This is a genomic window from Nocardioides sediminis (assembly GCF_003047295.1).
In the GTDB taxonomy this organism is placed as follows: domain Bacteria; phylum Actinomycetota; class Actinomycetes; order Propionibacteriales; family Nocardioidaceae; genus Nocardioides; species Nocardioides sediminis.
Genome location: NZ_PZYZ01000011.1, coordinates 1 through 54,784, shown reverse-complemented (window position 1 = coordinate 54,784; position 54,784 = coordinate 1). Strand labels below are relative to the sequence as shown.

Sequence of the window (54,784 nt, the reverse complement as noted above, 5' to 3'; positions counted from 1 at the left end):
GCGAAGGTGTCGGCGACGAGCTGGTCGAGGTCGCTGGCACGACCCGCGTCGCCGACGACGCCGGCCAGGCCGCGGATCACGTCCTGCTTGTCCTCGCCCCACGCGGTGTCGAGGCGCACCAGGTCCCTGGTGATCAGATCGGTCATGAGGTGCCTCCCAAGGCGGTGACGGTGACGAGCTCGGTGCGGAGGTGCGACGGCTCGGGGATCGTGGTGCCGGGCAGCGCGGCGGCCGCGCTGCCGTAGGCGACGGCGAGGGCGAGCCGCTGGGGGGCGGAGTACCCCTTGACGTCGCCCAGGACGTAGCCGAACAGGCTGGAGTCGCCGGCGCCGACCGTGCTGACGACGGTGGTCGGCGGTGGAGCGGCGTGCCAGGCGCCCTCGGCGGTGACGAGCACGGCGCCGTTGCCGCCGAGCGTCGCCAGCACCGCCTGCACGCCTCGGTCGACCAGCGTGCGCGCGGCGGCGGCCGCCTTCTCCGGGTCGGCCTCGAGCGCGTCGGCGTCCCCGCCGGTGAAGGACGCCAGCTCCTCGCCGTTCGGCTTCATCAGGTGGGGCGCCGACCCGGGAAGGGCGTCGACGAGGGCCTGCAGCGGCGCCTCGCTGGTGTCGACGGCGACCTTCGCGACGGTGCCGCGCAGGCGGCGTACGACGTCGGCGTAGAACTCCGGGGGAGCGCCGGGCGGCAGCGAGCCGGCGAGCACGGCCCAGTCGGCCGCGCCGGCGCGCGCCAGCACGGCGTCCGACATCGCGTCGAGGTGGACCTGCTCGACGGTGGCGCCGGGGGAGTTGAGCTTGGTCGTGGTGCCGTCCGGCTCGGTGATCGCGATGTTGACGCGGATGTCGCCGGCGGGCCGGACGGGACGGCAGTCGATGCCGGAGGCCAGCAGCTCGATGACGAACGGGTCGTCCTTGGCGGCGGGGAGCACGGCGATCGTCGGCTGGCCGGCGCTGACGGAGGCCCGGGAGATGTTGACGCCCTTGCCGCCGCCCTGCGACGTGACCGACTCGACCCGCTGCACCTGCCCGCGCAGGAGCTCGCCGGCCAGGGTGACCGTGCGGTCGATGCTCGGGTTGGGGGTGAGGGTCAGGATCATGCGATCACCACTTCCACGCCGGCCGCGTCGAGGGCCTTCTGGTCGTCGGGCTTGATGGCGGAGTCGGTGACCAGGACGTCGACGTCGCTGACCGAGGCGAAGCGCAGCGACGACTCGACGCCGATCTTGCTGGAGTCGCAGAGCACGACGGTACGCCGTCCGGCGGCCACGATGGCACGCTTGGTGGCGGCCTCCTCGCGGTCGGGGGTGGTCAGGCCGTGGCTGGTGCTCAGCCCGTTGGTCGCCACGAAGGAGACGTCGGCACGCAGGTCCGCCAGGGCCGCGACGGTGTCGGCGCCGACGGCCGCCTGCGTCGTCGGCCGCACCTTGCCCGGCAGGAGGAACAGGTCGATCTGCGGCAGTCCGGCGAGACGGGCGGCGACCGGCACGGCGTGGGTGACGACGGTCAGGCGGTGGTCGCGGGGGAGCAGGGCGGCCAGGCGGGCGGTCGTGGAGCCCGCGTCGATGATGACCATGGAGCCCGGAGGGGGCAGCAGGGAGACCGCCGCGGCGGCGATGAGGTCCTTGGCGGCGGTGTTGGCCAGGTCGCGCTCGGTGAGCCCGGACTCGATGACCGCCAGCGTGCTGGCCGGGACGGCGCCGCCGTGGACGCGCCGGATGAGGCCGATGCGCTCCAGCGCGGACAGGTCGCGGCGTACGGTCTCGGTGGTCACCGAGAACTCATCGGCGAGGTCGGCGACGGAGACGCGTCCGTGCTGCGTGATGGCCTGGGCCATGGCCTGCTGGCGTTCCTCGGCGTACACCGGGCTCCTTCGGTCAGGGTGGGCCTGCAGTGGCAGGTCGGACGCGGGGCGAGGGGTGGGGCGGCCGGTCGGACCGGCAATCTGTGTCTGTGTTGTTTTATCCCCGTATCTGTTGATTGTCAAGGACTGTCTGAACTACGGTGTGTCCATGACCACAGCTGCCTCCTCCGTCCTCCGCGGTACGCCGGTCGTCCCCGGAGTCGCCGCCGGCCCTGCCCTGCTCGTGCGCGGCGAGGTCTCGCCCGACGCGATCGCCCGCTTCGGTGACGGCGACTTCCCCGACGCCGACGCTGCGATGGCGGCGTACGACAAAGCGGTCACCGCGGTGGCCGAGGGGTTCAGCCGCAAGGCGGCCCAGGCCACGGGCCCGGCGGCGGAGGTGCTGACCGCGAGCGCCGGCCTGGCCCGGGACAAGGGTCTTCGCGGCGCGGTGGCCAAGAACGTGGCCGCGGGGCAGGGGATCGTGACCGCGGTCGACGGGGCCGTCGAGCAGTTCGTCACCATCTTCACGAGCATGGGTGGCCTGATGGCCGAGCGGGTCACCGACCTGGAGGACATCGAGCGCCGCCTCGTCGCCCACCTCGTGGGCGAGCCCGAGCCGGGCGTCCCGACGCCGGCCGAGCCCTCCATCCTCGTGGCCGAGGACCTGGCCCCCAGTGACACCTCCGGGCTCGACCCCGAGCTCGTCACCGCGCTGGTCACCGAGCGCGGCGGCGCGACCAGCCACACCGCGATCATCGCCCGGCAGCTGGGCATCCCGTGCGTGGTCGGCGCCGGCGGCGTCACCGAGATCAGGTCGGGCACCTTCCTGGTCGTCGACGGCGAGTCAGGTGAGGTGGAGGTCGGCGGCGACCCCGAGGAGGCGCGCCAGCGGGTCGCGGCCAGCCGCGAGGCGCGCGAGGCGCTGGCCCGGTGGTCGGGGCCGGCGTCGACCTCCGACGGCATCCCGGTCAAGCTCCTCGCCAACGTCGCCGACGGCCCCAGCGCCGTCCAGGCCAGCGCCGAGCCCGTCCAGGGCGTCGGCCTGTTCCGCACCGAGCTCTGCTTCCTCAACGCGACCGAGGAGCCCTCGGCCGAGGAGCAGGCCGACATCTACGCCTCCGTGCTCGGCGCCTTCGGGGACGGCCAGCACGTCGTCATCCGCACCCTGGACGCCGGGTCGGACAAGCCGATCGCGTTCGCGACCCTCCCGGGCGAGGAGAACCCGGCCCTCGGCGTGCGCGGGCTGCGGCTCTCGTTCGGCAACCCGGGCCTGATGGACCGCCAGCTCGACGGGATCCGGCTGGCCGCCGAGCGCACCGGGACCGAGACCTGGGTGATGGCCCCGATGGTGGCGACCGTCGCCGAGGCGGCCGAGTTCGCCGACAAGGTACGTGCGCGTGGCCTCAAGCCCGGCGTGATGGTGGAGATCCCCAGCGCCGCCCTGCTGGCGCACCGGATGCTCGAGGTCGTCGACTTCCTCTCGATCGGCACCAACGACCTGACGCAGTACGCGATGGCCGCGGACCGGATGGCCACCGATCTGGCCCACCTCACCGACCCCTGGCAGCCGGCGGTCCTCCAGCTCATCGCGATCACCGCCGAGGCCGGCAAGCAGGCGGGCAAGTCCGTGGGCGTCTGCGGCGAGGCGGCCGCCGACCCGCTGCTGGCCTGCGCGCTGGTCGGCATGGGCATCACCTCGCTGTCGATGGCCGCCCGCGCGGTGCGACCGGTGGGCGCCCAGCTGTCCCAGGTGTCGATGGACACCTGCGAGGCGGCGGCCGAGGCCGCGCTGGGCGCGAGCGACCCGATGGCCGGTCGCGACGCCGTACGCGCCCTGGTGCACTAGGCCGGGAAGAAGCTCGACGGCCGTCCTGCCCGGCTCACGCGCGACGCCCGGCCAGCGGTGAGCAGGCCACCTTCCCGAGCCCCGGGAAGGTGGCCCGGTCACCTGTTGGAGGCGTGTCTCCGGGGACACACCGGGGTGGAGGTGGCTGAGCCACGGTCCGGGTGGTGGGGACGGTGGCTGGCTCACCGCTCGCCGGAAGCGCCGTACGACGAACGACCCGCCCCTCGCGTGGAGGGACGGGTCGTGATCGGTCGACGCGTGGGACTAGGGCTCGACGGTGACCTTGATGGCCTCACCCTTGGCGACGATGTCGAAGACGCTCATCACGTCGTCGAGGGCGACGTGCCGGGTGATCAGGTCCTTGACCGGGACCTGGCCGGTGGAGATGTACTCCAGCGCGCGCTTGTTGTGGTCGGGGGAGGAGCCGTTGGCGCCGTGGACGTGAAGCTGGCGGTAGTGGATGAGGTTGGAGTCGGCCTTGATGAACGGGTCGGTCTTGGGCAACCCGCCGAAGAAGGAGATCCGGCCCTGGCGGGCGGCCATCGAGATGGCCTGCTCCTGGGTGATGTTGGCGGGGGTGGCGGTGATGATGACGTCGGCGCCCCGGCCGCCGGTCAGCTCCATGACCTTCTCCACCACGTCGACCTCGGCGGCGTTGATGACGTGGTCGGGCTGGACGGCGTCGGCCGACATCTTCAGGCGCTCGTCGTTGATGTCGACGAGGACGACCGTGCCGACCTTGTGGACGCCGCGGGCGATGCGGATGTGCATGCAGCCGATCGGGCCGGCGCCGAAGACGACGGTGAAGTCGCCCTCCTCGATGCCGAGCTGCTCCTGGGCGTTGATGGCGCAGGCGAAGGGCTCCGCGGCCGACGCCTCGTCGTACCCCACGTTGTCCGGGATGCGGTTGAGACCGTCGACCTTGAGGACCTGGGCCGGGACGATCATGTACTCCGCGAACCCGCCGTCGTACTGGTAGCCGACCGAGGTCTGGTTCTGGCAGACCTCCATCCAGCCCTTCGAGCACTCGTGGCAGTCACCGCACGGGACCGCGGCGATGCACTGCACGCGGTCGCCGACCACGAAGCCGCCGAGCGCGTCGGCCCCGACCTCGACGACCTCGCCGGCCACCTCGTGGCCCAGGGTCGTCTCGCGGGTGATGTTGACGTGCCCGTTCTTCTTGATCTTGACGTCGGTGCCGCAGGTCGAGCAGTTCTTGACCTTGATCTTCACCTCGTCGGGCCCGCACTCGGGCTCGGGCACGTCCTCGAGCCGGACGTCCTCGGGGGCGTAGAAGCGCAGTGCCTTCATGGTCGGGTCCTCCAAGTGCGGTGACGGGGTGGTTGCCGGTTCACCGTAGCGTCGAGAACGGGGGTAAATCCACATCAATGAGCACCCATTTTTGCCCGAATGCTTGGCAACGTGCCCGATTATGGGTTTACTGGTGGCCTGCCTGTGACCGGGGTCACCCCCGGGCGGCACCCGTCATCACCTCCGGAGGAAGCAATGGCCACACAGACGACACCGCGCCCCGGCGCGCGGGTCCACGTGCAGAAGTTCGGAACGTTCCTGTCCAACATGATCATGCCCAACATCCCGGCACTGATCGCCTGGGGCTTGCTCACGGCCCTGTTCATCGACGTGGGCTGGTGGCCCAACGCCGACCTGGCCACCATGGTCGGGCCGTCCATCCACTACCTCCTGCCAATCCTGATCGCCGCCACCGGCGGCCGGATGGTGTACGGCGACCGCGGCGCCGTCGTGGGTGCCTTCGCCGTCATGGGCGCGATCGCGGGATCGGACTTCCTGGTCGCCGAGTTCAACGCGGCCGAGCTCGCCGACTGGGTCGCCGCCGGCAACCCCGAGGGCGAGTTCTCGCCGCTCGGCGAGGTGCACATGTTCATCGGCGCCATGATCCTCGGCCCGCTGGCGGCCTGGGTGATGAAGCGGCTCGACGCGATCTGGGACGGCAAGGTGCGGGCGGGCTTCGAGATGCTCGTCAACATGTTCTCGGCGGGCTTCGTGGCCTTCCTGATGGCGCTCGTGGGCTTCTGGGTGGTCGCGCCGATCGTCAACGAGATCATGGAGGTCCTAGGCAACGGCGTGGAGGCGCTGGTCGACAACAACCTGCTGCCGCTCACCTCGCTGGTGATCGAGCCGGCCAAGGTCGTCTTCCTCAACAACGCCATCAACCACGGCGTGCTCACGCCGCTGGGCCTGACCGAGGCGGCGGAGACCGGCAAGTCGGTCCTCTTCCTGCTCGAGGCCAACCCCGGCCCCGGCCTCGGCCTGCTGCTGGCCTACTCGGTCTTCGGCAAGGGCGTGGCCAAGGCCACGGCCCCGGGCGCCGCGATCATCCAGTTCTTCGGCGGCATCCACGAGATCTACTTCCCCTACGTGCTGATGAAGCCCAAGCTGATCGTGGCGATGATCGCCGGCGGCATGACCGGTGTGGCCATCAACGTCGCCTTCGACGTGGGCCTGCGGGCCCCCGCGGCGCCCGGCTCGATCTTCGCGGTCTACGCGCAGACCGCCTCGGGCTCGTTCGTGGGCGTGACCCTCGGGGTGTTCGGTGCGGCGGCGGTGTCGTTCACGGTGGCGTCGCTGCTGCTGAAGATGGATCGTGCCGACGACGAGGGCGACCTCGCGGCCGCGACCGCGCAGATGGAGGCCAACAAGGGCAAGAAGTCCTCGGTCAGCGGCATGCTGACGGCCCCCGGGGCTGCCGCCAACGGCTCGATCCACTCCATCGTCTTCGCCTGCGACGCGGGCATGGGCTCCTCCGCGATGGGTGCCTCGGTGCTGCGCAAGAAGATCCAGGCCGCCGGCCACGCCGACGTCACGGTCGTCAACAAGGCGATCTCCAACCTCGAGGACGACTTCGACCTGGTGGTCAGCCACCAGGACCTCACCGACCGAGCTCGCCAGAAAACGCCGTCGGCCATGCACGTGGCGGTCGACAACTTCATGGGCTCGCCGCGCTACGACGAGATCGTCGAGCTGCTCGACCGCACCAACCGGGGCGGCGGCGCGCCGGTGGCGGAGGACGTGTCGGAGGGCCCGGCCGGGGTCCTCGAGGACGGCTCGATCGTGCTCCGGGGCAGCGCCACGACGCGGGACGAGGCGATCACGGAGGCGGGCCGGCTGCTCGTCGCGAGCGGCGCCGTCGAGCCGTCGTACGTCGACTCGATGCACGAGCGGGAGACCTCGGTCTCGACCCACATGGGCAACGGGCTGGCGATCCCGCACGGCACCAACGAGGCGAAGTCGGCGATCAACCGCTCGGCGATCACCTTCGTCCGCTACCCCGACGGCATCGACTGGAACGGCAAGCCGGCCGAGTTCGTGATCGGCATCGCCGGTGCGGGTGACGACCACCTGGCGCTGCTGCAGAAGATCGCCGGGGTGTTCACCGACGAGGCCCAGGTGGAGCGGCTGCGGTCGGCCGGATCGGCCGCGGAGGTGCGGCAGGTGCTGGAGGGCATCAAGGTCTGAGGCGGCGCCCGGTGCGTACGACGCCCGGCCGGGTGGTCCACCCGGCCGGGCGTCGTCGTGCGTGCTAGTGCGAGGTGGCGGTGAGGGCGGCCACGAGCTCGGTGCGGCTGTGCACGCCGAGCTTGGCGAAGATCGACTTGAGGTGGTCCTGCAGCGTGTAGCGCGAGATGTGCAGGCGGCGGGTGACGTCCTCGGTGCCGAGGCCCGCCAGCAGCAGCGCCGCCACCTCGCGCTCCCTGCGCGTCAGCCCTCGCGCCCGGCACACCAGGTCGGAGGTCTCGCCGGGTGAGCCCGCCCGCACGGTGACGGCCACCTGGGACGCGCCGTCGCCCTCGAGGGGGGCCGCCTCGATCCTGATCCAGGTCCCGTCGCCGGCCGGCAGCATCGCGTGCGCCCGGTCGACGTCCCCGCCCCGCGCGAGGGTCGCGACGGGATAGACGACGGCGTGCAGCATCCCCCAGTGGGCGAACATCGCGGCACCGGGCATGGCCGCCGTCCAAGCGCGCGCCGCGGCGGTCTGGCTGACGAGGCCCAGGTCCGCGTCGAGCACCAGCACCCCCGGCGGCGGCACCGTCGCGGAGCCCTCCGCCGCAGGTCGGACGGTCACCCGCCGCCGCAGGGCCGTGCCCAGCGCCGGCCCCAGCAGTCCGAGCAGCTCGACGTCGACGTCGGCGAACGCGTGGTCCGAGCGGTCGCGGTAGAGCTCGACCCACCCCCAGCACCCGAAGGAGTCGCGGCAGGCGACCGCGGCGACGTCGCCGATGCCCACCGGGCCGAGCACCTCCTCCCAGCGTGGCGACCGCGCCAGGTCGCCCCCCGTGTCGGTCCTGAGGGAGCCCGACGAGGTGCGGCGTCGGGCGATCGCGGCCTTGGTCCCCACGTCGTGGCCGGAGTACTCGAGCTCGAGCGCACGGGGGAGGCTCGGGCCGTAGTCGTGGTCCGCCATGCCGTTGCCGGGCACCAGGGTGTCGGGGTCGGCGAGCGACCAGCACCACCGGTCGAAGCCGATGGCCCGTCGGAGCTCGACGACGGCCTCGCGCTGGAGCGACTCGTCGTCCGCGGCCGAGCCGGCGAGCGCGTGGATCCGCTCGCGGCAGCGCTCCCGACCACGGTAGGTCGCCATCACCTGATGGTAGGTCAATCCCAGCCGGTTGGGATGGCCGCTCGGTGGCGACGCCCGCACGCTTGACGAGGGGGCCGGCGACCGCGTCGGGCCGGCCCGGACGGCTGGACGGCGCGAGGAGGACGCCATGGCGGGGACGCACGGGGGACGTGGGGTGACCGGCCGTGCCGACGGCGTCGGTCACCCCACGCAGCGGCGCCGTCTCCTGGTCGGGGCGGGCGTCGCGGTCGTGCTCGCCGTGGGCCTGGCGACGTACTGGCAGGGGACCGGGGTCGGCACCACCGACCCCTCGCGAGCCGCGCAGCAGGTCGAGCACCTCGAGCGGCAGCGGCTCGTCGCGCTGGTCGACGCGGACATGGACGTCGTCGAGCGGTTGCACGCGGACGACTTCGAGCTCGTGCCGCCCCCGGGGGTCCCGCTGGAGCGCGACGAGCTGATCGCCATGGTTGCCTCGGGCGAGCTGGACTTCCACGAGCTCGAACCACGCTCGGACATCGAGGTCCGGGTCGCCGGCTCCTCGGCGGTCGTGTGGTACCGGTCCGTCATCGAGGTCGACGTCGTGAACCACGGCCGGCTCGCCCACGACGCCTGGCACCTGTTCCTGTACGAGAAGCGGCACGGACGGTGGCAGGTCGTCCGCGAGCAGACCACGGCCGTCGGCGGTTTTCCGCCGACGCCGGCCGCCGGCACCGGGTGAGGAAGAACCGATGAGTGGCGGGTCCGACCTGCTCGGGTCCGACCGGCTGTTCGAGATCGGCGGCGCCGCGACGGGCGTCGTCCTGGGTCCGCTCGTCGTCGTGCTCGTGGGCCGGCACCTGGGGCGGGCGGCCCGTGCAGGCGCTAGCGGGGGAGCGCCTCGACGGTGACCGGTACGCCGCTCAGTGCTGCGTTGCCCGAGACGTCGAGGCGCTCGGGGTCGGTCAGGTCGTTGATCGACACGCCGGGCACGCGGGCGGCGCCCAGCATCCCCGGGTTGCGCGCGTGGCCGTAGCCGTGCGGGAGGCTGACCACCCCGCGCATCACGTCCTCGGTCGCCGCCACCTCGACCTCGACGCTGCCGACGCGCGACGTCACCCGCACGGTCGCGCCGTCGTCGATCGACCGGGCGGCCAGGTCGGCGGGGTGCATGAGCAGGTGGTGGCGCGGTCGGCCGCGGGTGAGCCGCGGCACGTTGTGCAGCCACGCGTTGCAGTCCTGCTGGTGCCGGCGGCCGATCAGCAGCAGCTCGCCCTCGGTCGGCGGGACGGCCTCCGCGAGCCGGGCCAGGTCGTCGATGACCAGCTGCGGCGCGAGGTCGATGCGCCGGTCCCGCGTCCGGAGGCGCTCGGGGAGCAAGCCGGGCCGCAGCGGCCCGAGGTCGATCCCGGCGGGGTTGGCCCGGAGCCGGCGCAGCGTGACGCCGGTGCGCCCCGTGGCCAGCAGCCCCTGGACGAGCCGTGTCGGGCTGGTGCGCATCCGGGCCTGCAGCGTGAGACGTCGCCAGCGTGACGGCTTGCGGTCGAGCCGCGAGACCGTGCGGAGGGCGATCTCGCGGTAGATCTGCCAGTCGTGCCTCGTCCCCGGGCCGGCCGGCAGGACCGCGGGCGTGAACCGGGCGGTGTTGCGGACCGCCAGCGCGTGGAAGACCAGGTCGTAGTGGTCGCGCTCGAGCGCGGTCGTCGGCGGCAGCACCACGTCGGCGTGCCGCGTCGTCTCGTTGAGGTAGATGTCGACCGAGGCCATGAAGTCGAGACCGGACAGCGCCTCGTCGAGGCGGGCCCCGTCGGGGGTCGAGAGGACCGGGTTGCCCGACAGGGTGAGCATCGTCCTGACCTGCCCCTGCCCCGGCGTCTCGATCTCCTCGCGCAGCGCCGAGACCGGCAGCTCGCCGGCGGTCTCCGGGAGGCCCCGCACCCGCGAGCGCCAGGCCCCGTGGTGGCCGCGGCCGATGATGCCGCGCCCCACCACGTCGATCGCCGGGCTGGTGAACATGGCGCCGCCCTCGCGGTCGAGGTTGCCGGTGAGGACGTTGAGCAGGGTGACCGCCCACTGGCACACGGTGCCGAACTCGTGGGTGGACACGCCGACGCGGCCGTAGGCCACGCCGCTCTCCGCGGCGGCGAGCTCGCGCGCGAGGCGTCGTACCTCCTCGGCCGGCAGGCCGCTCATGGCCTCCGCACGCTCCGGGGTGAACGGACCGACCGCCGCCGCCACGGCGTCCAGCCCGTCGGCGTACGACGGCGCGCTGGCGACGCCGTCGTCGAGGAGCACGTGCACCATCGCGAGCAGCACCCAGGCGTCGCTCCCGGGGCGTACGAAGTGGTGCTCGGTCGCGATCCGCGCGGTCTCGGTCCGCCGCGGGTCGAGGACGACGACCCGACCGCCCCGGCGCTTGAGCTCGCGGACCCGGCGGGGGAAGTCGGGCACGGTCATCAGCGAGCCGTTGGACGCCATCGGGTTGGCCCCGACGACGAGGAAGTGGTCGGTGCGGTCGATGTCGGGGACCGGCAGCAGCAGCTGGTGGCCGAACACCAGGTGGGCGAGCAGCTGGTGGGGGAGCTGGTCCACGGACGTGGCGCTGTAGGTGTTGCGGCTGCGGAGCGCCTTGACCAGCGCGGTCCCGTGGGTCATCGACCCCAGGCTGTGCACGTTGGGGTTGCCCAGGTAGATCCCGACCGCGTCGCGCCCGTGCTCGTTGATGGTCGCGGCGAGCTCGTCGGCCACGAGGTCGAAGGCCTCGTCCCACCCGATCTCGGTCCAGGTGCCGGTGGCGCGGTCGCGCCGGACGGGCCGGCGGAGCCGGTCCGGGTCGGCGTGCACGTCGGCGATCGCCACCCCCTTGGGGCAGATGTGACCGCGGGAGAGCGGGTCGTCCGGGTTGCCGCGCACCGCCGTGACGGCCCCGCGCTCGAGGGTGATCTCGAGGCCGCAGATCGCTTCGCACAGGTTGCAGACGCCGAGCTTGGTGGTCCGGTCGGTCGGAGTGGGCACCGACGGATCCTTGCACGGCGAATCGCCGACGGACCGGCGGTTGCTGCGGTAGTGCGCATTCCGCACTAGTGTGCGTCGCATGGACAGCACACAGCTCCTCAAGGGGGTGCTCGACCTCGCGGTGCTCGCGGTGGTCGACGACGAGGACGGCTACGGGTACGACGTCGTCCGGCGGCTGCGCGCCGCGGGGCTTGACGAGGTGGGGGACGCCTCGGTCTACGGCACGCTGCGCCGGCTCTACGCCGCGGGGGCGCTGACGTCGTACGTCGTGCCGTCCGAGAGCGGGCCGCACCGCAAGTACTACGGCATCACCCCCGCCGGTCGCGACCAGCTCAAGACCCAGCGCGACGACTGGGCCCACTTCTCCACCACCGTCACCGACCTGCTCCAGGGGGCCACCGCATGAGCACCACCTCGACCACCAGTCCCGACGTCGAGCGCTTCGTCACCGACGTGCGGGCGCACTTCGCCGACCTCGACGCCGACGAGCGCGAGGAGCTGCTGGGCGGCCTCGAGGCCGACACGGCCGACCTGGTCGCCGAGCGGGGGACGCAGGCGCTGGGCGACCCCGCGACGTACGCCGCCGAGCTGCGTGCCGCCGCCGGCCTCCCGCCGGCCGCCCCGCCGCCCCGGCGGCCGCGGGCCGTGGGGGCGAGCGTCGACCGCTGGTTCGACGGAGCCCGGCGACGCTGGGACGCCGTCGCCACCGGCCTCCCCGGCGACCCCTGGGGCTTCGCGCAGGCGCTGCGCCCTGCCTGGTGGTTGCTGCGTGCCTACGTGGCCGTCCAGCTGGTCGACCTGGTGCTGGGCAACGGGTCTCGCGGGCTGGGTCTGGACGTGCTCCCTTCGCTGCGCGGGTACGGCGCGCCGGTCCTGCTCGTGGCCGTCGTCGTCAGCGTCCAGATCGGCCGGGGACGGCTGTGGCCGGGACGCGGTGGGGCCGCGGCCCGCGTGCTGCTGCTCGTGCTCAACCTCGTCGCCGTGGCCCTCACGCCGGTGGTCGCGACCAGCCTGATCTCCCACGAGGCGGCAGTCCGGGAGGCCGCCTGGTATGCGCCGTCGGCGTGGGTGGACCCCGGGATCATCACCTACCAGGGCCGCCGGATCTGCACCCTGCGGGTGGTGGACAAGGAGGTTCGGCGGGTGGAGGGACTGCGCGTGCTGGACGTGGACGCCGGGGTGCTGCTGCCGATGAACACGCCGGGCTGCTGAGTGCCACCCCTGCGGGTGGGCGAGACCGCGCGGCGCCGCGTCCCGCGTCACGGTCCGGTCGGATCTTCGTTAGGTTCCACGAGCACCTCACCATCCCCCCAACCACCTGGAGACATCCCATGGGTTACGGACTCGGCGTCTTCCTCCTGGCGCTCGGCCTCATCCTGGCCTTCGCCGTGCAGGACATGATCAGCGCGGTCGACCTCACGATGGTCGGCTACATCCTGTGCCTGGCCGGCCTGCTGGTCATCGCGATCACCGCCGTCCAGACGAACACGCGCCGCCGCCACACGACGGTCGCGACCACCACCGACCACGAGGGTCGCCAGGCCACGACGGAGAAGCGGACCGAGTCCGACCCGCCGGCGCCGCCGGCGGTCTGAACCGCTCGTCCTACCGGCAGCCGCGAGCCCGGGTCCCATCGTTTTGGGGCCCGGGCTCCGCCGTTGCTAACCTCGTCCGGTTGCCCACCCACGGTGGGACCTGCCGTCATGACGGCCGCGGATCCAGAGAGCTCCGGGCATCCTGCCCCGGGCGCCGCGCAACGAGACCGGAAGGAGCCCCGCATGTCGATCGGTACCGACGCGGAGACCAAGAAGAAGATCATCGCCGAGTACGCCACGACCGAGGGCGACACCGGTTCGCCCGAGGTGCAGGTCGCGCTGCTGAGCTACCGCATCAGCCACCTCACCGAGCACCTCAAGCAGCACAAGCACGACCACCACAGCCGTCGTGGCCTGCTGCTGCTCGTCGGCCAGCGCCGTCGTCTGCTCAACTACCTGCAGAAGACCGACATCGAGCGCTACCGCTCGATCGTCGAGCGCCTCGGCCTGCGTCGCTGACCACACCAGGAGCGGTTCCCCGTGACGGGGAGCCGCTCCTGCTGGTTCGGGGGCCGTTCCGTTAGGCTCGACCTCGGCCCTCGCGGGCCACCCGACAACTCAACTCAACACACCACCAGGAGTGGCCCGGAACGTCGGATCGGTCCTCGGTAGTGGCTCCCGGACACCTCGCGGACACCCGCGGCCCGTGGGCCTCGATCGAAGACCGGCCAACATGCTCGATCGACGAGCTGTTCGGGCGTTCCGCGGCTAGCTCCGCGAAGAGAAAGGGAACCCCTTTGAACGAGGGCCCCATCATTTCTGCTGTCGAGACCGTTCTGGACAACGGCAAGTTCGGACAGCGCACCGTCAAGTTCGAGACCGGCCTGCTGGCCCGCCAGGCGGCCGGCTCGGTCACGGCCTACCTGGACGACGAGACCATGCTGCTCTCGGCGACCACCGCCGGCAAGACGCCGAAGGACCACTTCGACTTCTTCCCGCTCACGATCGACGTCGAGGAGCGGATGTACGCCGTGGGCCAGATCCCCGGCTCCTTCTTCCGGTCCGAGGGCCGCCCGGGCGAGGACGCGATCCTCACCTGCCGCCTCATCGACCGCCCGCTGCGCCCGACCTTCAAGAAGGGCCTGCGCAACGAGGTCCAGGTCGTCATCACCGTCATGGCGCTCGACCCGAACATGCCCTACGACGTGCTGGCCATCAACGCCGCGTCGCTGTCGACCCAGCTCTCCGGCCTGCCGTTCTCCGGCCCGGTCGGTGGCGTCCGGGTGGCGCTCATCGAGGGCCAGTGGGTCGCGTTCCCGACGCACTCGCAGCTCGAGGACGCGGTCTTCGACATGGTCGTCGCCGGTCGCGTCACCGACACCGGTGACGTCGCCATCATGATGGTCGAGGCCGAGGCCACCGAGGAGACCATCGCGCTCGTGCAGGGCGGCGCCCAGGCGCCGACCGAGGAGGTCGTGGCCGGCGGCCTCGACGCCGCGAAGCCCTTCATCAAGCAGCTCGTCGAGGCCCAGGCCGAGCTGGCCCGCGAGTCGGCCAAGCCGGTGCAGGACTTCCCGGTCTTCCTCGACTACGAGGACGACGTCTACGCCGCCGTCGAGGCGGCCGCCAAGGACGACACCGCCGCCGCGATGACCATCGGCGACAAGCAGGAGCGCGAGCTCAAGGTCGACGAGATCAAGGGCGCCCTGCTCGACAAGCTCGCCGGCCAGTTCGAGGGCCGCGAGAAGGAGATCGGCGCGGCGTTCCGCTCGCTCAACAAGTCGCTGGTCCGCGAGCGCGTGCTGCGCGACAAGGTCCGCATCGACGGTCGCGGCCTCGCCGACATCCGTCCGCTGCACGCCGAGGTCGGTGTCATCCCGCGGGTGCACGGCTCGTCGCTCTTCGAGCGTGGCGAGACCCAGATCCTGGGCGTCACCACCCTCGACATGCTCAAGATGGAGCAGCAGCTCGACACGCTCTCCCCGGAGAAGCACCGCCGTTACATGCACAAGTACGTCTTCCCGCCGTTCTCCACCGGCGAGACCGGTCGCGTGGGCTCGCCCAAGCGCCGCGAGGTCGGCCACGGCGCGCTCGCGCGTCGCGCGCTGCTGCCCGTGCTGCCCAGCCGCGAGGAGTTCCCCTACGCCATCCGCCAGCTCTCCGAGGCCATGGGCTCCAACGGCTCGACCTCGATGGGCTCGGTCTGCGCGTCGACCCTCTCGCTGCTCCAGGCCGGCGTGCCCCTCAAGGCGCCCGTCGCGGGCATCGCGATGGGCCTCATCTCCGGCGAGGTCGACGGCGAGACGCAGTACGTCGCGCTGACCGACATCCTCGGCGCCGAGGACGCCTTCGGCGACATGGACTTCAAGGTCGCCGGCACCCGGGAGTTCGTCACCGCGCTGCAGCTCGACACCAAGCTCGACGGCATCCCGGCCGAGGTCCTCGCCGCGGCGCTGACCCAGGCCCGCGACGCCCGTCTGGCGATCCTCGACGTCATGGGCGAGGCCATCGACACCCCCGAGGAGATGTCGGTCCACGCCCCGCGGATCATCACGATCAAGGTGCCCGTCGACAAGATCGGCGAGGTCATCGGCCCCAAGGGCAAGATCATCAACCAGATCCAGGACGACACGGGCGCGACCCTGTCGATCGAGGACGACGGCACGGTCTACATCGGCGCGACCAACGGCGAGGCTGCCGAGGCGGCCAAGAACGCCGTCAACGCGATCGCCAACCCGACCATGCCCGAGGTCGGTGAGCGCTACCTCGGCACCGTCGTCAAGACGACCAACTTCGGCGCCTTCGTCTCGCTCATGCCCGGCAAGGACGGCCTGCTGCACATCAGCAAGCTGCGTGCCCTCGCCGGCGGCAAGCGCGTCGAGGCCGTCGAGGACGTCCTCTCGGTGGGCCAGAAGGTCCAGGTCGAGATCGGCGAGATCGACGACCGCGGCAAGCTCTCGCTCGTCCCCGTGGTGGAGGAGTCCTCCTCCGACGCCGAGGCGTCCGACGAGGCCACCGACTCCGAGTGACCTGAGCACCACCCGCGACCGGCCGGCAGCCACCTGCCGGCCGGTCGCGGCATTTCTCCCTGTGAAAGGCAACCCCTCGTGCAGAAGCCCGGCACCACCCGCACCCTTCAGACGGTCAAGGACGCCGACGGCCAGGTGACCTCCCGCGTCCGGCGCACCGTCCTGCCCAGCGGGCTGCGCATCGTCACCGAGCAGATGGCCGGGGCCCGGTCCGCCTCGATCGGGGTCTGGGTCGGCGTCGGCTCGCGCGACGAGACGCCCGCCCTGCACGGCTGCTCGCACTTCCTCGAGCACCTCCTCTTCAAGGGCACCCGGGAGCGCACCGCCCTCGACATCTCGGTGGCCCTCGACGCGGTGGGCGGCGAGTTCAACGCCTTCACCGCCAAGGAGTACACCTGCTTCCACGCGCGTGTCCTCGACGACGACCTGCCCATGGCCATCGACGTGCTGGGCGACATGATCACCGACTCGCTGATCAGCACCGCCGACGTCGAGGCCGAGCGCGACGTGATCCTCGACGAGATCGCCATGCACGACGACGACCCCGACGACGTCGTCCACAACCTCTTCGCCCACCAGGCGTGGGGCGACACCCCGCTCGGCCGGCCGATCGCCGGCACCCACGACTCGATCACGGCGATGTCGCGCGACCAGGTCCACCGCTTCTACCGACGGCACTACCGGCCCGGGCGGATGGTCATCGCGGCGGCCGGCAGCGTCGACCACGCGAGCCTCGTACGGCAGGTCAAGAAGGCGTTCGCCCGCCAGGGCTTCCTGGACGGCGAGGGCGCCCCCGCGGCCGCACGGATCACCGACAAGGCGCGACCGGTCACCGCGGGCGAGTCCCGCACCACGCGGCCGTTCGAGCAGGTCAACATCGTCCTGGGCGCCAAGGGCATCACCCGCACCGACGAGCGCCGCTACGCCCTGGGCATCCTCAACACCGCCCTCGGCGGCGGTACGTCGTCGCGGCTGTTCCAGGAGGTCCGCGAGCACCGCGGGCTGGCCTACTCGGTCTACTCCTTCGCCAGCCATCACGCCGACGCCGGCCTCGTGGGCGTCTCGGTCGGCTGCCTGCCCGGCAAGGTCGACGACGTGCTCGCCACGGTCCGCGGCGAGCTGGCCAAGGTGGCCGCCGACGGCATCACCGCCGAGGAGCTCGAGCGCGGCAAGGGCCAGCTCCGCGGCGGGCTCGTGCTGGGCCTCGAGGACTCCAGCTCCCGGATGTCGCGGATCGGCAAGGTGGAGCTGATGCGCGACGAGCTGCTCGCGATCGACCAGGTGATCGCGCGCATCGACGCCGTCACCCTCGAGGAGGTCCGCGAGGTCGCGGCCGAGCTCTTCTCGCAGCCCGAGGTGCTCGCGGTCGTCGGCCCGCGCTGACCGCCGGGCGTCAGCGCTTGCCGATGATCCCGATGACCGCGGGCGCCTTCTGCTCCACGACCGAGACGCGGAAGCCGGCCCGGGTCAGGGCCTCGGAGGTCTTCTTGACGATGTTGGGCACCAGCTCGGAGCGGGCGGCCTCGTAGAAGAGGTAGACGGCGCCACCGGGGACCACGCGCTCGTGCAGCAGCGCCACCTCGTCGTCGCAGTTGCGCACCCAGAAGAGGTTGACGTTGAAGGCGAAGACCTTGGTGAGTCGCTTGACCGGCACGCGCAGGGTGGCCAGGTCGATCTGCCGCACGGTGAGACGACCGGCGTCGACGTACTTCTGGTTGCGGCGCTTGGTGCGGTCGACGCCGGACTCGGAGCGGTCGATGGCGAAGAGCTTCCCGGTCTCCAGCTTGCTGCAGATCAGCTCGGCCCCGGCACCGGGGCCGCACCCGATCTCGAGGACCTGGTCGTTGGGTTGGACGTCCATCAGCTCGACCGCCCAACGGATGCGCGGCGGGATCGTCTGCATCGGCATGGGTGACAGCCTGCCACTAGCAGGTTCACGAGTCAGCCACCGCCACTCACCGGACGGGGATCGACGCTAGGTTGGGGCCCGTGAGCGAGCTGTTGGCGGTCGGTGTCCTGGGTGCGCGCGGCAAGGTCGGCGCGGAGGTCTGCACGGCGGTCCGGGAGGCCGCCGACATGGAGCTGGTCGCCGAGGTCGACGCCGGGGACGACGTCCGCGCCCTGGTCGAGTCCGGCGCGCAGGCGGTCGTCGACTTCACCCACCCCGACGTGGTCATGGACAACCTGCGCTTCTGCATCGAGCACGGCATCGACGCCGTCGTCGGCACCACCGGCTTCGACGATGCGCGGCTGCAGCAGCTGCGCGACTGGCTGGGCGCCGAGCCGCGCTCCGGCGTGCTCATCGCGCCCAACTTCTCCATCGGAGCGATCCTGATGATGCGCTTCGCCGCTCAAGCGGCGCCGTTCTTCGAGTCCGTCGAGGTCGTCGAGCTGCACCACCCCGACAAGGCCGACGCGCCGTCCGGGACCGCGCGGCGTACGGCGGAGCTCATCGCCGCTGCCCGGCGCGAGGCCGGCAGCGCGCCGATGCCCGACGCCACCTCGAGCGGTCTGGAGGGCGCCCGCGGCGCCGATGTCGAGGGGGTCCGCGTCCACGGGCTGCGCATCCGCGGCCTCGTCGCCCACCAGGAGGTCGTGCTGGGCGGGCTGGGGGAGACCCTCACCATCCGGCACGACTCGCTGCACCGGGCGTCCTTCACCCCCGGGGTGCTGACCGGGCTGCGCGCGATCGGCGACCGCCCCGGCCTCACCGTCGGTCTGGAGCACGTGCTCGACCTGGGCTGAGGCGACGCCCGAACGACGCGACGAGGGCCTGCACCCGATGGGTGCAGGCCCTCGTCGCGTGCGGGTCGGTCAGGGAACCATCCAGCTGAGCACGGCCGTGGACTGGAGGCCGACCAGGATGCACATCAGGAGCAGCAGGCCCAGGCTCCAGCCGATGACCTTGCGGAAGATGTCGCCCTCCCGACCGGCCATGCCGACGGCGGCCGCCGCGATGGCGAGGTTCTGCGGGCTGACCATCTTGCCCAGCACGCCGCCCGAGGTGTTGGCCGCGGCCATCAGCACCGGGTCGAGGCCCGCCCGGGCGGCGGTCTGCACCTGGAGGGCGCCGAACAGCGCGTTGGCGGAGGTGTCCGAGCCGGTCACGGCCACGCCCAGCCACCCCAGGATCGGCGACAGCAGCGCGAAGGCGGCGCCCGTGCCGGCCAGCCAGGCGCCCAGCGAGCCGGTCTGGCCGGACAGGTTCATCACGTAGGCCAGCGCCAGCACCGCCATGACCGTGATGATCGCGGACTTCAGCTCGACGTAGGTGCGGCCGTAGGTGCGCAGGCCGTCGGCCGGGCTCACCTTGAGGATCAGCATGGTGATGATGCCGGCCAGGATCATCAGGGTGCCCGCGGCGGGCAGCCAGTTGAACGCGAACGTCGTCGTCGCCACCGGCTCGCCGGCGGGGTTGAGGACCTCGAGGCCGGGCCAGGAGAAGGAGTAGGTGTACGGCTCGTCGGCGAAGAACTCCTTGATCGCCGGGATGTTGACGATGGAGAAGATCGCGATGATGACGCCGTACGGCGCGTAGGCCTTGACGACCTCCGAGGTGCTGTCGTGCACCGGGGTGTCGTCCGAGGCGGAGCCGGCGCCGGCTCCGGAGCCCGAGCCGGGGGTCGCGGCGCGGCCCGTCGAGGAGGTCACCGACGTGGAGACGCCGTGCGGCTGGCGACGGCCGGAGGCGGAGCTCCCGGCACGCTCGAGCTCGTCCTCCTCGGCGCCGGCCCGCTCGGCGGTGAGCACCTCGGACGGCGTCCACACGCGCAGCAGGAGCACGACGGCGGCAGCGGCCACGAGGGCGGCGACGATGTCGGCGAGCGGCACGGAGATGTAGTTGGCGGCGACGAACTGGGCGAGGCCGAAGGCCGCGCCACAGACGAGGGCGGGCAGCCAGGTCTGGCGCACGCCGCGACGGCCGTCGACCACGAGGACCAGCACCAGCGGGACGATGACGGCCAGGATCGGCGTCTGCCGGCCGACCATGGCGCCGAGGGTCTCGACGGTCAGCCGGGGGTCGTCGCTGGCTCCGGAGGACACGGCGGCGAGGGTGACGATGGGGGTGGCCAGCGCGCCGAACGCGACGGGGGCGGTGTTGGCGATCAGGGCGACCACCGCGGCCTTGATCGGGCGGAACCCGAGCGCCATCAGCATCACCACGGTGATGGCCACCGGGGTGCCGAAGCCGGCCAGCGCCTCGAGCAGCGCGCCGAAGCAGAAGGCGATGATCATCGCCTGGATCCGCTGGTCAGGGCTGACCTTCTCGAACGACCGCCGCAGCACGTCGAAGTGACCGGAGGCGACGGTGAGGTTGTAGACCCAGATCGCGTTGATCACGATCCACAGGATCGGGAAGAACCCGAACGCGGCGCCCTCGGTGCCGGCGAGGAGCGCCTGGCCGACGGGCATGCCGAAGAGGACGACCGCGACGGCCAGGGAGACGCCGAGGGAGATCAGGCCGGCGACCCACGCCTTCATGCGCAGGCCACCGAGGAGCACGAACAGGGTCAGGAGGGGAAGGGTCGCGCACAGGGCGGAGAGGGCCAGCGAGTCGCCGACCGGTGAGAGGTTCTGCTGGAACACGGGGTCTCCCGAGTGGTGAGGGGGATGGGGTCAGGCAGTCGTGAACGTGGTCGCCGGCACCCCCCGGATGGACGCGTCGAGCACCTCGATCGTGTGGGCCATGCCCATCGGCTGCCCGCCCTGGGCAGTGGTCAGACGCTCGATCGCCGAGGTCACCTGCATCAGGCACCCGGGGTTGGCGGTGACCAGCACCTGGGCGCCGGTGGAGACGATGTTCTGCGCCTTGCGGTCCCCGAGCTCGCGCGCGGGCTCGGGGTTGGTGATGTTGTAGATGCCGGCCGACCCGCAGCAGAGGTCGCCCTCGGGGATCTCCCGCAGGTGGAGGCCGGGGATCGCCTCGAGGAGCCGACGGGGCTCCGCACGCACGCCCTGGGCGTGCGCGAGGTGGCAGGCGTCGTGGTAGGCGATGGTCATCTCGAGCGGGTGGCGGGGTGCCACCGGACCGAGCTCGTCGAGGATCTCGGAGATGTCGCGGACCTTGCCGGCGAACTCCCGCGCCCGCTCGGCGTACGCCGGGTCGTCGGCGAGCAGCTCGGCGTACTCCTTCATCGACGAGCCGCACCCGGCCGCGTTGACGACCACGCGCTCGACACCCGAGGACTCGAAGGCGTCGACGAGTGCCCGGGCGTAGCCGCGCGCCTCCTCCTCGCGGCCGTTGTGCACCGACAGGGCGCCGCAGCAGCCCTGCGCTCGCGGGACGACGACGTCGCAGCCCTCGGCGCGCAGCACCCGCGCGGTGGCGGAGTTGACGCCGGGGAAGAACGCCCCCTGGACGCAGCCGGTGAGCAGCCCGACCGTCATCCGGCGGGTCCCGGTCGCCTCGATGCGCTCGGGCAGGGGCTCGGGACGGCCGAGCCGAGGCGCCAGGCTCTCCATGGCCGCCAGCTGGGGCGAGAGCCGGTCGAGCAAGCCGGTACGTCGCAGCGCCCGGTCGAGCCCGGTGGCCTGCATGGCGCGCAGCGGGCCGCGCAGCAGGCGGAGCCGGCGGGGGTGCGGGAAGAGGGCGAAGATGAGGCCGCGCAGCGCCTTGTCCTGCGGCGAGCGCTCGTGGCGGCGCTCGACCTGGGCGCGCGTCTGCTCGATGAGCGTGTCGTACTGCACGCCGGACGGGCACGCGGTCACGCAGGCCATGCAGCCCAGGCAGGCGTCGAAGTGGCCGACCATCGCGTCGGTCATCGGCTCGCCCTCCAGGCCCTCCTTCATCAGGTAGATGCGGCCGCGGGGCGAGTCCATCTCCTCGCCCCACAGCACATAGGTCGGGCAGGTCGGCAGGCAGAACCCGCAGTGCACGCAGTCGCCGATCAGGGCGGCGTCGGGCGGGTGGTGCTCGTCGAAGGCGCCGCCGGGTGCGGGCATGCCGAGGTCGACGGGCTCGACGACGCCGCCCATCTCACCCAGGGTGCCGTCGGTGTCGTGCTCGGTCGTGCTCATCAGATGCCTCCCACGAAGCGTCCCGGCGACAGCCGGTGGTCGGGATCGAACTGGTCCTTGACGCGGCGCATCAGCTCGAGCGCGGGGACGGGTCCCCACACGTCGATGGCCGCCTTGACGGCGGCGGGCGCGTCGACGACGACGGCGGTGCCGCCGTTGCTCGCGCAGGCCTGCCGCAGCCGGTCGAGCGCCGCGCGCACGTCGTCGACCGGGGTGTCGGGCGGCAGCGCGCCGTAGAGGACGCCGGAGCCCGCGGACCCGCGCACGGCGACGCCGGACCGGTCGGCCGCCGCGAGGATGTCGGCGACGCCGGACAGCACGCAGGTCAGCTTGAGCGCGGTGCTGCGACGGTCGCCGGTGGCCGTGACGTCCCAGGGGTACGCCGCACCGTCGGCCGGCTCGTCCCCGGTCTCGGTCGCGGCAGGTCCGAGCAGGCCACGGACCGCCTCGACCCGGCCGGCGACGCCGTCGGCGCGGCCCTCCACGAGGACGCTGAGCGAGCCGGCGCCGTGCGCCCAGTCGACCTCCACGGCCGCCGGGACGACCTGCGAGTGCACGACCTCCTGCGCGAGGGCGAGGGCCTGGGCGGGGGAGTCGACCGCGACGACGACCCAGCGGTGGGCCGCGGGGACCGGGTGGAGCCGGAAGGTGGCGTCGGTGATCACGCCGAGGGTCCCACCGGAGCCGATCAGCAGCTTGCCGAGGTCGTAGCCCGCCACGTTCTTGACCACCCGGCCGCCGGCCTTGGCGACGACGCCGTCCGCGCGCACCATCGTGATCCCGATCAGCAGGTCGCGGGCCGTGCCGGTGGCGGTGCGGCGGGGACCGCTGGTGTTGGCGCCGAGCACCCCGCCGACCGTCGACCCGGGGACGGTCTCGTCGAGGGCCAGGCGCTGCCCGCCCTCGCCCGCCGTCCGCTGCACGTCGGCGACCGGCGCACCGGCCTGGGCGGCCAGGATGAGGTCACCCGCCGCGTGGTCCAGGACCTTGTCGAGGCCGGAGAGGTCGAGCAGCACGTCGACGCTGCGGGGAGGCGTGCCCCAGGACAGCTTGGTGCCGCGGCCGCGCGGCACCACCGAGAGCCCGTGCGCGGCGCAGGCCCGCATCACCTCGGCGACCTGGTCGGTGTCGGCGGGACGGGCCACGAGGCCCGACGGCACGCCGTCGACGGCGTCGGCCTCCTGGGGGTCGTCGACGTGGGCGCAGGCCGAGGCCACGGCCTCGCGCGCGGTGCTGTCGAGGGTGTGCGTCGTCATCAGAAGACCTCCGCGAGGCCGGCCTGCTGCAGGGGGTGCGCGCCCTTGTGTCGTCCGGGCACCTCCCCGCAGAGCCGGGGGGTGGGGAACACCTTGCCGGGGTTGGAGATGTTCTGGGGGTCGAAGGCGCACCGCACCAGCTGCATGGTGTCGAGGTCCTCGTCGGTGTACATGCGCGGCATGTACTTCGACTTGTCCATGCCGACGCCGTGCTCGCCGGTGATCGAGCCGCCGTGCTCGATGCAGAGGTCGAGGATCGCGCCGCTGACGCGCTCGGCCGCCTCGCCCGCGCCCTCGACCGCGTCGTCGAACAGGACCAGGGGGTGGAGGTTGCCGTCGCCCGCGTGGAACACGTTGGCCACCCGCACGCCCGAGGAGCCGGAGAGCTCGGCGATCGCGCTGAGCACCTCCGGCAGCGCGGTGCGAGGGATGACCCCGTCCTGCACGATGTAGTCGGGGCTGATCCGGCCCACCGCCGCGAAGGCGGACTTGCGGCCCTTCCAGATGAGGGCCCGCTCGGCCGGGTCGGTGGCCAGGCGCTGCTCGAAGGCGCCGTGGTCGTCGCACAACCGCTGGACCTCGGCGTACTCCTCCTCGACCTCGACCGCGGCCCCGTCGAGCTCGATGACGAGCACGGCACCGGCGCCGTCGGGGTAGTTGCAGTGCACGGCCGCCTCGGCGGCCTCGATGGCCAGCGCGTCCATCATCTCGATCGCCGCGGGCACGATGCCGGCCGCGATGATCGCCGACGTGGCCGCACCCGCCTGGTCGGTGGAACCGAAGCCGACGAGGATCGTGCGCACCTCCTCCGGCAGTCGCACCAGTCGGACCGTGGTGGAGGTGACGATGCCCAGGGTGCCCTCGGAGCCGACCACCGCGCCCAGCAGGTCGTAGCCGGGGGAGTCGGGTGCCGCGCCGCCGAGGGTCACGACGTCGCCGTCCGGCGTCACGAAGTCGGCGCCGAGCACGTGGTTGGTGGTGAACCCGTACTTGAGGCAGTGGGCGCCGCCGGAGTTCTCCGCGACGTTGCCGCCGATCGAGCAGATCTGCTGGCTCGACGGGTCGGGCGCGTAGTAGTAGCCGTGGGGCGTCGCGGCGCGGGTGACGTCGAGGTTGATCACGCCGGGCTCGACGACCGCCCGCTGGTCCTCGCGACGTACCTCGCGGATGGCGCGCATCTGCGAGGTCACGATCAGCACGCCCTCGGCGTGCGGCAACGCCCCGCCGGAGAGCCCGGTGCCGGAGCCGCGGGCCACGAAGGGCACCGCGTGCTCCGCGCAGGCGCGGACGAGCCCGGCCAGCTGCGCGGCGTCCCGGGGGATGACCACCAGGGCGGGCGTCACGCGGTAGTGCGCGAGCCCGTCGCACTCGTAGGTGCGCAGCCGGGTCCGGTCGGTGATCACGCAGTCGTCCGGGAGCAGCCGGCGCGCGACGTCGGCGACGGCCTCGACGCGCGCACCGCTGTCAGATGGTGTGGCCATCATGTGCCTCAGTCGACCTGCGGCGTGAGCCCGGCAGCGGTGATCCCTGCGACCGCGGCGGCCTCGTCGTTGTCGGAGGTGTCCCCGGTGATGCCCACCGCGCCGACGAGGTCGCCACCGTCGTTGCGGACGAGGACGCCGCCCGGCACGGGCACGAGCGTCCCGCCGACTGCCGAGGTGACGGCCGCGACGAAGTAGGCCTGCTGCTCGGCGCGCCCCATGATCGAGCGCGACCCCATCCCGAGGGAGAGGGCGCCGTAGGCCTTGCCGAAGCCGATCTCGAAGCGCTTCATCGACGAGCCGTCCTCACGCTCGACGGCGACGACGTGGCCGCCGGCGTCGAGCACGACCACGGTCAGCGGCTTGAGGCCCGCCGAGCTCCCGTGGGCACGCGCCCCGGCGATGATCGTGCGGGCGGTCTCCAGGTCCAGGGTGGTCACGCGGGGGTCCTCTCTGCGGACGCCGTGAGGGCGGTCTTCCGGTGGGCACGGCGGAGGTGCAGGATCGGCTCGGTGTAGCCGCTGGGCTGCTCGAGCCCCTCGAGCACCAGGGCGCGGGCGGCGGCGAACGCGTCACCGTCGAAGTCCGGCGCCATGGGGACGTACGACGGGTCGCCGGCGTTCTGCCCGTCGACGACGGCGGCCATCCGGCGCAGCGTCTCGTCGACCTGCTCGCGGGTCACCACGCCGTGGTGGAGCCAGTTGGCGACGTGCTGCGCGGAGATCCGGCACGTGGCCCGGTCTTCCATGAGCGGCTCGCCGGTGATGTCGGGCACCTTGGAGCAGCCCACTCCGGCGTCGACCCAGCGGACGACGTACCCCAGGAGGCTCTGCAGGTTGTTCTCGATCTCGGCCGCCCGGTCCTCCTCGGACCAGTCGGCGGGGTCGCCGAGCGGCACCTGGAGCAGCTCGGTGCGGTCCCGCCGCCGCCCGCCCTCGCGCAGCTCCTCCTGCCGGGCGTGCACGTCGACCTGGTGGTAGTGCAGGGCGTGCACGGTGGCCGCCGTGGGGGAGGGCACCCAGGCGCAGCTGGCGCCGGCCTGCGGGTGCCCGATCTTGGCGTCGTACATGGCGGCGAGGCTGTCGGGCGCCGCCCACATGCCCTTGCCGATCTGGGCGCGTCCGAGCAGGCCGCACTCGAGCCCGATGTCGACGTTGAGGTCCTCGTAGGCCTTGATCCAGGTCTCGCCCTTCATGTCGTTCTTGCGCACGACGGGGCCGGCCAGCATCGAGGTGTGGATCTCGTCGCCGGTGCGGTCGAGGAAGCCGGTGTTGATGAAGACCACCCGCTCGCGGGCCTCGTTGATGCAGGCCTTGAGGTTGAGCGACGTACGCCGCTCCTCGTCCATGATCCCGACCTTGATGGTCAGGTGGGGCAGCCCGAGGAGCTCCTCGACGCGGCCGAACAGCTCGACCGCGAAGGCCACCTCGTCGGGGCCGTGCATCTTGGGCTTCACGACGTACATCGAGCCGGTGCGGGAGTTGGCCAGCGTCGACTGTCCGCGCACGTCCCGGAGGCTGCCGAGGGCGGTCATGATCGCGTCGAGGATGCCCTCGGGCACCTCGCGGCCGTCCCGGTCGAGCACGGAGTCGGTGGTCATCAGGTGCCCGACCTGGCGGATGAAGAGCAGCGAGCGCCCACGCAGCGTGACGTCCTCGCCCGCGGTCGTGGAGTAGGTGCGGTCGGGGTTCATCGACCGGGTGAAGGTCTTGCCGCCCTTGGTGACCTCCTCGGCGAGGGTGCCCTCGTTGAGGTGCAGCCAGTTGCGGTAGCCGAGCACCTTGTCCTCGGCGTCGACCGCGGCCACGGAGTCCTCGAGGTCCATGATCGTGGAGACCGCCGACTCGAGCAGGAGGTCCTTGACCCCGGCCTTGTCGGTCGAGCCGATCGCGTCCTGCGGGTCGACCTGGATCTCGACGTGCAGGCCGTGGTGCACCAGCAGCACGGCCTCGGGGGAGTCGGCGGCGCCGCGGAAGCCGACGAGCTGCGCCGGGTCGGCGAGCCGCACGACGTCGTCCTTGACGGTCACGGCCAGCCCCGTGTCGTCCACGGCGTACGACGTGGCGTCGCTGTGGGAGTCCGAGGCGAGGGGGAAGTGCTCGTCCAGGAACGCCCGGCCGCGGGCGATGACCTCGTCGCCGCGGGCCCTGTTGTAGCCGTCACCGGGGGCCAGCTCGCCCTCGCGGGGCACGACGTCGGTGCCGTAGAGGGCGTCGTAGAGCGAGCCCCACCGGGCGTTGACGGCGTTGGTCGCGAACCGCGCGTTGAGGAGCGGGACGACGAGCTGGGGACCGGCGATGGTGGCGATCTCGTCGTCGACGCCGGTGGTGGTGACGGCCACCTCGGCCGGCTCGTCGAGCAGGTAGCCGATCTCGCGGAGGAAGGCTTCGTAGGTCTCGGGGTCGGGCTTGCCGGGGTGCTCGCGGTGCCAGTTGTCGAGGCGCGACTGGAGGTCGTCGCGGCGCGCGAGGAGTTCGCGGTTGCGAGGCGCCAGGTCGTGCACGATCGCCGACGCCCCTTCCCAGAAGGCCTGGGAGTCGAGGCCCGTGCCGGGCAGGGCCTCCTCCTCGACGAAGCGGTGGAGGCTGGCGGCGACGCTGAGGCCGCCGGTCTGGACGCGGTCGGTCATGCCACTCCCTTGCGAGGGAACCCCGAGAGACCCTTGCTCCGAGATTCCGCATTGTGGAAACATTGGTGGTCGATAATGGAAACTATGGAGTGGGCGTCCGGTGTGTCAAGCGTCACCGGCCCGGACGCGTCACGAGGAGGAGTTCCATGGCACCACGGTCGGAGTCGTCGGGGGACACCCCTGGAGGGGTGCAGTCGGTGCACCGCGCGCTCGACGTCCTGGAGGTCGTCGCCGCGCGCGGCGGCACCCTCACGATCGGCGAGATCGCGGCCCTGACCGGGATCCCCCTGCCGACGGCCCACCGGCTGCTGCGCACGCTCGTCGACCGCGGCTACATGCGCCAGGCGCCCGACCGCCGCTACGCCCTCGGCTTCCGGCTCGTGCCGCTCGGCGCCTCCGCCTCCTCGATGGTGGGCGCCGGCACGGAGCGCGTGCTGGCCCGGGTGGTCGACGCCCTCGGCGAGACCGCCAACCTGGCCATGCTCGACGGCGACCGCGTCGCCTACGTCGCGCAGGTGCCCGGCAGGCACTCGATGCGGATGTTCACCGAGGTCGGACGGCGGGTGCACCCGCACTGCACGGCTGTGGGCAAGGCGGTCCTGTCGGTGGCGACCGAGGACGAGGTCCGGGCGTTGCTCGCCCGCACCGGGCTTCCCCGGCACACCTCCAGCACCATCACCGACGTCGAGGAGTTCCTCGCCCAGCTCGACGAGGTGCGTGAGCGCGGCTACGCCCTCGACGAGGGGGAGCAGGAGGTGGGTGTGCGGTGCCTCGCCGTACGCCTCCCGGGCAGTGCCGTGCAGATGGGGCTGTCGATCTCCGGGCCCGCTCCCCGGATGACCGACGAGCTGCTGGCCGAGGCCGTGCCGATCCTGCGCTCTGCCGCCCAGGACCTGGCCGCGACCATCGCCTGAGCGCTAGAGGAGGCGCAGCAGCGCCGCGGTCAGTGCGGCGCCGACCACCACCACGAGGAACGGCGCCCGCAGGAGCAGGGCGACGACGGCGAAGCCGAGGCCCGCGGTCCTGGCGTCCATGGTCAGCGTCCCGCCCTCCGACCACACCTGCACGGCGACCAGGGCCGCGAGGAGCGCGACGGGGATGAGGTCGGCCACCCGCGCGACGACGGGGTGGGCGAGCACCCGCGGGGGGAGGGAGAGCCCGGCGAGCTTGAGGGCGTAGCAGCCGAGGGCGGCCACCAGGATCGCTGTCCACATCAGGCCGCCGTCCTCCTGCCCGTGAGCAGCCCGGCCAGGAGGGCCACGCCCGCGGCGGCCAGGACAGGGACGCCGGCCGCCGTCAGCGGGACCAGGCCGAGCGCGACGGCTGCGGCCAGGACGGCCACGACCTGGTGCCGCCGGTCGGCCAGCCGCGGCCACAGCAGCGCCAGGAAGGCCGCGCCCACCGCCGCGTCGAGGCCGTAGGTGCGCGGGTCGCCGAGCGCCGTGCCCGCCAGCGCGCCGGCCAGGGTGGCGAGGTTCCACAGGACGAAGACCGCGATCCCGGTCGTCAGGAAGCCCAGCCGTGCCTCGGCCGTGGTCGGCCGGTTGACCGCCATCGCCGTCGACTCGTCGATGAGGACGTGCGCGGCGGCGGCGCGCCGCCAGCCGTGGAAGTCGAGCAGGTGCGCCATCCGCAGGCCGTAGAGGGCGTTGCGGCTGCCCAGCAGGATCGCGGTCAACGCCCCGCTGATCGGGGCCCCGCCCGCCGCGACGACCCCGACCAGGGCGAACTGGGATGCGCCGGTGAAGACCAGTAGCGACAGTGCGCAGGTCTGGAGGACGCTGAGGCCGGCCGCGACGGAAACCGCTCCGAAGCTGATGCCGTAGGCGCCGGTGGCGACCCCGACGGCCACGCCCTCGCCGAGGATCGTGCGGCGCTGCGCGGGTGGCAGGGACGCGTGGGGCATGCGTCCCAGCGTAGGGAGCCCGGTCAGCGGGGCCGGCGGCGCTCGCACTCCGTGGACATCCGCGGGCGACGGTGGAAGTCGTGCAGGAGGACGTACGCCGTGACGACGCCGGCGACCGTGCCGAGCACGATGCCCGGACCGAGCGTCACCGGGATGTGCGGCATGGCGCCGGACCAGGCGCCGAGGCCGATCCAGACGGCGACGGCTCCGGCCACGAGGACGATCTTGTGCAGCACGGGCAACGGACCGAACAACGCAGCACCCCCAGGTGGATCGATCCGCGGACTCCGCGGACCGGACCTCCATGATGCGCCGCGGCTGGTGGAAAGCAAGCCACCCCTACGGGTGGACTGGACTGCCGGTGACGGTGCGGGGCTAGCCGATGGCGGTGTGCAGCCGCACCTGCTTGACCGTGGTCCGTCCCGACCCGTCGAGGTCGAGCTCGCGATGCGCCCCGTCGGCCGCCCAGCCGGCCTCGGTGAGGAAGCGGCGCTGGTCGTCGTCGCTGGCCAGCAGCCAGGTGACCGCCCGGGTGAACCGGTCGGCGACCAGCGTGTCGACGGCGGCCTGCAGCAGCCGGGAGCCGTGGCCCTTGCCCCGCTCGGCGGGGTCGAGAGTCATCTCGGCCAGCGCACCGTCGGCGACCGGGTCGCAGTCGGGGTCCTCCGCGGGGCCGGTGAGCGCGAAGCCGACCACCCGGTTGCGCTCGAGGGCGACCAGCACGCGGTGGCGGGCGTCGGTCGGCCGCGCCAGTGACTGGCGCCAGGCGGGGACGAGTGCCGCCGGGTCGATGGGCAGCGCCCCGGCGGGCACCACCCCGGCGTACATCTCCTGCCAGGCGCGGACCTGGACGGCCGCGACGGCCTCGGCGTCGTCGGCCCAGGCGATGCGGACGGAGACGTCGGCGGAGGGGGAGTGGCTCACCCTGCGCACGGTAGTCCGTGACGGACGGACCCCGCTCCGAGGGGTGTGGGGGTCGGAACGGCACGGACTACCCACGGTGTGACACCGGATCGTCACGAGTGCGCATCGGTGTCACATCGGTGCTAGATTCGGTCACGTGTACGGCAACGACTTCACCGCGCCCGACGGCCCCCGGCCCGCCCCCTCCGCAGGGCCGGGTGACGCCCCGCCCGAGCCCGCGTCCTTCCTCGCGGTGCTGGCCGAGGGCGGGCGGGTCGAGCCCCGCGACGAGATGCCCGAGGCCTACCGCCGGACGCTGGTGCGGCAGATCGCCCAGCACGCGCACTCCGAGATCATCGGCATGCAGCCCGAGGGCAACTGGATCTCGCGCGCGCCCAGCCTGCGCCGCAAGGGCATCCTGATGGCCAAGGTCCAGGACGAGGCCGGCCACGGCCTCTACCTGTACGCCGCCGCGGAGACGCTGGGCGTGGACCGGGCCGACCTGCTCGACCAGCTCCACGACGGGCGGCAGAAGTACTCCTCGATCTTCAACTACCCGACGCTGACCTGGGCCGACATGGGCGCCATCGGCTGGCTGGTGGACGGTGCGGCCATCGTCAACCAGGTCCCGCTGTGCCGCTGCTCCTTCGGTCCCTACGCGCGGGCCATGGTGCGGGTGTGCAAGGAGGAGTCGTTCCACCAGCGCCAGGGCTTCGAGATCCTGCACACCCTCTCCCACGGCACGCCGGCCCAGAAGGCGATGGCGCAGGACGCGGTCGACCGCTACTGGTGGCCGAGCCTGATGATGTTCGGACCGCCGGACGACGACTCGCCCAACTCGGCGAAGTCGATGGCCTGGGGGATCAAGCGGTTCTCCAACGACGAGCTGCGCCAGCGGTTCATCGACATGACCGTCCCGCAGGCCGAGGTCCTCGGCCTGACCCTCCCCGACCCCGACCTGAGGTGGAACGAGGAGCGCGGCCACTACGACCACGGCCCCATCGACTTCACCGAGCTCTTCGAGGTCATCAAGGGCAACGGTCCGTGCAACAAGGAGCGGATGGCGCACCGGGTCAGGGCCCACGAGGACGGCGCCTGGGTCCGCGGGGCCGCCGCCGCCTACGCCGCCAAGCACGAGCAGGAGCACGTGGCATGAGCACCCCTCGCGAGCCCCTGTGGGAGGTCTTCGTGCGCTCGCGCCGCGGCCTCAACCACGTCCACGTCGGGTCCCTGCACGCCCCCGACGCCGAGATGGCGCTGCGCAACGCCCGCGACGTCTACACCCGTCGCCAGGAGGGCGTCTCGCTGTGGGTCGTCCCGGCCGCCGCGATCACGGCTTCGAGCCCGGAGGAGCGGGACGCGTTCTTCGACCCGGCCGCTGACAAGATCTACCGCCACCCCACGTTCTACGACGTGCCCGAGGGGGTCGAGCACCTATGAGCACCCCACGACCTTCTTCGTCTCCTCCGCTGCGCTCCTCCGACGAACAAGCCCGCAGGGACCCCGCTCTGACCGGCTCCCACGTCGACTACGTCCTCGGCCTCGCCGACGACGCACTGGTCTCCGCCCAGCGGATGGGCTGGTGGATCAGCCGCGCCCCGCAGCTCGAGGAGGACCTCGCGCTCGCCAACATCGGCCTCGACCTGCTCGGCCAGGCCCGCTCGCTGCTCTCGCACGCGGGCGAGATCGAGGGCGCCGGCCGCGACGAGGACGACCTCGCCTACTGGCGCGACGAGCGCGACTTCCGCAACGTCAAGCTCGTCGAGCGGCCGCAGGAGGACTTCGGGGTCGCGATGGCGCGGCTGCTGGTCCTCTCGACCTGGCAGTCCGAGCTGTACGCCGCGCTGCAGCGCAGCACCGACCCGACCCTGGCGGCCATCGCCGCCAAGGCCGCCAAGGAGGTCGCCTACCACCACGACCACGCCCGCCAGTGGGTGCTGCGCCTCGGGGACGGCACCGAGGAGTCGCACGCGCGCATGCAGGCGGCCCTGGACGCGGAGTGGCCCTGGGTCGAGGAGCTCTTCGACGAGTCCCACCTCGACCCCGCCCTGGTCGCCGACGGCGTGGCGGTGGCTCCCTCGAGCCTGCGCGAGCCGGTCCTGCGGCGTCTCGAGGACGTCGTACGGGCGGCGACGCTGGCGGTCCCGGACGTGCCGCCGCGGGTGCCCGGCGGGCGCGCCGGCCTGCACACCGAGCACCTCGGCCGGATGCTCGCCGAGATGCAGCACCTCACCCGCTCGCACCCGGGGGCGACCTGGTGATGACCGACACCCACGACATCGACGCCCACCGCGACACCCGCGCCTGGCACGTCGCCTCCGGCGTCGTCGACCCCGAGCTGCCGGTCGTCACCATCGAGGACCTCGGGATCCTGCGCGACGTCACCGAGGACGACCAGGGCCGGGTGCACGTGCAGGTCACGCCGACCTACTCCGGCTGCCCGGCGATGGAGACCATCCGCACCGACCTCATCGACGCGCTCACGGCCGAGGGCTACCGGCACGTCACCGTCGAGTTCGTGCTCTCGCCCCCCTGGTCCACCGACCAGATCACCGCGCGCGGCCGGGCCAGGCTCGAGGAGTACGGCGTCGCCCCGCCGCCCACCGAGGAGGAGCGCCGCCGGGCCCCGGTGGGGCTGACGCTGTCGGTCCGCTGCCCGCAGTGCGGCTCGCCGGACACCCGGGAGTCCAGCCGGTTCGGGTCCACCGCCTGCAAGTCGCTGTGGGTGTGCCGTCGCTGCCGCGAGCCCTTCGACCACTTCAAGGTCCTCTGATGGAGTTCCACTCCCTGCGGGTCGCGGCCGTCGACCCGCTCACCGACGACGCGGTCGCGATCACCCTCGACGTGCCCGACGACCTGCGCGACGCCTACGCGTTCACGCCCGGCCAGCACCTGACCATCCGCGGGGAGGACGGCCAGCGGCGCAGCTACTCGATCTGCGTGCCGCCGAGCGCCGGCATCCTGCGCATCGGCGTGAAGCGCCTCCCGGGCGGCGGCTTCAGCGACCTGGTCGTGGGCAAGCTCGCCGTCGGTGACGAGCTGGACGTGATGACCCCGGCGGGCCGCTTCACGCACGTCCCCGACCCGTCGGCGCAGCGCACCTACGTCGCCGTCGCGGCGGGCTCGGGCATCACGCCGGTGCTGTCGATCGTCGCCGCGATCCTCGAGGAGGAGCCGGCGTCGTTCGTCACGCTGGTCTACGCCAACCGCACCCACCGCTCGGTGATGTTCCTCGACGAGGTCGCCGACCTCAAGGACCGCTACGGGCCCCGGCTGCAGCTCCTCCACGTGCTCTCCCGCGAGGCGACCGAGGTCGAGCTGCTCTCCGGACGCCTCGACGGCGAGCGGCTGAGGGCGATCGTCGACGCGCTGGTGCCCGTCGCCGGCGTCGACGCGTGGTTCCTGTGCGGCCCCCAGCAGATGGTGGTGGGGCTGGCCGAGGCGCTGCGCGAGGCCGGGGTCCCGAGCACTGCCGTGCACACGGAGCTGTTCCACGCCGAGCCCGTCGTCCGCGCCCCGGTGGCCGAGCTCTCCGACGTGGAGGACGGCGCCGCCGCGGTGACCGTGCGCCTCGACGGCCGCAGCACCGACCTGGCCCTGCGCCCGGACGGACCGTCGGTCCTCGAGGCCGCCCAGGCCGTCCGCTCCGACGTGCCCTTCGCGTGCAAGGGCGGCGTCTGCGGCACCTGCCGGGCCAAGGTGGTCGAGGGCAGCGTGGCGATGGACGTCAACTACGCCCTCGAGCCCGAGGAGGTCGAGCGCGGCTACGTGCTCACCTGCCAGTCCCACCCGACCAGCGCGCGGGTGGTCGTCGACTACGACGCCTGAGCCAGCAGCGCGGCGAGCTCGTCGGGCCGCTCGAGCATGGGCAGGTGTCCCGTGTCGATGGTGCGGACGTCCGCGCCCAGCTCCGCGGCGTACCGCTCCTGCAGCGTCCGCGGGAACTGGTCGTCGCGGGTCGTGACGACGTACGACGCCTGCTGCGGCCAGGCGCGCGGGGGAGTGCGGTCGAGGTAGACCCGCCGGCCCTCGGGGGCGAAGCCGCCGACGACGCGCTCGGTGTCCTCGTCGGAGAGCCCGGCGCACATGGCACGCAGGGCCGACGCCGGGGGCCGGGTGCCCAGCACCCGCACCACCGCACCCATCACGAGCCGGTTCGGGAACGGCAGGGCGCCGGTGAAGGAGGCCCCTGCGGCCGGCACGACGGCCGCCACCCCGGTCAGCCGCGCCACGCGGGACGGCTCGGCGGACACCACGGCGGACGCGACGGTGCCGCCGAGCGAGTGGGCGACCAGGTGGACGCGGGGCCAGCCGTCCGCGGCCCGCAGGGCCGCCTCGGCGTACGACGCGAGCGTGCCGTCGCGGCCGGGTGACGGGACCACGCGCGACTCGGCATCGAGGCGTGCGCGGACCGCGTCCCAGATCGAGGCGGGCAGCCCGGCGCCGGACAGGATGAGGAGAGGGGTGGTCATGGAACGACCCTCCCGCACACTGCGGACAGGACCTGTCCGCAGTGTCGGGTCAGCGGTAGTGCTCGGGGAGCTTCTGCCCGATCTTGACCTGGGCCTTGGGAAGCCGCATGAACTTCATCTGCATCGCCCGCATGACCCCGTAGTAGGTCGTGCCCTTGAGCGACTCGCCCGGGAAACGACGGGTGAGCTCGCGCCGCAGCCGGAAGCGCAGCATGACCAGGTCGACGACCACGAGCAGCAGCGTGCCGAGCAGCACGGTGTTGCCCACTCCGGCGAGGTAGGCGTTGCCGGAGTAGCCGAGGATCATCGTGACGATCAGCAGCGGCACCATGAGCTCGATGAAGGAGAAGCGGGAGTCCACGAAGTCGCGGATGAAGCGGCGCACGGGGCCCTTGTCGCGGGCCGGGAGGTAGCGCTCGTCGCCGGTCCTCATGGCCTGGCGGACCTTGGAGCTCGACTCGCCGCGCGCGGCGCGCTGGGCGGCCATCTGCTCCTTGCGGGTGCGCGGGACCTTGGCGCGGGCCTTGGCCGCGGCCTCGGCCTCCTTGCGCGACGGTGTGGGCCGCCCCTTGCCGCCGACCTTGGTGTCGGTGGCGGCGGTCTCGACGGGAGTGGTGGTCTCTGACTTCGTGCGACGGAACAACGTGGGGGCCCTCGGGTCTGTGTGGGTGAGCAGGACCCAGCCTACCGGCGTACCAACCTGCTACCTGCGCCTTGGGTTTGGTCCTAGGGTGAAGCCATCACACGAGGGTGTCATCACACGAGAGGGGCCGCACCCCCATGAGTCTCATGAAGCGGATCAGCCTGATCTTCAAGTCCAAGGCCAACCAGGCGCTCGACAAGGCCGAGGACCCGCGCCAGACGCTGGACTACAGCTACCAGCGACAGCTCGAGCTGCTCAGCAAGGTGCGTCGCGGCGTGGCCGACGTCGCCACCAGCCGCAAGCGCGTCGAGCTCCAGGTCAACCAGCTCGAGCAGCAGGCGGCCAAGCTGCAGGGCCAGGCCGAGAAGGCCATCGGCGCCGGACGTGAGGACCTCGCCCGCGAGGCGCTCACCCGCAAGTCGGGCCTGACGTCCCAGATCACCGACCTCAAGGCCCAGCACGCCAACCTCCAGGGGGAGGAGGAGAAGCTCGTGCTGGCCCAGCAGCGGCTGCAGGCGAAGGTCGAGGCCTTCCGCACCCGCAAGGAGACGATCAAGGCCAACTACACCGCCGCCGAGGCCCAGACCCGCATCGGCGAGGCCGTCTCCGGCATCGGCGAGGAGATGGGCGACGTCGGCATGGCCATCCAGCGCGCCGAGGACAAGACCCACCAGATGCAGGCCCGTGCCGGTGCCATCGACGAGCTGATCGCCTCCGGCGCCCTCGACGACGCGACCGCCGTCAACGCCGGCGACGACATCGCCCGCGAGCTCGAGGCCATGAGCAGCCAGTCCGACGTCGAGGCCGAGCTGGCCCGGCTCAAGGGCGCCTCGCAGCCGCAGGCCATCGAGGGCGGCGACATCCTGGACGAGTCGTCGGAGGAGCTGCCCGTCAAGCGGGAGACCAACGAGGGCCAGGCATGATCGTCCGGATCCTCGGCGAGGGACAGTACGACGTCTCCGACGACTCCCTGGACGCCCTCAACCGGCTCGACGAGGCGGTCGAGGCCGCGGTCGAGGCCGGCGACGAGGCCGCCTTCCGCACCGCGCTGGAGAGCCTGCTCGCCGGGGTCCGCGACCACGGCACCCACCACCCCGACGACTCCCTGGACCAGTCCGACCTGATCCTGCCGCCCGGCGACGCCACCATCGACGAGGTGCGCGAGCTCCTCGCCGACGGCGGCCTCATCCCGGGCTGACGGGCGGCTCACCCCCACGCACATGGCCACCAACCGCTTCATCAAGGACTCCGGGCTCACCGCCCGCATGACGCTGGTCATGTTCCTCCTCGGCGCGCTCTTCGTGGGTCTCGTCGTGGGGCTGATGTTCGCCGTGGACAGCCCCGGCCTGGCGTTCCTCATCGGCGTGGGCGGCATCGGCGTCGCCTTCTACCAGTGGTGGTCCTCCGACAAGGTGGCCATGCGGGCGATGCGCGCCCGCGAGGTGACGCCCGAGCAGGCCCCCGAGCTGCACGGCATGATCGACCGGCTCTGCGCGCTGGCCGACATGCCCAAGCCCCGGGTGGGGATCGCCGACATGGCGATGCCCAACGCGTTCGCCACGGGTCGGTCGCCCGACCGGGCCGTGGTCTGCGTGACGACCGGCATCCTGCAGACCCTCGACGCCGAGGAGCTCGAGGCCGTCCTGGCCCACGAGCTGAGCCACGTGGCCCACCGCGACGTCCTGGTGATGACCCTCGCGTCCTCCGCCGGCATCGCGGCCGGGATGCTCACCCGCGGGGCACAGTTCGGCGGCCTGAGCCGGGGACGCGACAGCGGCGGCGCGCCGGCGGTGCTCATCGCGATCACCGTCAGCCTCGTCGTCTACGCCATCAGCTTCCTGCTCCTGCGCCTGCTGTCCCGTTACCGCGAGCTGTGTGCCGACCGCTCGGGCGCCTACCTGACCATGAAGCCGCAGGCGCTCGCCTCCGCGCTGACCAAGATCGCGGGCGGCGTCAACGCGATCCCGCAGCGGGACCTGCGCGCGGGGAGCGCGGTCAACTCCCTGTTCATCGTCCCTGCCGTGCGCGGCATGACGCTGCAGACCCTCACCGCCACCCACCCCTCCCTGGAGCAGCGGCTCGAGCAGCTCGCCCGCATCCAGGCCGAGCTCGGCAGGCCGACCGCCTGATGCGCTGGCTCGACGTCGTCACGGGTCGCCGCCGGCAGACGGCCAACAACCTCGACGCCCTGTTCCTGGTGCCGAGCGCGGCCGTCACCCTCGAGACCGGGGCCGGCTACGCGCCCACCGGGGTCGGGTCGGTGTGCTTCCGCTCCGCCGCCGGGGCGGCGTTCGACCGCACCCGGGACGAGATCACCCGCCTGCTCGACGACGACCCCGACACGCCCGACGTCACGGTCACCGGCGACGAGTTCGGCTTCACCTGGCTGGTCGTCCAGGGCGACCCCACCGACCTGTCCGGCCTGTGCACCGACCTGCACGCCGTCAACACCCTGCTCGAGGAGCAGGGCTTCGCCTCGGGCCTGCTGTGCTCGATGGTGTCCTTCACCGGCCACGGCCGCACCTTCGGGCTGGTCTACCTCTACAAGCAGGGGACCTTCTACGCCTTCGCGCCCACCGGCCCGCACCAGCGCGACAACCTCACCGAGATCGCCGTACGCGACCAGCTCGCCGCGGAGCTCCCCATGGAGCGGGACATGCAGCGCTGGCTCGCCCTGTGGAATGCTCCGGGACTGTGACCTCCCGCGACGACCTGGTGGCCTTCGCCCGCAAGGCGCGCCACGACCTCCAGAACCCGGTGGCCGCGGTCACCCTCGCCCTCGAGCTCGCCCAGGACGAGATGGCCGCCGGCGCCGACGACGTCGAGGAGCTCGTCGGCCGGGCGCTGCGCAGCGCCGAGCGGCTCAGCGAGGCGCTCGACGAGCTGCCCGGCCGGGCAGCCGAGTGGCCGCTCGAGGACTGAGCGACCGCGTCGGGTCCGTTAGTCGCGGTGCGACTTGCCCGGCAGGTCCAGCATCCGCTGCAGCGCGACCAGCGCCTCCCGCTCGGTGTCCGGGTCGACGGTGATCCGGTTGACGACCTGGCCGTCCACCAGCGACTCCAGCGCCCACACGAGGTGCGGCAGATCGATGCGGTTCATCGTCGAGCAGTAGCAGACGTTGCGGTCCAGGAAGACGATCGACTTGTCCGGGTGGGCGTCCGCCAGCCGCTTGACCAGGTTGAGCTCGGTGCCGATGGCCCAGGTGGTGCCGGGCTCGGCGGCCTCGATGGTCTTGATGATGAACTCGGTCGAGCCGACCAGGTCGGCCTTGAGGACGACCTCGTGCTTGCACTCGGGGTGGACCAGGATGTTGATGCCGGGGTGCTGGGCGCGCAGCTCGTCGACGACGTCCTCGCTGAAGCGGCCGTGCACCGAGCAGTGGCCCTTCCACAGGATCATCCGCGCGTCGCGCAGCTGCTCGACCGTCAGCCCGCCGCGCGGCTGCCGCGGGTCCCACACCACGCAGTCGTCCAGGGACATGCCCAGCTGGAGCACGGCGGTGTTGCGCCCGAGGTGCTGGTCGGGGAGGAAGAGGATCTTGGCGTCGTCGCCGAGGTGGGCCTTCTGCGCGAGCGCCCACTCCAGGGCGACGTCCGCGTTGGACGAGGTGCACACGACGCCGCCGTTGCGCCCGCAGAACGCCTTGATGTCGGCGCTGGAGTTCATGTAGGTCACCGGTACGACGCTGTCCTGCACGCCCGCGTCGGCCATCGCGTCCCAGGCGTCCTCGACCTGCGCGAGCCGGGCCATGTCGGCCATCGAGCAGCCGGCGGCCAGGTCGGGCAGCACGACCGCCTGGGAGGGCGAGGTGAGGATGTCGGCGGACTCGGCCATGAAGTGCACGCCGCAGAAGACGATGTACTCCGCGTCCGGCCGGGCCGCCGCGTCGCGGGCGAGCTTGAAGGAGTCGCCGGTGACGTCGGCGAACTGGATGACCTCGTCACGCTGGTAGTGGTGCCCCAGCACGAAGACGCGATCGCCCAGGGCGGCCTTGGCGGCACGGGCCCGCTCGACGAGGTCGGGGTCGGACGCCGCCGGCAGGTCTCCGGGGCACTCCACCCCTCGCTCGGCGTCGAGGTCGCGGCCCTTGCCGAGCGGGAGGAGCGGGAGGTCGACGAGGCTCATGGCTCCATCCTAGGTGGCCGTGACGGACGTCCCACCCGGCATGCCAAGGTGTGCACAGCACACGTCGGCGACCGCCGACCGGGGCACGACGCCCAGCACCACGCGAGGAGAGCACGATGGCACGACGCGGTGAGGTCCTGGCCCTGGTCCAGGCGGGCGGACAGGGGGGCCGGATGGACGTGCTGACCCGCGAGCGCGCCAAGCCCGCGCTGCCGTACGGCGGGGTCCACCGGCTCATCGACTTCGCCCTCTCGGCCCTCGTGCACGCCGACCTCGTCGACGTGTGGGTGTCTCTGGAGTACCAGGTGACCTCCATCGACGAGTACCTCTCCGGCGGGCGCGCGTGGAGCCTGGACCGCAACCGCGGCGGCTTCCGCCGGATCGTGCCCCAGACCGGGACCGGACCGGCGACCGAGAGCGGGTTCGCCCACGGCAACGGCGACCTGCTGCTGCGGATGTCCTCCGACATCGAGGCATTCGGGGCGCCGACGCTGGTGGTGTGCAGCGCCGACCACGTCTTCAACATGGACCTGGCGCCCGTCATCGAGGAGCACGTCGCCGCGGGTCGTGCCGCCACGGTCGTGACGACCGAGGTGACCAAGAAGGACGCCTCGGACAACGTGGTGGTCATCGCGCGCGCCGACGGGACCGTCACCGCGATCGAGCAGAAGCCCTCGAAGCCGTCGTCCGGCACCGTCGCGACCGAGGTGTTCGTCTACGACACCGCCGTGCTGCTGCGGACGCTGCGCGAGCTGCGGGCCGAGCTCGCCGGTGACCAGGAGGGCGGCGACAGCGGCCTCGGCGACTTCGGCGAGCACCTCCTGCCCCGGCTCGTGGAGACGGGGAAGGTCGTCGCCGTGCCGATGACCGGCTACTGGAAGGACGTCGGCCAGCCCGGCCTCTACCTCCAGTCCCACCGCGACCTGCTGGCGGGACGGGTGGACGTCTTCGACCACGACACGATGCCGGTGATCTCGCACTGGCCGGACCGTCCCGCAGCCCGTGTGCGCGGGACCGGTGTGGTCAGCGACTCCCTGCTCTCGCCCGGCTGTGACGTGTCCGGCGAGGTGATCGGCAGCGTCCTGGGTCCCGGCGTGGTCGTCGAGAAGGGGGCCGTGGTGCGCGACAGCGTGCTCATGGAGGACTGCGTCGTGCGCTCGGGCGCCGAGGTGTGCACCGCCGTCCTCGACGAGCGCTGCGAGGTCCTGGGCGGGGCCCGGGTGGGTGCCCTGCCGAGCGCACGCCTGGCCCGCAACGAGGACGTCGTGCTCGCGGGCCGTGACAGCAAGGTCGGGGGAGAGGTGCCCGCCGGTGCCCGCCTCGAGCCCGGCACCGACATGCGCTGACTCAGAGCATCGAGCCGTGGTGCACGTAGGGCGCCGGCGGCTTCATGCCGCGCACGCACAGGTAGCCGCTGGTGTGCACGGAGAGCCGTGCGGCGAGCCCGACGTCGATGGCCCACTGGTTGACGGCGGTGACGTGGTGCACCGAGACCGTGGAGCCGGGCGCCGAGGAGGCGAAGGCCTCCCAGACCAGGTCGGAGGCCGTACGACGCGTGCTCGCCGCGACCAGGACCGGTGACCCCCCGCCGTCGACGTACGCGTAGCCCTGGCTCGACGACGTCTCCTTGACGATGACGCGGAACTGCGCCATCAGGGCCTCGTGGTCGGAGAGGTGCGCTGCGCCGCGGGCCTGCCGGTCGATCGAGTTCATCAGGTCGATGTCGCCAGCGCTGCCCTCCCGCACCCGCTCCACGACGGGCAGCGCGTCGCGGTCGACGGTCCCGGTGAGGAACATCTGCGGGTGCAGGTCGAAGCCGGCCAGCCGGTAGCGGCGCACGGCGGCGGGGTCGGCGCTCGCCGAGAGCATCCCGCGCAGGCAGCCGCGCCCGTGGTGCAGGGCTGCGGCGATCAGCTGGGTGCCGACGCCGCGACCCTGGACCTCCGGGGCGACCGCGAAGGAGGAGAGCAGCCACATCAGCTCGCGGACACGCGAGATCGCGCACCCGACGACCCGGCCGTCGAGCTCGGCGGCCCAGCAGCCCTCCGGGTCGGTGCGCAGCGCGTGGGCGGTCCGCGCGGCCCAGGCGGCGTTGCGCTCCGGCGTACGCGGCTCGGGGCCCGGCCAGTCGCGCTGGAACGTCCGCTCGTCGACCTCGGTGTAGGCGCGGCCCGTGAGCTCGGCCATCGCCTCGAGGTCGGACTCGCGGGCGGGCCGGACGACCAGGCCGGCGCTCACGAGACGAAGGCGGCGAAGCGCGCGAGCAGGTGCTCCCAGTTGGTGTACCGCGCCCGGACGTCCTCCGAGCCCTCGACCCAGCCACCGTGCTCGAGGTGGACCCGGGTGCCCGGCTCGGCGTCGATGAACGTGACGTCCAGCTGGGTCGGCTGCGCCTGCTCGTGGCCGAGCCAGAACTCCTGGGCGAAGTGCCCGAGCGGCTCCCAGGTCGTCACCCGGCCCCACACGTAGCGTTCGCCGTCGGTGTGCACCATGGCCACGTCACCCTCGGGGTCGATCTCGATGCTGGTGAACGTCGCCGGGTCGGGGGTGAGCATGGGGTCCCACCACTCGCCCATCTGGGCGGTGAAACCCACGAACGCCTGGGTGGGGGTCACCGGGACGACGGTCTCTGCGGTGATCGGGTCGAGGGTCATGCGCCCATCCTCCCGCGCAGGTGGGTGCGCGTCAGTTCGGCACGCGGGCGGCGAGGGCCGCGAGTGCTGAGGGGAAGATCTCAGCCGGTGGCGTGACCAGTCCGGCCCCGACCTGTCCGACGCCCGCCTCGCGCCCGGCCATCCCGGTGTTGATCTGCGGGAGGATGCCGGTGCGGCACACGCGGGTGACGTCGATGCCGGTGGGCGTGCCCTGGAACTCGAGGACCGGGACGGACCAGCGGGGGTTCTCCGCCAGGGTGATCTCGTGCATCCGCCGGGTCGTGGCCAGGGCGTCGGGGACGGTGCCGCCGACCAGGCGGACGATCGCGGGAGCCGTGGCCATCGCGAAGCCGCCGATGCCGGCGGTCTCGGTGATCGCCGAGTCCCCGATGTCGGCGTTGGCGTCGTCAGGGCCGTAGTCGCCGAGGAAGAGCCCGTCGGCCACTTGCGCGGGACCGGTGAACCACTCGTCGCCCGTGCCGGAGACCTGGATGCCGAAGTCCGTGCCGTTGCGGGCCATCGCCACGACCATGGTCGAGCCCTCGATGTCCCGCGCGGCGTCGAGGGCGAGCTTGCACGCGGGCATGGCGAGGTTGAGGAAGAAGTGGTCGTTGCCGCCGATGAAGCGCAGGGCCGCGGCGACGTCCGAGGCGTCGGCGCCGCTGGTCACCATCGCGGGGGCGAGGTCGCGCATCAGCATCAGCGTGCCGGCACGGTTGCGGTTGTGCGCCTCGTCGCCCATCTGCAGCATCTGGGTGAGGATCCCGGTGACGTCGACGGGGTCCGCCGACCGCACGCCGGCGCGCAGCAGCGGCCCGAGCACCGCGGACATCCAGCGGAGCCGCTCGAGGACGTCCGGACCGTAGGCGCCGTACCGCAGCACCTTGCCGAGCCCCTCGTTGAGCGAGCAGTGGGTACGCCGACCGGTCTCCGCGTCCTCGAGGACGAACATCCACATGGAGGGCGTGACCACACCGGCCATCGGTCCCACGGCCGACCGGTGGTGGCAAGGCTCGAGGGTCACCGAGCCGCCGTCCTCGAAGAGCGCGACCGCGTCCTCCGGGTCGTCGACCAGGCCCTCGAGGGCGGCGCCGCCCATCAGCGCGCCGCGGAGCGGTCCGGACGCCCGCGACCACTCGATCGGCGGCCCGGCGTGCAGGAACTGGCCGGGCTCGAGGCCGAGGACCTCGGACGCGGGGGCGACGTCGACGAGGGTGGCGGTGACGCCGAGCATCGCCTCGACGGCCCGCCGGTTGGCGGCGTCGCGGCGCGGGTCCGTCGCCACGGCGGCGAGGTCGGCCTCGGTGCCGGCCATCGGCGGACGCCAGTCCACGCGCTCGACGGGGACGGCCTGCGCCTCGACGGCGTCGGCGAACATGTCGGCGCCGACGTTGACGACTCCGGTGAGCGGGCTGGTCATCGGGTGCTCCCTTCGCCCGCGGTCGTCGCGGCGATCAGGTCGAGCGCGCGACGGGTCGCACCGGCGTTGGACAGGTGGACCTCGGCACCGGCGGCCACGAGGGCGTCGCGCTGGCGGTCGAGGTCCTGCGGGTCGAGGTCGGTGCCGACGAGGCTGACCAGGACGGGGATCGGTCGCCGGGCCCGGGCGGCCTCGATCGCGGGAGCCAGCAGGGCGGCCGGGTCGGGCTCGGCGCCGTGGCCCAGGACCACGTCGAGGAGCAGCACGCCGGTGCGCTCGTCGGCGGCCGTGGCCGCGACCTGCTCGAGGCGCAGCGTCGGGTCGATCATCGGGTGCGCGCGACCCTGGGTGAGGGCATCGTCGCCGAAGTCGACCATCGTGTGGGTGTCGGGCAGCAGGTCGTCGCCCAGCGCGAGCTCAGGGGCCAGCGGGATGTTGCTCCGCACCGGGCCGAGCGCCTGCGTCGCCATCAGCATCGACTCGTCGCAGAGCGTGCCGCCGACGAAGAGCCCGCGCAGCAGGGGACCGACGGCGGGGCCGGTGTTGTCCGCGCCGTGCACGGGCCACTGCGGGGAGTCGTGGCCGAGGCGGGCGAGTGCGGCCTCGGCGACCGTGGTCAGGTCGCGCTGGCCGGGTCCGAGGAGCCCGAGCTCGACGGGGGTGCCGAGGGCCTCGGCGTCCGCGGCGAGGGCGTCGGCCACCTCGGGCGCCGGCGGCTTGGAGACGACCACCACCAGGTCGACATCGGGGTCGGCGTCGAGCCGGCGCAGCGCCTCCCGGGTGGCGAGGCCGCCGACCGGCGCCGACAGGTCGCGACCCCCGACCCCGAGCGCCCAGCGGACGCCGACGCCCTCGAGGTCCGCGCCCGCGTGGTGGAGCAGGGCGAGCAGCTGCTGGCAGCCGGTCCCGGATGCGGCGACCAGCCCGATCCGGCCGGGACGCACGGCGTTGGCGAAGCCCAGGCCGACGCCGTCGACGACGGCGGTCCCGCAGTCGGGGCCCATCACAAGCCGTCCGCGGTCGGCGGCCAGCCGCTTGAGGGCGACCTCCTGGTCGACCGGGACGTTGTCGCTGAAGAGCATCACGTCGTGGCCCGCCTCGACGGCGTCGACGGCCTCCACGACCGCGCTCGCCCCGGGGACCGAGACCAGCACGAGGTCGCCCTCGCCGGCCCCCCGCAGCGCCGCGGCCGTGGTCCGCGGGGGAGCGACCTCGCCGGCCCCGGACGTGGGGCGGCGGGGCGCGAGGGCGGCGTCGACGGCGGCCAGGGCAGCGGGGAGGACGGTGTCGTCGGCGAGCCGCAGCGCCACCACCATGTCGTTGGCCGAGGCCTCGGGCGGGACCATGAAGCCCATGCCGGCGAGCACCTCGAGGTTGAGCCCGGTCGCCATCGCGACCTGCGCGGCCTCCACACCGGGCGTGCCCTGCACGCTGCGGCTCACCTGCAGCAGTGCGACGGAGTCGGCGTACGCGCCGCGGCGGATCTCGACGTGGTCCTTCACGCAACCCTCCCGGGGTGGTCGATGTGGTGGGCCGCCAGGGACCGGAGCGCCAGCGCCGCCCCGGTCAGGAGACCCGTGCCGCTGGTGGCGCCGACACGCTCCAGCGCCTCGGTGGCCATCGGCTCGGCGGGGGTGCCGAGGGCAGTGAGCCAGGTGCGCAGCTCGGGCAACGCCTCGCCCCGCAGTGCGCAGTCGAGCAGCGTGCCCGAGAGGCCGGTAGTGCGGCCGCGGAGGCGGCGTACGGCGTCGGCCACCGTCGGGTCCGGAGCGCCGGCGGCGACCCGGGTCACCAGCCAACCGGCGAGCACGTCGTCGCCCAGCGGGGTCAGTCCCGGGCCGTGGCCCACGAGGCGGGCGACGTCGGCGGGGGAGAGCCGTCCGTCGGCCGGCAGGTCCAGATCGGGGAGCGGCCGCGACCCGCCGTCGTCGGGCGCGAGCCGCGACCGGGGAGCGAGCGGCGCGACGCGTACGTCGGCGAGCCGGGAGATCCGGACCGGCACGTCGCCGACGACCAGCCGGCCTCCGGAGACCCGCACCTCGCGGCGGGCCAGGTCGGTCAGGTCGGGCTGGCGGCTCCACAGGCCGCACGGCACGCGGGTCGCGGTGGCCGACAGCAAGCCGACGACGTCACCGTCGAGGTCGACGTACAGGGCGGCAGCGCCGGCGTGGACCACCTCGCGCGGGCCGTCCGGGGCCGCACGCAACCGCTGCCAGACCCGGGTCGGCGCCGCCACAGTGATCACAGCCACCGACGCTAGCGGCCCGTGACAGACTCGCCGATGTGAGTTCCTGACAAAGGAAGGCGGCAGGTGGCCCACGTGTTGACAAGCGACTCCCTCAGCAGCGACCCCGAGGCGGTGGCGGCGCTCGAGCGCGCCGACGCGCTCCACACCGCGCTCTCGCACATCGTGCTCGAGGGCGGCGACCTGGGCCGGATCGCCGAGGAGGTCTCGCGTGCCCTGGGCTGCGGTGTCCTCTTCACCTCCACCGACGGCCGCGAGCGCGCGGCGCACCTCGACGAGGCCGGCCGGACCGCGCTCGCCGAGGCCGACCTGCTCGACCCGACCGGGCGGGTGCGGGTGGAGCGGATCGGCACCGAGGGCACCGCCGTCGGTGAGGGGGAGGCGCTCGTACGCCGCGTGGTGGCGGCAGGTGTGGACCTCGCCCGGCTCGTCGCGCTGCGGCCGCACGGCACCATCCATGCCTCCGACGTGCACGCGCTCGAACGGGCCGCGATCGTGGCCGCCCTGCTCGTCACCCGCGAGGAGGCGATCACCGCGGTCGAGAACAAGTACCGCGGTGACTTCCTCCGCGACGTCTTCCAGGGGCGAGCCGGTGACGAGTCGTACGTCGCCGAGCACGCGCAGGCCTTCGGCTGGACGCTGGACCGCCCGGTCGTGGTCGTCGTCGCCGAGCTCGACCCCGTCGGACCCGAGGGTGCCGGCCCGGCAGCGGTCCCGGGGGTCGCGTCGGGCCCGGGACGGCGGGCGTGGCAGGAGCGCTTCGCCGCAGCGTGGCGGCAGGTCGCGGCGGGCGTCGACGCCGGCGTCCCGTCGGTCGACCTCTCCTCCGAGGTGGTCACGCTGCTGCCGGTGGCGGAGAGCGGCGACGCCGCGGCAGGGCAGGCGGTCGTCGAGCGGGTCGTGTCCGCCGTCCGCGGTGACCGCGGGGGCGGGCGGATGTCCTTCTCCGCCGGTGTCAGCCGGGTCGCCCCGACCCTCGCCGACCTGCCCGAGGCCTACCAGCAGGCGCGGCGCGCGGTCGACGTCGGCCGCCGGGTCCGCGGGGCGGGTTCGCTCACCAGCTTCGACCAGCTCGGGCTGCACCGGCTGCTCGCCCTGGTGCCCGACAACGCCGAGCTCGCGGCGTACGCCGAGGACGTGCTCGGCCCGCTCGCCGAGCGGACGCCCGAGGCCGCCGACCTGCGCGAGACCCTCCAGGTGCTCCTCGACACCAACTTCAACGTGGCCGAGGCGGCGCGGGCCCAGTTCTTCCACTACAACACGATGCGCTACCGCGTCGGCAAGCTGCAGCGTCTCCTCGGCCCCGTCGCCACCGACCCCGACCTGCGTCTCGACGTCGCCGTCGCGCTCCGGGCCTTGGAGATCGTGGGCTGACTTGGTCCCGTGGCGTACTCCCTCGTCATGCCGGTCGGGCCCTGCTGACGACGACTACTGGCGCGCCCAGTCCCGCGTCGTCTCCACCTCGTGTACGAGGTGGCCGGTGAGCGCCTCGTCCTGCGGACGTCCCGGGTCGCAGCTGGTCATGACGAGCACAGCGTCTCCGGAGTAGGGATAGGCGCGCAGCATGCACTGGAAGCCGACACCCCAGCCCAGCGACGTGATGCGCGCTCGGTCGGTACCGCCGACGAAGGTGCCAAGGCCGGCCCATGGGGTGCTCGCCTGCCCGCGGACCATGCCGGCCGCGTGCTCGCGAGCGAGGCCGAGCCTTCCTCCGCCGGACAGTGCCTGGTGGAGCTCGGACAGGACCCGCGCGAGGTCGGTCGGAGTGGACCAGAGGCCGGCGGCCGCCAGATAGGGGTAGCGGGGGTGGCGACCGTCGATGACCGCGCCACCTCGATCGTGTCCAGCGGCCACGTCCGTGTCGTCGGAGTGGGCGACCGGGGCCCCGAACCGACTACGGGTCATGTCGAGCGGGTCGAGTACCAGCTGTCTCATGACGTCGTCGAAGGGGGTCAGCGTGACGTCGGTCAGTGCCTGCTCGACGACGCAGTAGCCAGCGTCGGAATAGGAGAACTGGCTGCCCGGCACGTGCGTCACTCGCACCGGATGCGGGTTGAGCGCGGATCGACCGCGCAGGACGTCCAGCAGCTCGGGTTCGTCCAGCTCGGGTGGACAGACATCGAAGGTGCCCTCCGCGTCGACGATGCCGCTCTGGTGGCTCAGCAGCATCCGCAAGGTCACTGGACTGGGCGCTGCGGCCCCGTCGTCGGGGACCTGCCATGACCGCAGCAGTCCGTTGACGTCCTCGTCCAGGTTTACGTGGCCCTGGCTCACCAGCCGCAGCACGCCCAGGGCAGTGACGAGCTTGCTCATCGACGCCGCGTGAAACATCGACGTGGTGGAGACACGCTCGGCCCTGTCCGCGGCCAGCAACCCGAACGCCTGGGCGCTCTCGACCCGGCCGTGTGCCGCGACCGCCAGGCTGACCCCCGGCACTCGGAGTGAAGCCGCCTCGAGGTCTGCCTTCATCGCGCGGGCGACGGCGGGGCCGCCCCACTCCGGGGGGCTGGACTCGGCGCTGTGCACCTGCGCCATCGTGCCGTAGCCCGCCCGGGCAGCCATCGCCGGGCGGCGGGCGTCCGACGAGGCCGTGCGTCAGGTCCACGTGCGGCGATGACGACTGCCGCGGGCCTTCGCTCCGCTCGGGCGTCCCGAGCCCGCGGACAGCGGTGCCTGACGGGGGCTCGACGCGCCGAGGGCCCGCTCACCTGGTGGGTGTCGGGCTCAGCGGGGCGGTCAGGGTCGTCGGTGCGGCGGGTCGGTCGTGACCCGGGTGCCGGTGGGGAGGGTCCACTCGTAGGACCCGTCCGCCCGCCGGCGGTAGGCGAAGTCGCCATGCGTCTTGGCGCGGTGGTGGCGTCGGCAGAGCGGGGCGAGGTTGTCGGGGTGGGTCTGGCCCGGCGGCCCGCCCTCGTCCACCGGCACATAGGCCTCGATGTGGTCGAGGTCGCAGGCGGACGAGGGCCGCCCGCAGCGGGGGTAGACGCACGTCTCGTCACGGAGCCGCACGGCTTCGACCATCCGGGGCGGCGGGTCGTGCTGGTCGACGGCCGGGATGGTCGTGACGTCGAGCACGGGTTTGACGGTGACCTTGCCGGCCGCCACGAGCCACCCGGCGAGCCGTTCCATCAGGACCGGTCCGAGCTTCGCGGAGCGTGCGACGCCGTCGCGGCCGGGCAGGAGGCCGCCGGTCAGCAGGGCGCGATCGGTGACGTGGAGGACGATCACCGCCTCGCCGCCCCCGCGGCCGAAAGGAGTCGCCGAGGCGTGGGCGGCGTCCTCGGCCGGGCACGTCCGGGGGTCGTCGTCGAGCCGGTCGGGGTCGGCGCCGGCCACGGCGAGGAGGTCGAGCACCCTCTGCGGATCGGCCAGCAGCCCGACGGCGTGGGCACGGCGGACGTCGACGGACCCGGGGTGTCCGAGAACTCCGGCGGTCGCGGCCATCGTCGTGACGGTCTGGTCGAAGGCCATGGCGTCGGCCTCGTCGAGGACCATGAACACCTCGCCGGTGCCCGGAGCGCCGTGGCCCAGCCGGACGTCGACCTTGCGGGCCGCCGCGGCGGCGTCGTGGTCGGCGACGGCGCGGTCGGGGTCGGCGTAGAGGCGTGCCTCGTGGACCAGCACGCCGATGCGGTGCGGGTTGAGTCGGCGCGGCTGCCAGACCAGCAGCCGGTCGGCGTGGTCGGCTGCGTCGGCCGAGAGGTCTCGGGACTCCTGCGCAGCACGGCGGGCCACGTGGACCGGGACCCGGAGGTCACGGACGAGGGCCCAGAGCCGGGGGAGACGGTGGGCCAGGTCGAGGACGTCGCCGAGCAGCGCCAGCGCGGCCTCGTGCGAGAGGTCGAGCGCGGCAGCGAGCTCCATCGGCGCGAACTCCGCCACCAGCGGTGCACCCGGCCCCGCGATCGTGACCGCTTGCTCGCCGAACAGCGCTGCGGCCGAACCCGGCGCCGGAGCGGCGTCCGAGCGCCAGCCCGCGGCCTGCTCGGCATCCGCGACCGCGTGAGCGTGGGCGAAGGCCAGGACGGTTTCCAGCACCTCGACCTCCGCGTGCCGCCGGGTCGCCATGGCCGCCACGGCGCGGTCGAGCAGCCGGCTGCTGCTCGGTGCGGTGGCGGTGGTGGTCATGGGCAACACCCTTGCAGCGACCACCGACAACGGAGTCCCGCTATGACCGAGCCTGTGGAGAACGGTTGCGGACAGGCAGATGGGCAGACGGGCATTCGCACTGACATGCCGCCCTGCGTGAAGTTCTGACTTGCCGAAGCGGCGCGTTGACGCCGCTCCGTTCCGCTGCTGGAGTCACGGCTCGTCGTACCGTCTCGAGGACTTGAGTTCCTGTCGCAGTCTTCTCGTCTCGAAGACGTACTCGATGCGGTACTTGGGGCCGAGGGCTCGTTGCATGTCGTGGCTCAGGGCGTAACCGCGTCGGTCGTGCTCGTACAGGTCGTCAAGCGTCCAGTGTGCGTTCTCGCCACCGATGGTGGCCGTGTACTCGTCCACCCATTGCCGGAGACGTCCCCGCAACTCGTCCGGGAGAGGCAAGTCTTCCTCGTCGTAGGTGACCGACTGGTCCCACAGGCCGATTCCTGAAACGTCATCGGTCATCATCCGGACGCGCAACGGTTCACTCTCGCTGGGCGTAGGCATCACTCACTCATCATGTTGGCAAACGTCCGCTCGTGCCGAATTGAGGACGTTGAGGTGACGTGCATAATGCCGATGAGCGATCAAGCAAGCAGCGACAGCCTGCACACCCTGAGGGGTGCCATCGCGTGGCGCAACGGTTCGACAAAGAAGGAAATCTGAGGGGCTGGGCAGCGAGTGCACGTGCGAGTTGAGCCCGACAGTGCGCGCGCCTGGACAGCCATGGTGTTCGTTGGACTGCGCTTCCTTGTCGTCTGCGTCGTCATCATGGGTGGATTGACCTTCAGCGATAACGCCTCCTCCGCCGAAGAGGCACTGCTGGGAGTTCTAGCGTTCGTCGTCGTCGTGACCCTCGCCGTAGGGGCCCCTGTGGCGTTGTGGTGGTGGCTACGCCCCGGACGGGTTTCCTACGAGGTCTCAGACGGTGAACTGCGCGTCCTTCGGGGCGCAAAGATCGTGCAACGTCACCCGTGCCCAGACATCACCAGCGTGAGGCTGCACGGCGCTCTGAACTGGCACGCGCTCATCGCTCGGAACTGGTTCACCTACGGCATCGACGGATGGCCGCAACTGCTGGTCAATCGCAAGAACTGGCCCAGTCCGCGACTTCTGGTGGGTGCGAGGTCTCAACCCGCGACCCTTCTGTGGGGCGAGGGACGCTGCATACAAGCGGAACGTGATCTGCGTGAGGCCGTGACGTTTCATGGCGCGGTCCTCAGGGACGACCCCTGAAGCATCCGCCCTAGGCACTCTTCTGCAGTGAGTCCGCTATGCGCTCGCTGCCGCGAGTAAGCGTGCGCTCGCGACCATCCGGAACTGCCGCGGGGAGGGAAAGTGCACTCGGGCCGATGAGCGGTTGGCCGGGTCTCCTTAGGTGTCGCCGCTGTCAGCATCGAGCTGGCCCACATGACGGAGGATCTCGTCGACGACCTTCGCGAGTGGTGGCGTTGCATCGATCACCACCCCGTTCCGGGGGATATCTTCCTTGGTCCGGTGCAGTCGGACGATGAGATCGCGCTCGGATGGTCTCGAGCCCCACTCGTCTGGCGGGCGGTGGTCGAGCCGCCAGTGCAAGGTTTCGAGATCGACGTCTAGGACGAAGACCCCGTCGAACAGATCGATGAACTTCAAGAAGTTTCGAGAGCCTCCGCAGAAGAAGGTGACGGGCTCCCGATCGTCGGCCACAAGGGCCCGCACTCGACTGACGTCCCAGATGTGGTGCTCGTGGACTGCGCTATCGATTGCTGCGCCAGTCTCCGGGTCGCCTTGGTACGCAAGGTCCCGGTCGCCGTTGATGGCCTGGTAGCCGCGCCGCTTCAGCTCTCGACACACCGACGTCTTCCCCGTGCCGGAGACGCCCTCGACCAGGTAGTTGCGAATACCCACCGTGGCAGTATTCAGGCGAATCCCACGCCGGACAACGTCCGCCGCGAAGTGCGCGCGCACAGTGGCGATGATCGGGTGTCAGGGCCGGAGCGCGTAGATGCGGTCAGTCAGGGCCATGGCTGCGGCTGATGCTTCGTAGTGGAGCTCGGTCCAGTCGTCGCGGAGCTCGCCGCGATAAGCCCGCGCGGCGCGGTCCAGGGTGTGCGCGTGGGCCGATGCGAGGGTCGAACAGACGTCGGCCGCGGCTACATCCTTCGGTGCGATAAGGCCGGTGCGGAGCGTGAAGAGGATGCGAGCGAGCGTCAGAAGGACGTTGCGTTCGTCACCGACGAGGTCGTCGAGCAGGCTGGGCAGGGCGTCGAACATCGACTGCGTCAGGTGCTCCCGGGGCACGGGTTCGGTGAGTTCGGCCAGCGGCGGACCCATCAGTACGGACGAGTGCTGGCGGGCGGACGTGAGGATGACAGGAAGGTTGGGATCGGTCTCGCGGTGGGGTAGGCGGCCAGCCTCGTAATCGGTTCGGAGCCACTCGCCGTAGAGAAAGTCACGCATGGCCGGGTAGCGCCAGGGCTTGATGTCGTCCAAGACGAGTGAGGTCAGCTCGATAGGTCGGCCCGGTTGCCTGGTGGCACGCTTTCCCGAGTAGCCCAGAAGGTGCGCGATGAGCATGCGACGCTCGCCGACCTGTAGCGGCACGCGGGTGATGAGCAAGATGTCGAGGTCGCTCTCCGGGCGCAGCCCGCCGTCGCAGTACGAGCCGGTCAGGTACATGGCCACGGGTGAGCCCGGCGCCTCCCGTGTCATCAGTTCTTGGAGAGTCTGGACCGTCGTTGCCACAGGCAGGAGTATTTCGGAGCTGGTACCGGATAGGCAGCCGATTATCCGTCGACCCGATAGGCGACCGGGTCGGTGCAACCTTCCGCTGAGAGCGCGATCATGCCGATGTGAGCGCGGTCTTGCATTCCGGCGACGCTCGGTCGGTGGATGCCATGAAGCGGTAGATCGCTCCTGCGTGGTGGTCGGTCACAAACCCACGCCTCCCGGACACTTCTAAGTATGGAGAACAGGGCGGAAGCGTTCACGGCCTGCTGGCACTCGGAGGCACCCCGGCTTTTTGGCGTATGCCCGCCGCCACCTAGGTCCGGACGAGGCGGCAGACGTCGTCGCAGAGACCTTCCTGGTCGCATGGCGCCGCTGGCCTGAGGTTCCGGAGCCTCCGATTGGATGGCTGCTCCGCACAGCAGCGGGCGTCATCAAGAACCGTTCGAGAAGCACCCGCAGGCGGGACCAACTCGCAGACAAGATCGCCCTCTTCAACCACGCGGCAGCGGCCGTTTCAGACACCGCCGACGCGGTAGTCAGGCGAGACGAAGCACTTCGTCGTCTCGCGGCTCTCAGCGACGAGCAACGCGAGGCGTTGCTCCTCGTCAGTTGGGATGGCCTCTCCGCCGATGAAGCAGCAGCGGTCCTCAACCTGAGACCCGCCACCTTCCGCAAACGCCTGAGCAGGGCGCGCGAACTACTGAACCGTGATGAGCCGCCACTGCCAGCCGTCGACCACTCCGCGTTCGTTCCCACACCGCTCATGAGCCAGGAGATGTCATGAAGATCAGCAGCGCCACGCTCGTTGCACTGCGACCCGAACCGGTGACCATGGACCCGGAATGGTCACACGCCAGCCTCACCGCGATCCTGGCCGAACCGACCACACGCGCAGGCTCGCGTCGACGGGCTCATTCTCGGGTGGCCCTTGTGAGCCTCGCGTTCGCCGCAACTTCGACACTCGGAGCCGGAGTCGCTGTCGCGGCTGGGGACCTCACGTTCCATTCGTTCACCGAGGTCTTCTCGTACTGGAAGTCCGTTGACGGGCATCAGGGTGTGGACCCCGCGCGGGCGCAGCGAATGGCCACAGCGCCGGGCCCGGACGACGCGGTCTTCAGCGTGCTCGCCACTGGTAGCGACTACACCTGTCGAACGGCCGTTGTAGAAAGCGCCGAAAGCGCGGAAGACCCGCTCCCGTCGTCCTTCACCCCTGTCACTGACAACTTCTGTGCAAGCACACCTCTGGGCGCGGACTTCGGGGGCGCTGACGTGAGTTTCCAAGGGCAGACCGCCGGGTACATCGTTTCAGCCGGGAGCGCAGCGCGCGCTGAGGTGCACACGCCCGACGGCCGGGAGTACCCAGCCCTTCTCGTCGACGGCGACTTCTGGGGTTGGTTCCCCACGGACGCACACCCGACCCTCGTGGGCTACGCCCTCGACGGCACCGTCATCGGCCGCGTCGAACTCGGAAAGGGCACCGGCAGTCCCGACCAGCCCCAGTAGCGCAGCCTCCGGCACGCAATCGACGAGCTGAGGACGGCTACGCGCGCCCGGATCTGCCGCTGTCCGCGCGCAACTGCCGATGACAGAGCATGCCCGGGGGCGTCCCGGTGCTGCCGGGGGTGCGGCCGAGAGGGGACGTTCGTCCCTAAGGCATCGCCGAACCGCTCTGGCCATTCGCGGCCGATCGCAGTCCGCTTACAAGAGAACCCGGTAACTGAGTCGGAGGATCGACATGGCGAGAATCGAGGGTGAGATCACGATCGGCCGTCCCGTGGAAGTGGTGTTCGACTACGTCGCGGACCAGACCAACGAACCGCAGTACAACCCGAAAATGGTGCGCGCCGAGAAGGAGACCGCCGGACCGATCGGTAAGGGAGTCCGGTTCAGGTCGGCTGTCCGATCGGCGGGACGCACCGCAGAGATGCTCATCGAGAACACGGGCTACGACCGGCCAAGGCTGCTGGCCTCCACCACCACGATGAAACAGATGGACATCGAGTACACGCTCAAGTTCGAGCCCGTCGCGCAGGGAACCCGGATGCGGTGGTCCGGAGAGGTACGGCCCAAGGGTGGACTCCGACTGCTGGGGCCGCTGGTCACTTGGATGGGGACGCGCCAGGAACAGCGGATTTGGTCGAGCCTCAAGGGTCACCTGGAAAGCGCGCCAGTCGCCGGGGGCTAGTCGGAGGTGGAGCCGGGTACCTTGAGCGGCCTTTCACCGCCCTGTGATAACCGGATTTGCCGCGACGAGTGCACGCTCAGCCGAGGTGCGCGCACGCCTGAGAGTCCGGTCAGCGACGGCGCTCAGCCCATGTCGCATGCCTCGCGGTGGTG

The 54,784-nt window shown here is 72.1% G+C and carries 58 protein-coding genes (1 of these 58 cut by a window edge); 28 read left to right on the top strand and 30 right to left on the bottom strand.

Features of this window, described 5'->3' with window-relative positions; all coding sequences use genetic code 11:
• The 3 genes in view from DAI17_RS19645 to DAI17_RS19635 are tightly spaced (each overlapping or abutting the next) and all read right to left on the bottom strand, a layout consistent with a single transcriptional unit that may run on beyond the window.
• Positions 1-146, bottom strand: the 5' portion of a protein-coding gene (locus DAI17_RS19645; RefSeq protein WP_107774931.1) for a PTS fructose transporter subunit IIABC. It extends 1,969 nt beyond the left edge of the window; the window shows 146 of its 2,115 coding nt (coding positions 1-146); its start codon is at positions 144-146; its stop codon lies beyond the left edge, outside the window.
• Positions 143-1,096: a 1-phosphofructokinase family hexose kinase gene (locus DAI17_RS19640; RefSeq protein WP_107774930.1), complete on the bottom strand. Its 954-nt coding sequence runs from the start codon at positions 1,094-1,096 to the stop codon at positions 143-145. Before DAI17_RS19640 ends, DAI17_RS19645 begins: the two co-directional genes overlap by 4 nt.
• Positions 1,093-1,860, bottom strand: a complete 768-nt coding sequence (locus tag DAI17_RS19635) for a DeoR/GlpR family DNA-binding transcription regulator (protein WP_107774929.1) — start codon at positions 1,858-1,860, stop codon at positions 1,093-1,095. The genes DAI17_RS19640 and DAI17_RS19635 overlap by 4 nt, the downstream gene beginning before the upstream one ends.
• A 148-nt stretch (positions 1,861-2,008) precedes the next feature.
• On the opposite strand from DAI17_RS19635, the gene ptsP reads away from it, so the two are divergent.
• Positions 2,009-3,688: a phosphoenolpyruvate--protein phosphotransferase gene (ptsP, locus tag DAI17_RS19630; protein WP_107774928.1), complete on the top strand. Its 1,680-nt coding sequence runs from the start codon at positions 2,009-2,011 to the stop codon at positions 3,686-3,688.
• Positions 3,689-3,952: 264 nt separating this feature from the next.
• Here the strand turns inward: ptsP and DAI17_RS19625 are convergent, their stop codons facing one another.
• Positions 3,953-4,999: a zinc-dependent dehydrogenase gene (locus DAI17_RS19625; RefSeq protein WP_107774927.1), complete on the bottom strand. Its 1,047-nt coding sequence runs from the start codon at positions 4,997-4,999 to the stop codon at positions 3,953-3,955.
• A 195-nt stretch (positions 5,000-5,194) separates the two neighbouring features.
• Here DAI17_RS19625 and DAI17_RS19620 point away from each other — a divergent pair, with 195 nt between their 5' ends.
• Positions 5,195-7,183, top strand: a complete 1,989-nt coding sequence (locus DAI17_RS19620) for a PTS mannitol transporter subunit IICBA (RefSeq protein ID WP_107774926.1) — start codon at positions 5,195-5,197, stop codon at positions 7,181-7,183.
• A 64-nt stretch (positions 7,184-7,247) separates the two neighbouring features.
• Here the strand turns inward: DAI17_RS19620 and DAI17_RS19615 are convergent, their stop codons facing one another.
• Positions 7,248-8,306, bottom strand: a complete 1,059-nt coding sequence (locus tag DAI17_RS19615) for a helix-turn-helix transcriptional regulator (RefSeq protein ID WP_159081657.1) — start codon at positions 8,304-8,306, stop codon at positions 7,248-7,250.
• Between the two features lie 127 nt (positions 8,307-8,433).
• On the opposite strand from DAI17_RS19615, the gene DAI17_RS19610 reads away from it, so the two are divergent.
• Positions 8,434-9,003, top strand: coding sequence for a nuclear transport factor 2 family protein (locus DAI17_RS19610; protein WP_107774924.1), 570 nt, complete (start codon positions 8,434-8,436; stop codon positions 9,001-9,003).
• A 10-nt stretch (positions 9,004-9,013) separates the two neighbouring features.
• Positions 9,014-9,172, top strand: a complete 159-nt coding sequence (locus DAI17_RS21105; RefSeq protein ID WP_159081656.1) for a hypothetical protein — start codon at positions 9,014-9,016, stop codon at positions 9,170-9,172.
• Here DAI17_RS21105 and DAI17_RS19605 read toward each other — a convergent pair.
• Complete coding sequence (locus DAI17_RS19605) at positions 9,147-11,276, bottom strand: molybdopterin-dependent oxidoreductase (RefSeq protein ID WP_234412617.1); 2,130 nt, start codon at positions 11,274-11,276, stop codon at positions 9,147-9,149. The two genes, DAI17_RS21105 and DAI17_RS19605, sit on opposite strands and share 26 nt — an antisense overlap.
• A gap of 79 nt (positions 11,277-11,355) precedes the next feature.
• Here DAI17_RS19605 and DAI17_RS19600 point away from each other — a divergent pair, with 79 nt between their 5' ends.
• From DAI17_RS19600 to DAI17_RS19575, 6 genes are all read left to right on the top strand, one after another.
• The gene (locus DAI17_RS19600; RefSeq protein WP_199905223.1) at positions 11,356-11,682 is read left to right on the top strand and encodes a PadR family transcriptional regulator; all 327 of its coding nucleotides are present in this window, start codon (positions 11,356-11,358) and stop codon (positions 11,680-11,682) included.
• Positions 11,679-12,488 carry a hypothetical protein gene (locus DAI17_RS19595; protein ID WP_107774922.1) on the top strand — a complete coding sequence of 270 codons (810 nt, stop codon included), beginning with the start codon at positions 11,679-11,681 and terminating at the stop codon, positions 12,486-12,488. The genes DAI17_RS19600 and DAI17_RS19595 overlap by 4 nt, the downstream gene beginning before the upstream one ends.
• Before the next feature lie 119 nt (positions 12,489-12,607).
• Complete coding sequence (locus DAI17_RS19590) at positions 12,608-12,871, top strand: DUF6458 family protein (RefSeq protein WP_107774921.1); 264 nt, start codon at positions 12,608-12,610, stop codon at positions 12,869-12,871.
• Positions 12,872-13,054: 183 nt separating this feature from the next.
• Entirely contained in the window at positions 13,055-13,330 is a 276-nt protein-coding gene (gene rpsO, locus DAI17_RS19585) for a 30S ribosomal protein S15 (RefSeq protein WP_107774920.1), read from the top strand.
• 278 nt (positions 13,331-13,608) lie between these two features.
• The gene (locus DAI17_RS19580) at positions 13,609-15,840 is read left to right on the top strand and encodes a polyribonucleotide nucleotidyltransferase (RefSeq protein WP_199905222.1); all 2,232 of its coding nucleotides are present in this window, start codon (positions 13,609-13,611) and stop codon (positions 15,838-15,840) included.
• Between the two features lie 78 nt (positions 15,841-15,918).
• Complete coding sequence (locus tag DAI17_RS19575; RefSeq protein WP_234412616.1) at positions 15,919-17,223, top strand: M16 family metallopeptidase; 1,305 nt, start codon at positions 15,919-15,921, stop codon at positions 17,221-17,223.
• A gap of 10 nt (positions 17,224-17,233) precedes the next feature.
• On the opposite strand, the gene DAI17_RS19570 is transcribed toward DAI17_RS19575, so the two are convergent.
• Positions 17,234-17,749, bottom strand: coding sequence for a class I SAM-dependent methyltransferase (locus DAI17_RS19570; protein WP_107774918.1), 516 nt, complete (start codon positions 17,747-17,749; stop codon positions 17,234-17,236).
• 89 nt (positions 17,750-17,838) lie between these two features.
• On the opposite strand from DAI17_RS19570, the gene dapB reads away from it, so the two are divergent.
• Positions 17,839-18,585: a 4-hydroxy-tetrahydrodipicolinate reductase gene (dapB, locus tag DAI17_RS19565; RefSeq protein WP_199905226.1), complete on the top strand. Its 747-nt coding sequence runs from the start codon at positions 17,839-17,841 to the stop codon at positions 18,583-18,585.
• Between the two features lie 69 nt (positions 18,586-18,654).
• On the opposite strand, the gene DAI17_RS19560 is transcribed toward dapB, so the two are convergent.
• Genes DAI17_RS19560 through DAI17_RS19535 form a run of 6 tightly spaced genes read right to left on the bottom strand, consistent with a single transcriptional unit; the run spans position 18,655 to position 27,224 of the window.
• Positions 18,655-20,427, bottom strand: a complete 1,773-nt coding sequence (locus DAI17_RS19560) for an L-lactate permease (RefSeq protein WP_107774917.1) — start codon at positions 20,425-20,427, stop codon at positions 18,655-18,657.
• 30 nt (positions 20,428-20,457) lie between these two features.
• Entirely contained in the window at positions 20,458-21,858 is a 1,401-nt protein-coding gene (gene glcF, locus DAI17_RS19555) for a glycolate oxidase subunit GlcF (RefSeq protein WP_234412615.1), read from the bottom strand.
• A complete protein-coding gene (locus DAI17_RS19550) occupies positions 21,858-23,114 on the bottom strand; it encodes an FAD-binding oxidoreductase (RefSeq protein WP_107774916.1) in 1,257 nt (418 codons plus the stop codon). The genes glcF and DAI17_RS19550 overlap by 1 nt, the downstream gene beginning before the upstream one ends.
• Positions 23,114-24,595, bottom strand: coding sequence for an FAD-linked oxidase C-terminal domain-containing protein (locus DAI17_RS19545; RefSeq protein WP_107774950.1), 1,482 nt, complete (start codon positions 24,593-24,595; stop codon positions 23,114-23,116). The genes DAI17_RS19550 and DAI17_RS19545 overlap by 1 nt, the downstream gene beginning before the upstream one ends.
• 8 nt (positions 24,596-24,603) lie before the next feature.
• Positions 24,604-25,035, bottom strand: coding sequence for a GlcG/HbpS family heme-binding protein (locus DAI17_RS19540; RefSeq protein ID WP_107774915.1), 432 nt, complete (start codon positions 25,033-25,035; stop codon positions 24,604-24,606).
• Positions 25,032-27,224, bottom strand: coding sequence for a malate synthase G (locus DAI17_RS19535; RefSeq protein ID WP_107774914.1), 2,193 nt, complete (start codon positions 27,222-27,224; stop codon positions 25,032-25,034). Before DAI17_RS19535 ends, DAI17_RS19540 begins: the two co-directional genes overlap by 4 nt.
• A 146-nt stretch (positions 27,225-27,370) precedes the next feature.
• Here DAI17_RS19535 and DAI17_RS19530 point away from each other — a divergent pair, with 146 nt between their 5' ends.
• Complete coding sequence (locus tag DAI17_RS19530; protein ID WP_107774913.1) at positions 27,371-28,138, top strand: IclR family transcriptional regulator; 768 nt, start codon at positions 27,371-27,373, stop codon at positions 28,136-28,138.
• A 3-nt stretch (positions 28,139-28,141) separates the two neighbouring features.
• Here DAI17_RS19530 and DAI17_RS19525 read toward each other — a convergent pair whose 3' ends face one another.
• The 4 genes from DAI17_RS19525 to DAI17_RS19510 all read right to left on the bottom strand — a co-directional run bounded on the left by DAI17_RS19525 (position 28,142) and on the right by DAI17_RS19510 (position 30,054).
• A complete protein-coding gene (locus DAI17_RS19525; RefSeq protein WP_107774912.1) occupies positions 28,142-28,438 on the bottom strand; it encodes an AzlD domain-containing protein in 297 nt (98 codons plus the stop codon).
• Positions 28,438-29,130 carry an AzlC family ABC transporter permease gene (locus DAI17_RS19520; protein WP_107774949.1) on the bottom strand — a complete coding sequence of 231 codons (693 nt, stop codon included), beginning with the start codon at positions 29,128-29,130 and terminating at the stop codon, positions 28,438-28,440. The genes DAI17_RS19525 and DAI17_RS19520 overlap by 1 nt, the downstream gene beginning before the upstream one ends.
• A 23-nt stretch (positions 29,131-29,153) precedes the next feature.
• Positions 29,154-29,366 carry a hypothetical protein gene (locus tag DAI17_RS19515; RefSeq protein WP_107774911.1) on the bottom strand — a complete coding sequence of 71 codons (213 nt, stop codon included), beginning with the start codon at positions 29,364-29,366 and terminating at the stop codon, positions 29,154-29,156.
• 139 nt (positions 29,367-29,505) lie between these two features.
• Positions 29,506-30,054 carry a GNAT family N-acetyltransferase gene (locus DAI17_RS19510; RefSeq protein WP_234412614.1) on the bottom strand — a complete coding sequence of 183 codons (549 nt, stop codon included), beginning with the start codon at positions 30,052-30,054 and terminating at the stop codon, positions 29,506-29,508.
• 136 nt (positions 30,055-30,190) lie between these two features.
• Between DAI17_RS19510 and paaA the strand changes: the two genes are divergently transcribed.
• From paaA to paaE, 5 genes are read left to right on the top strand one after another with little or no spacing between them, the layout of a single operon-like run.
• Positions 30,191-31,189, top strand: a complete 999-nt coding sequence (paaA, locus tag DAI17_RS19505) for a 1,2-phenylacetyl-CoA epoxidase subunit PaaA (protein WP_234412613.1) — start codon at positions 30,191-30,193, stop codon at positions 31,187-31,189.
• Positions 31,186-31,473: a 1,2-phenylacetyl-CoA epoxidase subunit PaaB gene (gene paaB, locus DAI17_RS19500; protein ID WP_107774910.1), complete on the top strand. Its 288-nt coding sequence runs from the start codon at positions 31,186-31,188 to the stop codon at positions 31,471-31,473. The genes paaA and paaB overlap by 4 nt, the downstream gene beginning before the upstream one ends.
• Entirely contained in the window at positions 31,470-32,294 is an 825-nt protein-coding gene (gene paaC / locus DAI17_RS19495) for a 1,2-phenylacetyl-CoA epoxidase subunit PaaC (protein ID WP_107774909.1), read from the top strand. Before paaB ends, paaC begins: the two co-directional genes overlap by 4 nt.
• Entirely contained in the window at positions 32,294-32,806 is a 513-nt protein-coding gene (gene paaD / locus DAI17_RS19490; protein ID WP_107774908.1) for a 1,2-phenylacetyl-CoA epoxidase subunit PaaD, read from the top strand. The genes paaC and paaD overlap by 1 nt, the downstream gene beginning before the upstream one ends.
• Positions 32,806-33,861, top strand: coding sequence for a 1,2-phenylacetyl-CoA epoxidase subunit PaaE (paaE, locus tag DAI17_RS19485; protein WP_107774907.1), 1,056 nt, complete (start codon positions 32,806-32,808; stop codon positions 33,859-33,861). The genes paaD and paaE overlap by 1 nt, the downstream gene beginning before the upstream one ends.
• On the opposite strand, the gene DAI17_RS19480 is transcribed toward paaE, so the two are convergent.
• Together DAI17_RS19480 and DAI17_RS19475 are read right to left on the bottom strand one after the other, a co-directional pair.
• Positions 33,849-34,505, bottom strand: a complete 657-nt coding sequence (locus DAI17_RS19480; protein WP_107774906.1) for an alpha/beta fold hydrolase — start codon at positions 34,503-34,505, stop codon at positions 33,849-33,851. The genes paaE and DAI17_RS19480 overlap by 13 nt on opposite strands.
• Positions 34,506-34,554: 49 nt before the next feature.
• On the bottom strand, positions 34,555-35,148 hold the full coding sequence (locus DAI17_RS19475; RefSeq protein ID WP_107774905.1) for a DUF3043 domain-containing protein: 594 nt from the start codon (positions 35,146-35,148) through the stop codon (positions 34,555-34,557).
• Positions 35,149-35,285: 137 nt separating this feature from the next.
• Between DAI17_RS19475 and DAI17_RS19470 the strand changes: the two genes are divergently transcribed.
• From DAI17_RS19470 to DAI17_RS19450, 5 genes are read left to right on the top strand one after another with little or no spacing between them, the layout of a single operon-like run.
• Positions 35,286-36,071 carry a PspA/IM30 family protein gene (locus DAI17_RS19470; RefSeq protein ID WP_107774904.1) on the top strand — a complete coding sequence of 262 codons (786 nt, stop codon included), beginning with the start codon at positions 35,286-35,288 and terminating at the stop codon, positions 36,069-36,071.
• Positions 36,068-36,346, top strand: a complete 279-nt coding sequence (gene pspAA / locus DAI17_RS19465) for a PspA-associated protein PspAA (RefSeq protein ID WP_107774903.1) — start codon at positions 36,068-36,070, stop codon at positions 36,344-36,346. The genes DAI17_RS19470 and pspAA overlap by 4 nt, the downstream gene beginning before the upstream one ends.
• Before the next feature lie 22 nt (positions 36,347-36,368).
• On the top strand, positions 36,369-37,277 hold the full coding sequence (htpX, locus tag DAI17_RS19460) for a zinc metalloprotease HtpX (RefSeq protein WP_107774902.1): 909 nt from the start codon (positions 36,369-36,371) through the stop codon (positions 37,275-37,277).
• A complete protein-coding gene (pspAB, locus tag DAI17_RS19455; RefSeq protein WP_107774901.1) occupies positions 37,277-37,846 on the top strand; it encodes a PspA-associated protein PspAB in 570 nt (189 codons plus the stop codon). The genes htpX and pspAB overlap by 1 nt, the downstream gene beginning before the upstream one ends.
• A complete protein-coding gene (locus DAI17_RS19450; protein WP_107774900.1) occupies positions 37,843-38,070 on the top strand; it encodes a histidine kinase dimerization/phospho-acceptor domain-containing protein in 228 nt (75 codons plus the stop codon). Before pspAB ends, DAI17_RS19450 begins: the two co-directional genes overlap by 4 nt.
• 18 nt (positions 38,071-38,088) lie before the next feature.
• Here the strand turns inward: DAI17_RS19450 and nadA are convergent, their stop codons facing one another.
• Entirely contained in the window at positions 38,089-39,273 is a 1,185-nt protein-coding gene (nadA, locus tag DAI17_RS19445; RefSeq protein ID WP_107774899.1) for a quinolinate synthase NadA, read from the bottom strand.
• A gap of 116 nt (positions 39,274-39,389) precedes the next feature.
• Here nadA and DAI17_RS19440 point away from each other — a divergent pair, with 116 nt between their 5' ends.
• Positions 39,390-40,619 carry a glucose-1-phosphate adenylyltransferase family protein gene (locus DAI17_RS19440; protein ID WP_107774898.1) on the top strand — a complete coding sequence of 410 codons (1,230 nt, stop codon included), beginning with the start codon at positions 39,390-39,392 and terminating at the stop codon, positions 40,617-40,619.
• A 1-nt stretch (position 40,620) separates the two neighbouring features.
• On the opposite strand, the gene DAI17_RS19435 is transcribed toward DAI17_RS19440, so the two are convergent.
• From DAI17_RS19435 to DAI17_RS19415, 5 genes are read right to left on the bottom strand one after another with little or no spacing between them, the layout of a single operon-like run.
• On the bottom strand, positions 40,621-41,511 hold the full coding sequence (locus DAI17_RS19435) for a GNAT family N-acetyltransferase (protein ID WP_107774897.1): 891 nt from the start codon (positions 41,509-41,511) through the stop codon (positions 40,621-40,623).
• Entirely contained in the window at positions 41,508-41,927 is a 420-nt protein-coding gene (locus tag DAI17_RS19430) for an SRPBCC domain-containing protein (RefSeq protein WP_107774896.1), read from the bottom strand. The genes DAI17_RS19435 and DAI17_RS19430 overlap by 4 nt, the downstream gene beginning before the upstream one ends.
• Positions 41,928-41,958: 31 nt before the next feature.
• Positions 41,959-43,347 carry a YlbE family protein gene (locus tag DAI17_RS19425; RefSeq protein WP_107774895.1) on the bottom strand — a complete coding sequence of 463 codons (1,389 nt, stop codon included), beginning with the start codon at positions 43,345-43,347 and terminating at the stop codon, positions 41,959-41,961.
• The gene (locus DAI17_RS19420) at positions 43,344-44,849 is read right to left on the bottom strand and encodes an FdrA family protein (protein WP_107774894.1); all 1,506 of its coding nucleotides are present in this window, start codon (positions 44,847-44,849) and stop codon (positions 43,344-43,346) included. Before DAI17_RS19420 ends, DAI17_RS19425 begins: the two co-directional genes overlap by 4 nt.
• Positions 44,846-45,592 (bottom strand): oxamate carbamoyltransferase subunit AllH family protein, encoded by a 747-nt coding sequence (locus DAI17_RS19415; protein WP_159081655.1) that lies wholly within the window; start codon positions 45,590-45,592, stop codon positions 44,846-44,848. The genes DAI17_RS19420 and DAI17_RS19415 overlap by 4 nt, the downstream gene beginning before the upstream one ends.
• 75 nt (positions 45,593-45,667) lie before the next feature.
• On the opposite strand from DAI17_RS19415, the gene DAI17_RS19410 reads away from it, so the two are divergent.
• Positions 45,668-46,966: a PucR family transcriptional regulator gene (locus DAI17_RS19410; RefSeq protein WP_199905221.1), complete on the top strand. Its 1,299-nt coding sequence runs from the start codon at positions 45,668-45,670 to the stop codon at positions 46,964-46,966.
• A gap of 54 nt (positions 46,967-47,020) precedes the next feature.
• On the opposite strand, the gene DAI17_RS19405 is transcribed toward DAI17_RS19410, so the two are convergent.
• The 3 genes from DAI17_RS19405 to DAI17_RS19395 form a co-directional block, all read right to left on the bottom strand.
• On the bottom strand, positions 47,021-48,061 hold the full coding sequence (locus DAI17_RS19405) for a serine hydrolase domain-containing protein (protein WP_234412618.1): 1,041 nt from the start codon (positions 48,059-48,061) through the stop codon (positions 47,021-47,023).
• A gap of 267 nt (positions 48,062-48,328) precedes the next feature.
• Positions 48,329-49,720, bottom strand: a complete 1,392-nt coding sequence (locus tag DAI17_RS19400) for an HNH endonuclease signature motif containing protein (RefSeq protein WP_107774890.1) — start codon at positions 49,718-49,720, stop codon at positions 48,329-48,331.
• A gap of 174 nt (positions 49,721-49,894) precedes the next feature.
• Positions 49,895-50,242, bottom strand: coding sequence for a hypothetical protein (locus tag DAI17_RS19395; protein WP_107774889.1), 348 nt, complete (start codon positions 50,240-50,242; stop codon positions 49,895-49,897).
• A gap of 180 nt (positions 50,243-50,422) precedes the next feature.
• Between DAI17_RS19395 and DAI17_RS19390 the strand changes: the two genes are divergently transcribed.
• Positions 50,423-50,971, top strand: a complete 549-nt coding sequence (locus tag DAI17_RS19390; protein ID WP_159081654.1) for a hypothetical protein — start codon at positions 50,423-50,425, stop codon at positions 50,969-50,971.
• A gap of 138 nt (positions 50,972-51,109) precedes the next feature.
• Here the strand turns inward: DAI17_RS19390 and DAI17_RS19385 are convergent, their stop codons facing one another.
• Together DAI17_RS19385 and DAI17_RS19380 are read right to left on the bottom strand one after the other, a co-directional pair.
• Positions 51,110-51,685: an AAA family ATPase gene (locus DAI17_RS19385; protein WP_234412612.1), complete on the bottom strand. Its 576-nt coding sequence runs from the start codon at positions 51,683-51,685 to the stop codon at positions 51,110-51,112.
• A gap of 18 nt (positions 51,686-51,703) precedes the next feature.
• Positions 51,704-52,462, bottom strand: coding sequence for an aminoglycoside adenylyltransferase family protein (locus DAI17_RS19380; RefSeq protein WP_159081653.1), 759 nt, complete (start codon positions 52,460-52,462; stop codon positions 51,704-51,706).
• Between the two features lie 277 nt (positions 52,463-52,739).
• On the opposite strand from DAI17_RS19380, the gene DAI17_RS19375 reads away from it, so the two are divergent.
• From DAI17_RS19375 to DAI17_RS19365, 3 genes are all read left to right on the top strand, one after another.
• Positions 52,740-53,231 (top strand): RNA polymerase sigma factor, encoded by a 492-nt coding sequence (locus DAI17_RS19375; RefSeq protein ID WP_107774886.1) that lies wholly within the window; start codon positions 52,740-52,742, stop codon positions 53,229-53,231.
• Positions 53,228-53,950 (top strand): hypothetical protein, encoded by a 723-nt coding sequence (locus DAI17_RS19370; protein WP_159081652.1) that lies wholly within the window; start codon positions 53,228-53,230, stop codon positions 53,948-53,950. The genes DAI17_RS19375 and DAI17_RS19370 overlap by 4 nt, the downstream gene beginning before the upstream one ends.
• Before the next feature lie 232 nt (positions 53,951-54,182).
• Complete coding sequence (locus tag DAI17_RS19365; RefSeq protein ID WP_107774884.1) at positions 54,183-54,632, top strand: SRPBCC family protein; 450 nt, start codon at positions 54,183-54,185, stop codon at positions 54,630-54,632.
• The last annotated feature ends 152 nt before the right edge of the window (positions 54,633-54,784 follow it).

What these genes read in the sequence shown, in the direction of transcription:
- DAI17_RS19520 (WP_107774949.1), bottom strand. Translation starts at nt 29,130, where the DNA reads ATGCCCCACGCGTCCCTGCCACCCGCGCAGCGCCGCACGATCCTCGGC.
- DAI17_RS19550 (WP_107774916.1), bottom strand. Translation starts at nt 23,114, where the DNA reads ATGACGACGCACACCCTCGACAGCACCGCGCGCGAGGCCGTGGCCTCG.
- paaE (WP_107774907.1), top strand. Translation starts at nt 32,806, where the DNA reads ATGGAGTTCCACTCCCTGCGGGTCGCGGCCGTCGACCCGCTCACCGAC.
- nadA (WP_107774899.1), bottom strand. Translation starts at nt 39,273, where the DNA reads ATGAGCCTCGTCGACCTCCCGCTCCTCCCGCTCGGCAAGGGCCGCGAC.
- DAI17_RS19400 (WP_107774890.1), bottom strand. Translation starts at nt 49,720, where the DNA reads ATGACCACCACCGCCACCGCACCGAGCAGCAGCCGGCTGCTCGACCGC.
- pspAB (WP_107774901.1), top strand. Translation starts at nt 37,277, where the DNA reads ATGCGCTGGCTCGACGTCGTCACGGGTCGCCGCCGGCAGACGGCCAAC.
- paaC (WP_107774909.1), top strand. Translation starts at nt 31,470, where the DNA reads ATGAGCACCCCACGACCTTCTTCGTCTCCTCCGCTGCGCTCCTCCGAC.
- DAI17_RS19535 (WP_107774914.1), bottom strand. Translation starts at nt 27,224, where the DNA reads ATGACCGACCGCGTCCAGACCGGCGGCCTCAGCGTCGCCGCCAGCCTC.
- DAI17_RS19640 (WP_107774930.1), bottom strand. Translation starts at nt 1,096, where the DNA reads ATGATCCTGACCCTCACCCCCAACCCGAGCATCGACCGCACGGTCACC.
- DAI17_RS19430 (WP_107774896.1), bottom strand. Translation starts at nt 41,927, where the DNA reads ATGACCCTCGACCCGATCACCGCAGAGACCGTCGTCCCGGTGACCCCC.
- ptsP (WP_107774928.1), top strand. Translation starts at nt 2,009, where the DNA reads ATGACCACAGCTGCCTCCTCCGTCCTCCGCGGTACGCCGGTCGTCCCC.
- DAI17_RS19440 (WP_107774898.1), top strand. Translation starts at nt 39,390, where the DNA reads ATGGCACGACGCGGTGAGGTCCTGGCCCTGGTCCAGGCGGGCGGACAG.
- DAI17_RS19590 (WP_107774921.1), top strand. Translation starts at nt 12,608, where the DNA reads ATGGGTTACGGACTCGGCGTCTTCCTCCTGGCGCTCGGCCTCATCCTG.
- DAI17_RS19425 (WP_107774895.1), bottom strand. Translation starts at nt 43,347, where the DNA reads ATGACCAGCCCGCTCACCGGAGTCGTCAACGTCGGCGCCGACATGTTC.
- DAI17_RS19480 (WP_107774906.1), bottom strand. Translation starts at nt 34,505, where the DNA reads ATGACCACCCCTCTCCTCATCCTGTCCGGCGCCGGGCTGCCCGCCTCG.
- paaB (WP_107774910.1), top strand. Translation starts at nt 31,186, where the DNA reads ATGAGCACCCCTCGCGAGCCCCTGTGGGAGGTCTTCGTGCGCTCGCGC.
- DAI17_RS19530 (WP_107774913.1), top strand. Translation starts at nt 27,371, where the DNA reads ATGGCACCACGGTCGGAGTCGTCGGGGGACACCCCTGGAGGGGTGCAG.
- DAI17_RS19370 (WP_159081652.1), top strand. Translation starts at nt 53,228, where the DNA reads ATGAAGATCAGCAGCGCCACGCTCGTTGCACTGCGACCCGAACCGGTG.
- rpsO (WP_107774920.1), top strand. Translation starts at nt 13,055, where the DNA reads ATGTCGATCGGTACCGACGCGGAGACCAAGAAGAAGATCATCGCCGAG.
- DAI17_RS19570 (WP_107774918.1), bottom strand. Translation starts at nt 17,749, where the DNA reads ATGCCGATGCAGACGATCCCGCCGCGCATCCGTTGGGCGGTCGAGCTG.
- DAI17_RS19365 (WP_107774884.1), top strand. Translation starts at nt 54,183, where the DNA reads ATGGCGAGAATCGAGGGTGAGATCACGATCGGCCGTCCCGTGGAAGTG.
- DAI17_RS19600 (WP_199905223.1), top strand. Translation starts at nt 11,356, where the DNA reads ATGGACAGCACACAGCTCCTCAAGGGGGTGCTCGACCTCGCGGTGCTC.
- DAI17_RS19470 (WP_107774904.1), top strand. Translation starts at nt 35,286, where the DNA reads ATGAGTCTCATGAAGCGGATCAGCCTGATCTTCAAGTCCAAGGCCAAC.
- DAI17_RS19595 (WP_107774922.1), top strand. Translation starts at nt 11,679, where the DNA reads ATGAGCACCACCTCGACCACCAGTCCCGACGTCGAGCGCTTCGTCACC.
- DAI17_RS19625 (WP_107774927.1), bottom strand. Translation starts at nt 4,999, where the DNA reads ATGAAGGCACTGCGCTTCTACGCCCCCGAGGACGTCCGGCTCGAGGAC.
- DAI17_RS19620 (WP_107774926.1), top strand. Translation starts at nt 5,195, where the DNA reads ATGGCCACACAGACGACACCGCGCCCCGGCGCGCGGGTCCACGTGCAG.
- DAI17_RS19525 (WP_107774912.1), bottom strand. Translation starts at nt 28,438, where the DNA reads ATGTGGACAGCGATCCTGGTGGCCGCCCTCGGCTGCTACGCCCTCAAG.
- DAI17_RS21105 (WP_159081656.1), top strand. Translation starts at nt 9,014, where the DNA reads ATGAGTGGCGGGTCCGACCTGCTCGGGTCCGACCGGCTGTTCGAGATC.
- DAI17_RS19545 (WP_107774950.1), bottom strand. Translation starts at nt 24,595, where the DNA reads ATGGCCACACCATCTGACAGCGGTGCGCGCGTCGAGGCCGTCGCCGAC.
- DAI17_RS19395 (WP_107774889.1), bottom strand. Translation starts at nt 50,242, where the DNA reads ATGCCTACGCCCAGCGAGAGTGAACCGTTGCGCGTCCGGATGATGACC.
- DAI17_RS19405 (WP_234412618.1), bottom strand. Translation starts at nt 48,061, where the DNA reads ATGAAGGCAGACCTCGAGGCGGCTTCACTCCGAGTGCCGGGGGTCAGC.
- htpX (WP_107774902.1), top strand. Translation starts at nt 36,369, where the DNA reads ATGGCCACCAACCGCTTCATCAAGGACTCCGGGCTCACCGCCCGCATG.
- glcF (WP_234412615.1), bottom strand. Translation starts at nt 21,858, where the DNA reads ATGAGCACGACCGAGCACGACACCGACGGCACCCTGGGTGAGATGGGC.
- DAI17_RS19610 (WP_107774924.1), top strand. Translation starts at nt 8,434, where the DNA reads ATGGCGGGGACGCACGGGGGACGTGGGGTGACCGGCCGTGCCGACGGC.
- DAI17_RS19615 (WP_159081657.1), bottom strand. Translation starts at nt 8,306, where the DNA reads ATGGCGACCTACCGTGGTCGGGAGCGCTGCCGCGAGCGGATCCACGCG.
- pspAA (WP_107774903.1), top strand. Translation starts at nt 36,068, where the DNA reads ATGATCGTCCGGATCCTCGGCGAGGGACAGTACGACGTCTCCGACGAC.
- paaD (WP_107774908.1), top strand. Translation starts at nt 32,294, where the DNA reads ATGACCGACACCCACGACATCGACGCCCACCGCGACACCCGCGCCTGG.